Below are 47586 nucleotides of genomic sequence, written 5' to 3'. Positions count from 1 at the left end.
GTATGTTATATTATCCATAACGGCTTCCTTATTTGACTTATTTTTTTATTATATCTAATTTTTTTATTAGATATCACAGGAAAGCCGTTTTTTTATGTCTGAATTTTTAGTTGATCACTAATTTAGATTATTAACTACATCATTAAATTTAAATTTTAGTGGGATAAAATTTTAAACACATATATACAAGTAATGATTTATAAAACAAAATCCTCCAAACTATCAAAAGCTTGGAGGAATTTTCTCGTTTATAATTTAAAATCTACTATCTATTTTGGATAGTAATGAAAATTGTTCTATTATCACGTAAGAACTTAAACACTACTAAATCTTCATTATTTAGTTTATCTAGTGCTTCATTTACGTCTTTAATAGATTTTACATCTTTATCTTGAATAGAAACAAGTTGGTCACCAGATTTAATACCGTATAGAGCAAATGGTGAGTTTTTACCTAGTTTATCTACTACAACACCTTTATCTGTCACTTTAAAGCTAGTGCCTAAGATTTGCGCTTGCTCTGCATTTGCATTACTACCTTGACTATTTGCGGCAACAGCTGCTCTGTCACTTGTAACTTTAGTTTTATAAGTTTGACCATTTCTAATGTAAGTAACATCAAAAGTAGTATTTACTGGTTGTGAACTTACTAGTGATCTTAGTTGGTTAAAGTCTACAATCTTAGTACCATTTACCTCAATAATAACGTCACCTGCTTTTAGACCTGCTCTATCTGCAGCTGTACCTGGGAAAACTTCATTAATAAATGCCCCTTCGGTTACAGGAATCTTATTAATGTCAATTAAGGCTTGGTTTAGATCATTACCACGAATACCAATTTGACCACGGGAAACTTTACCGTCTTTGATTAACTGATCAGAAATTGATTTAACAATATTCGAAGGAATTGCAAAACCTATACCAACTGAACCACCTGATTTAGATAAAATCGCTGAGTTAATCCCAATTAGGTTACCATTTAAATCTACTAAAGCACCACCTGAGTTTCCTGAGTTAATCGAAGCATCAGTTTGGATATAGTTATCGTATAGGTTTAAAGAAGTAGAGCGGTTTAAAGCCGAAACAATACCTTGAGTTGCGGTTAAACCAATACCAAATGGGTTACCAATTGCAACAACAAAATCACCAATTTCAGCTGTAGAAGAATCACCTAAAGTAATTTGTTGTAAATTAGTGAATTTTTCTAATTTTAATACTGCTAAATCTGTATCTGGGTCAGTACCTACTATTGTTGCATTATAGGTTCTATTATCATATAGCTTAACTTTAATAGTTTTTGCCCCTTGAATTACGTGATAGTTAGTAACTACGTAACCATTTTTAGCATCTATAATAACCCCAGAACCTAGTTGACGAACATTTTGTTCAACTGGTTGGCTATTTTGTCCATTATTTCCTAATAAGTCTTGGAATTGTTTAGGGAGTAAATCTCCAAAGAAATCTAATGGATTTTGAGCTTGCACTCGCTCAACTGCTTTAACATCAATAGATACTACTGCAGGTAGTACACGTTTAATCATTGGTGCTAAAGAGTTTTTTGTTGATATACTTGGAGCTTGAACTGTTACTTGACTGTTGGTGTCAGCGTAAGCTTGTGGAGCTGTTAAAGCAAAGCTAGATACACCGATTGTAATTAAACTAAGACTTGCAGCAATTGCAGTTTTAATAAAATTTTTATTTTTACTCATTGTCAATCTCAATTATTAATAAAAAATGGTATAATAAGCCAGATGACTTATACCGTTAGTTCTTTTTTCTCTTAAGTTATATAGCTTTTTTTTTATTTTACAAGTTAAGGATAATATGAGTTGGTTTGATAAAATCAAGAGTTCTATCCAAAAGACTCTATCATCTTCAGAAAGTAGTGTAATCCCAGAAGGCGTATGGACTAAATGTTCAGGCTGTGGACAAACACTATATACTAAAGATTACGAAGCAAATTTAAATGTATGTCAACATTGTAATCATCACGGTAGACTAAATCCTCATACTAGACTACAGAAATTTTTAGACGAAGGTTCATACGAAGAATTATTTACAAATATTCAACCTAAAGATCCTTTAAACTTTAAAGATCTTAAGTCATATAAAGATCGTTTAAAAGCAGCAAAAAAATCAACTAATACAGATGAAGCCCTAATTGTTTATCAAGGAACAGTTAACGGGATCAAAGTTGTTTGCTGTGCATTTAACATTGATTTCATGGGGGGATCTATGGGATCAGTTGTTGGTGAAAGATTTACAAGAGCTGCAACTCTTGCTTTAGAAACAAAATCTGCTTTAATTTGTTTCTCTGCATCTGGTGGTGCACGTATGCAAGAAGGTTTAGTTTCTTTAATGCAAATGTCAAAAACCTCGGCAGTATTAGCAAAACTAAAAGAAAACAGTATTCCATTTATCTCTGTTTTAACTGACCCTACTTTTGGTGGTGTTTCAGCTTCTTTAGCTATGCTAGGTGACGTAATTATTGCTGAACCTAAAGCTTTAATTGGTTTTGCTGGTCCACGTGTAATTGAACAAACAATTCGTGAAAAACTTCCAGAAGGTTTCCAACGCTCTGAGTTCTTACTCGAGCATGGGGCAATAGATCAAATCGTAGAACGTAAAGATCTTCCTAATTACATTAGCTCTTTAATAGCTAAATTACAAAAGTTACCAGCATTAAGCGAAGAAACTAATTAGCTATTGGCAAAGAAATAATTGCAAAATACTAAGAGTCATCTTTTAGTATACACATATAAGCTTAGTCTTTTTATAAAAAAAGACTAAGCTTTATTTTTATTCCAAATGAGGCAAAAGGTAAAAGATAAATCTAGTCTTTTATTTCCTCGTATACCTTTGCTTCTCCTTGAAATTTATTGACAAAATACTGAGAACACTGTATAATGTGGGCATATAATTTATTTTTACATTTATAATGTTTAGTGTAAAAGCTAAGCATTTTTTTTATATCTGAATTTAGAAAAATGCTACCTAACCAAAAAACTGTAATTGCTTTAGTTGGTAGACCTAATGTTGGTAAGTCTACATTATTTAATCGTCTGACAAAAACTAGAGACGCTTTAGTTGCAGATTTCCCTGGCTTAACTCGCGATAGAAAATATGGCATCGCTCGTTATCAGGATCAAGAGTATATCTTAATCGATACAGGCGGTTTAGAAGGTAACGAAGAAGGAATTGAGACTAAAATGGCTGAACAGTCATTATTAGCAATTCAAGAAGCTGATATAGTATTTATGCTCGTGGATGCTAGAGCAGGTTTAATTCCTGGAGATACTGCGATTGTAAATCTTCTTCGTAAACGTGAAAAGCCAGTAATTCTAGTTGCTAACAAGATTGATGGTTTAGATAAAGAACAAGCTTTAGCCGACTTCTATGTTCTAGGCTTTGATAAAGTTATGGGTATTTCTTCATCTAATAACATCGGAGTATCTAGTTTACTAGACTTTACATTTGACTTTATAGACTCTGAGAAAGTGCATCACTCAGATGATGCAGATTTTGCTGATCAAGAACAAGCTCTTTATGATGATCAAGACGATGAAGAGTTCGAAGAAGAGCAAGAACTAATTGATGAAGAGTTTGAGTATCTCGATGAAAGTGAAATTGAATCAAAAATTCATGATGTTACTGAAGCTTCAATTCGTAATGATCTTGATGAAAGAGCAAACCAACTTTTACAAAATAATATCAAAATTGCTCTAGTAGGTCGTCCAAATGTTGGTAAGTCAACTTTAACTAACTGTCTTCTTGGCGAAGATCGAGTTATAGTTTATGATATGCCTGGTACGACAAGAGATTCTATTTATATTCCACTTGAACATAATGGGCAAAATTACACCATTATTGATACAGCAGGTGTACGTCGTAAAGGAAAAATCTACGAAGCTGTTGAGAAATTCTCAGTAATTAAAACCTTACAAGCAATCGAAGATGCTAATGTTTGTTTATTAGTAATTGATGCTACTCAAGGGTTAGCAGACCAAGATTTAAGCTTACTAAGCTTTATTTTAAATGCAGGTCGTTCTATTGTTATTTTACTCAATAAATGGGACGCGGTTACTGATGATGAACGTAAAGCTATTCGTGACGAAATAGATCGTAAACTAGGTTTTGCAAACTTTGCTCGTATCCATTATATTTCGGCTCTTAAAAAACACGGAATTGGGGATATTTTCAAATATGTGCAAGAAGCCTACTTATCAGCAAATGTAAAAGTAAACACATCAATGCTGACAAGAATTTTACAGATGGCTTTACATGCTCACCAACCACCACAAGTTAATGGTCGAAGAGTTAAATTAAAATATGCTCATGCTGGTGGACACAACCCTCCAATTATTGTTGTTCATGGTAATATGTCAAAAGAATTACCTGAGTCATATAAAAAATACTTAATTAACTATTTTAGAAAAACTTTAAATATTATTGGTTCACCAATTAATTTTAAATTCGAAGATAGTAAAAATCCGTATAAAGATAAACGTAATAAGTTAACAAAATCTCAAATTCGTAAACGCAAACGTCTACAAAAATTTATTAAACGTCAATCTTAAAAAATGGGGAGAGCAATCTCCCCTTTTTTTCATATTAATTGCTTGTAGTGTTATAATTAGTCTTACGTAAACTATCTCTATTATCTTAATGGAAAGAAACTATTTAATTACAGGCGGAGCTGGTTTTATTGGCTCTCATCTTGTAAATCAAATAATTAATGACAATTATACTTTTAGCTCACAGATTATTGTTGTAGACAAGCTTGACTATGCTGCTAATTTAGATAACTTAAAGCAGTGCTTTGAAGACCCACGTTTCTCTTTTTATCAAATTGATATTAAAGATAGCCAAGCAATGCTAAGAATTTTAAATGAGCACAAGATTAATACTATCATTCACCTTGCTGCTAAATCACACGTAGATAATTCTATTGACAGCCCTTTAGACTTTATTACTAATAATGTAGTAGGGGCAATAAACTTAATTTCCTCAGTTAAGCTTTACTTAGATAGCTTGAATGAATTTGAACGTGCTAATTTTAAATTTGTTAATATAAGTACCGATGAAGTTTTTGGCGATCGGGAAGGGAAAGCTCCAGCAAATGAGTTAACAGCTTATAATCCAAGCTCTCCTTACAGTGCTTCAAAAGGGGCAACAGATTTAATTTTTAATTCTTTTGTCACTACCTATAATATTCCTGTTTTAACTTTATACCTTTGTAATAATTACGGTCCGCGTCAATATCCAGAAAAACTAGTTCCTGTTTCTATATTACAGTTAATGCGAGGACAAAAGGTAAAACTATATGGCAATGGAAAGCAAGTAAGAGGATGGATGTATGTAAAGGATACAGCGAGTCTGATTCTTAAAATTGTCAATGAGTGGATTCCGCGTAAGTCAGATAGGTTTGTTATCGGGGGAGAGTATTTAAGTAACACGCTTGTGGTTAATTACATTGCTCAAGCATTAGAAGAAATTTATCCTTTAGCAAATAACTCTAATGTTAATTGCAACCTTCAAAGCTACAATGATCTTATTGAGTTTACCAGTGATCGTCCTGGTCATGATCGGAAATATCAAGTTGATGATGCTTTATTACAAACAAAAAATATTCCACTCCCTGTAAATAATTTTAAAGCACATATAAAAGACACGATTAAGTGGTATCTTGAAAATTCACGTCAAGAGCTAAGTAAACTCAATCTCTATGACTATCAAGAGTCTAAAAGTAATCCATTTACCCGCAATAAAAGAAAATAATGAAAAAAAGTTCTCTATTTCGTAAAGCATTTATGTTTTTCCGCAGAACTAAAGGTTTTAAGGGAATAACAAAAGGTATTTTTCATCTATATTTGATTTTTATAACCGTATTAGGTAATGGTGTTTCGGTTGTTGCTGGAGCTCTTACCTATAACACTTTATTAGCTATAGTACCTATTGTTTTAGTATTCTTCTCAGTATTGCATATGTTACCTGCATTTACTGATATGAGAGAATCCTTACAAAACTTTATTTTTGCAAATATTTCTCCAAGCAATGTCGAAGACTTTAACTCCGTTTTTGATAATATTATTGCTAAAACCGCAAACTTAGGTTTACCTTCGGTTGCTTCTTTATTTGTTATCGCTTTTTTACTAATTCGCACTATTGATAAAACTATCAATAAAAATATTTGGCAAATTAAAGATAAAAGAAGTATGCTTCAAAGCTTTACTTCTTACTGGACAGTAATTAGTTTTGGTCCAATTTTGCTAGGTGGAATAGTTTTTATCAAATCTTATTTAATTGGCATTTACAGCCTAGATAATGATCTTATCAGTAGCAGTATTTTAATCTTTTTAAATTACATCCAGTCCTTTATGTTATGGTTTATTTTATTCTTTACTTATACAGTATTCCCTAACACTAAAGTAAATTGGATAAAAGGGGCTATAGCCTCGTTCTTAGCTGTTTTAGGTTTAAATCTCGCTAAGTTAGTTTTTGTTTACTATGTAACAAATATTGCTTCTTACTACGTTATTTATGGGGCAATTGCAGCCTTTCCAATTACCGTATTTTGGTTATACATTGTTTGGTATATTGTTTTAATGGGTGCTGCCTTAACTAAAGTTTTAAATCAAAACAACTTTTATACTTTATACCGCTCTTATTTACTCGAAGAAAGTAATCGTTAAAAAAAGGTCCTCTGATAAATCATCAGAGGACTTTTTTAGTATAGAATTTATAAACACTTTGCAGGCTTAGGTAATCCTGCTAACTTAGCCACAGTTTTTGCGGGACTGTCATTGAACATTTTTTGTAAATAGCGCGAATTGCCAATTTGATCACCATATGCCTTTTGTAAATTTTTTACTAGCATACGTATTGAAGGTGTTGTTTGAAACTGCTCAAAGTAATTGCGGACAAAATTAATAATTAACCAGTGACTTTCGGTTAACTCAATATTCTCTGCCTGAGCTATTTGCCAAGCTATTTCCGTATTCCATTGACTTTGATCAATAAGATACCCTTCAGAATCTTTAGCTAAGTCTTGATATGTATATGTCATTTTAATTACCTTTCAAGCAAATAAGGATAATCTTAGACCATTATAGCACAAAAAAATAAGAGTTCCTTGCTCAGGAACTCTCATTAATAAATTAGTTATTAGTTATTACGGTTACCAAAGATGTTTAATAAAGAGATAAATAAGTTGTAAACATCAATTAATAAACCTAAAGCTAGTTGAGTTACAGATAATAACCCAGTGTTAATAGCTACTGATAATCTGTATAGAATTAAACCACATGAAACTAAAGCTACTACATAAGAAAGAGCTAAGCCTAAGAAAGATGATTTAATTAAGAAAGCGTTTAGTAAACCTACAACAACTGCTGATAAAATGATTACAAATAAGATACCACCAATTTTAGTGAAGTCTTTTTTGGTAACTACAGCATAAGTTGCTAAAGTAATAAAGATAGCAGCTGTTGATAAAAGTGCGTTAATTACAACACCTGCACCTTGATAGCTGATGTACATAGCTACAGTAGGGATAACAGCAAAACCTAGTAAAGCACCCACAGCTACAACCGCTGCATAACCTGCTGGAGTATCACCTAAAGAAGGAATGAAGAAAGTACCAGCAAAAACTAATAAGAATGCAACTAGAGAATAAGTAGGGTTAATAAAGCCTGAGATTAGGCTGAAATATCCTGTAGCAATCGCTGCTATAACAGATACACCTAATAATGCAAATGCTTTACGTAACACAACGCTACGCACATCATTATAAGCATATGAACCAGTTTTTGTAATGATAGAAGACATCGATTTTCCTTAATTTGTGTTGATGTTACTATCCTTATAAACAGAAGATGTATATAAGGTAGTTTTTGTTGTTTTCTTATTACATATATACTATTAAAAATTGAGATTTTCAATAGCAGTTTTTATGCAGATTTACCATCTGTTTTACATTTAATTATATTACAAAAATTAAAAAATGTAAAAAAGTTTGCCTAAATTTGTATATTTTGCCATTATGAACAAACTTTTGATATAATAGTCGAGATAAAATCATACTCTTATTGAAATAAACGTATATATGAACGTAAAAATTCCTGCTTTTATAAATATTCGCAATGAAGCGAACCGTCGTTCTGACTTTAAAGGTATTATTCAGAAGGATAATTTTAAACGCTTTCCTCTCGATACCGTTAAGTCGATTAACTCAGATGCCGAAGTAGAGCTTAGTTGTGAATTTGATTATGAAAAGCACCCTCTAGCTCGAGGAAAAGCAAAAATCAATGTAACATCAACTTGCATGCGTTGCATGGAAGATTTTAGTTATGATGTTATTGCAGAATTTATTTTATGTGCAGTATCTTCTGAGGAACAAGCGGATAGTCTCCCTCCAGAGTATTCTCCTTTATTAATTAACGAATTTGGTGAAGTTAATCTAATTGAAGGAATTGAGGAAGAGCTAATTATGAATATAGCTCTAACGCCAAAACATCCAAATGAAAGCTGTAATCCATTTTTAGATGCTACAGAATACGCAGATGAAGATGAAGAAGAGCATACTCCAGTAAATAATCCATTTGCGGCCTTAAATGAACTTAAAGGCAAATTAGGTAAATAATAAAAATATTTGTCTTTAATAATAATTCGTGATATAATTATCCAGTATTTTAAAGCACGCTCGACCAGTAGTTTAGATTAATGTTTAAATTTTAAACGCTTTTTACCTGGTTGGCGACTCTAACTTAAAATTTAAACGTCGGGAGACACTTAAATGGCAGTTCAACAGAACCGTAAAACTCGTTCTCGCCGTGGCATGCGTCGTTCACACGACTTTTTAACTGCACCTGCTATCTCTAAAGATGCAACTACAGGTGAAATGCACTTACGTCACCACGTAACTGCAGACGGTTACTACCGCGGTAAAAAAGTATTAGAAGTTAAATAATTCTTCTTAGGTATTCCAGCTTAGGAATACCCCGTATTTTTAAATAGACTACTTAGATTAAATTATAAGTAGTTACTAGCCAAGACTAGTTACACAGAACTCATAGGCTTTTACAACATAAGAAAAAGTCCATCCTATAATCGTTATTTCAAAGATATTGATTTTTTACTTTATGTTTGTTCGTGAGTTCCCATATTTAATTTTTAAAGGGACTTGCATAAGTCCCTTTTAATTTATCTGATTTTTAGAACTATGTATTCAAAAGTAGTTGCTACAGGCAGTTTTATACCTTCTAACTTCTTGACTAACGAAGATTTAGAAAAAAGAGTAGATACTAGTGACGAATGGATCACAACTCGCACTGGTATAAAAAGTCGTCCAGTTATGGACGATGATATGACAGTTCCTGATATGGCTTATAATGCAGCTCAAGATGCTGTTAAATCATTACAAGCAAAAGATCCAAACTTCAATGTTGAGGAAATTGGTTTAATTATTTGTGCAACAACAACTTCTAGCAGTATGTTCCCTTCGTGTGCTTGTCAAGTACAAGGACGTATAGGAATTAAAGATTGCATTTCTTTTGATGTTGCAGCAGCGTGTAGTGGTTTTGTGTATGCCCTAAGTGTTGCAGATAAATTTATTAAAACAGGTACTGTTAAAAAAGCTTTAGTTATTGGGGCAGATGCCCTATCTAAAACCTGTGACCCTTTAGATAGATCAACTATTATTCTCTTCGGGGATGCAGCAGGTTGTTTTATTTTAGAAGCTAGCGAGCAAGCGGGTATTATTAGTACTCACCTTCACGCTAACAACGAACATGCAGAAATTTTAACTTTAGACAATAAGCAATTTAAAGCAGAATCTCATTTACAAATGCAAGGTAATGCAGTATTCCGTCTTGCGGTTGCTGAGTTAGCTAATGTTGTTACAGAAACATTAGAAGCTAATAATATGGATAAGTCTGAAGTTGACTGGCTAGTACCACACCAAGCAAATATTCGCATTATTGCCGCAACTGCGAAAAAATTAGATCTCCCTATGGATCGAGTTATATTAACCATTGAAAAACATGGTAATACATCTGCAGCTTCGATCCCAACTGCATTTGACTCTGCAGTAAAAGAGAATAAATTCCAAAGTGGTGATATAATTTTATTAGAAGCCTTTGGTGGTGGTATGACTTGGGGTTCAGCATTAATTAAATACTAACCCTTTATTTTTATAATTTTGACTCTATATTTTAATAGAATATAAAAGTTCCCTATATCCTTATCAAAAATAATGTTCAAATCTATCATTCGTTACTGGTAGGTTGTTTTAATAGGTAATTTATATGAGTAACTTTGTACACGAATTAACAGATGCAGAATTCAACGAAAAAGTAGCAAATAAAGATGCTAACTTAGGTCTTGTGTTAGTTGACTTCTGGGCTCCTTGGTGTTCACCTTGTTTACAATTAGCTCCATTTGTTGAACAAGCAGCAGAAAAACTAGCTGGTAAAGCAACGTTCTACAAATATTTAGTAATTCCAGAAGAGCAACAAGAAGCTCGCATGCTAAATGGGGTGAGAAACATTCCAACTATCTTATTATTTAAAGATGGTGTTTTAGTTGATAGACGCGTTGGTTGCCTAGAATCAAACAACGTTGAAGAGCTATTATCATTCGTGGAAAAACACTTATAATAATTGCATTAACTTTGTTAGTAAACTAAAGGTTGTTGTACCCAATGAAAAAATTTGCTAAATCAATTCTTGCTTTTAGTTTAGGCTTGAGCCTAGTTGGAACTAGTTTTGCTTCCTTAGATGTATCAAATAACAGTAACTCTGTAGTTGCAACTTATAATGGACAAGCTGTATTAGTTTCAGATATTAGACCTTACTTAAAGGGAAGTAACAATGGAGTTTATTCTGATGAAGCAGTAAAGAATGCTGTAAAAGCTTATGTTGTTACACAGTTAAAAACTGAGTGGGAAGCAAAAGCTCGTGCATCTATTTCCGTTACTGAAGCAGAGATCGACAATGTCCTCTATTCTGAAGCTGCGAGAAATGGTTTAACTTACTCTGACTTTGTTCGTGCTTTAGCTTATCAAGGATATTCACTGCAACAAGTGAGATCTCAAATCCGTAATGGTTTATATCAACAAAAAATGAATGAATTCTTAAGTCAAAATGTACAAACCCAAATTGACCGAGATGCAATTCAGTTTGAAGGATATAAAAATTATCAAATTGCTTTAGCAGAGAATAACTTAGCTCAGGTAGATACTTATAACGTAAGTTATATCTTTATCCAAACAACTCCTTTATTTTCTAGTGAACAAGCTAAAGCTAAAGCATTAGATATTTACAGACAAATTAATAGAAACCAGATTACTTTTGCTAAAGCTGCTCAAGAATACTCAGATGATATTATTTCAGCAGCTAACGACGGTTTACTAGGAAACGTCGATACTATCAAAAATGATCAGGAAAGATACGTAATCAGCCAAACTGTTGATCGTATGAAAGTTGGACAAATTTCTGCACCTGTAGACCTAGGTACAGGTTGGGCAATTATCAAATATAATGCCAAAGAAAAAATTGATGCGACTTTAAATGATTATGTTGAAGCTGCATTCCAACAAACTTTAAGATCACGTTATAACAGTAATACTACCCTTGAGCAATTTTTACTTAACTCGGTAGTTATTAATTACGTATTTGAACAATAATTGTTACAAAGAGCTAGGAAGTAAACTAGCTCTTTTTCATATCTAAGCCAAAATTATGCAAAATAAAAGTCATTTAGGTCACGTAGCCAAAAAGAGATTTGGACAAAACTTTCTTATTGACCAAGATATAATCCAAGCGATTATTTTAGCGATAAATCCAACTAACAAAGATAACTTAATAGAAATTGGACCTGGTCTGGGAGCTTTAACCGAGCCAGTTAGTGAACTGGTAGATAAGTTTACAGTTATTGAAGTAGATAAAGACTTAATTGAACGTCTAAAAACACATCCATTTTTATCGCCAAAGCTAACCATTATTGATAGTGATGTACTTAGTATAGATTTTACAAAACTAGCGGTTAGCGATAAAAAAATGAAGGTATTTGGTAACCTGCCTTACAACATTAGTTCTCCATTAATTTTACATTTGTTAAATCATACTGATATAGTTGCAGAAATGACCTTTATGTTACAAAAAGAGGTTGTTGAACGTTTAGCAGCTGATAAGGGTAACAAACATTATGGTAGACTAAGTTTAATTACTCAGTACTTTTGCAAAGTGCTACCAGTAGTAGAGGTACCTCCTTCGAGCTTTAAACCTGCACCAAAAGTAGATAGTGCAGTAGTTAAACTTATTCCTCATGCTAACATTAAAAATCCTGTTAAATCAGTAAAAAGCTTTGAAACAGTTACAGGTTTAGCTTTTAGCCAAAGAAGAAAAACTATTCGTAATTCATTAGGTAAATTAATCCAAGATAATGAATGGGAAGAATTAGCACAATTTGGCATAGAGCCAGGCATGCGTGCCGAAGAATTAAGCTTAGAGCAATATGTATCTTTAACCAATTATGCTATAGATAAAGACTTGTTTGCTCGTTTAAATTAAGCCATAAAAAAGGAAGAAGCAGTGCTTCTTCCTTTTTTATTATTTAGTACGCGGACGAACAATACCGCGTTTAACATCAGAACGACGTAAGAACTCAACAAATAAACTAACACAAGTAGTATTAGTAGCTAATTGTTGTAATTCATTAATAGCTTCTTCAATTGTTTTACCTTGACGGTAAATTGTACGATAAGCTTGTTTTAATTGACTAATTTGGAAATCAGTAAATCCACGTCTAGTTAAACCCGTAGTATTTAAGCCAATAGCAACGGCATGGTTACCTTGAGCTAATACATATGGCGGAACATCTTGGCTTACTCCTGAGCAACCACCAACCATTACATGAGAACCTATATTCACAAATTGGTGTACAGCTGTCATACCACCAAGTACCACAAAGTTATCGATAACTACGTGACCACCAAGAGTTGTATTATTAGCTAGAATATTGTGGTTTCCAATAACACAGTCATGGGCAACATGGGTATTAACCATGAGAAGGTTATCATCACCTATAACAGTTTTTGAGATACCTTGTAGTGTACCGCGGTGAATTGTACATGATTCACGGATTGAGTTACGATCCCCAATAATAACTTGAGTTTCTTCTCCGCGATATTTAAGATCTTGGTTAACTTCACCTATAGTAACAAAAGAATAAATTTTATTATCTTTACCAATTGTGGTAAATCCTTTAACTACCACGTGTGAAACTAACTCAGTCCCTTCACCAATTGAAACATTATCTTCAACGATACAAAAAGGACCAATTTTTACATTGTCAGCAATGTTTGCTTTTTCAGAAACAATTGCTGTTGGGTGAATAATTGCTAAAGGAGAAATACTCATAATTAAATACCTCTACGAGCACACATTAAATCAGCTTCGCAAACAAGATTTCCGTCTACATAAGCTTTACCTGTAAATTGGGCAATTCCACGACGTTCTCTTAAGAAGTTAACCTCAATAAGCATAGTATCACCAGGTAATACTGGACGTTTAAAACGTGCGTTATCTACAGCTGCAAAGTAGTATAGCTCGTTCGGTGGTAATTCACGAGTTTTAAATGCTAAAACTCCAGTTGCTTGAGCCATAGCTTCAAGAATTAATACACCTGGAAAAATTGGTTTGTGTGGGAAATGACCTGTAAAGCAAGGTTCATTATAAGTTACGTTTTTAATTGCTTTTAGCCATTTACCTTCTTCCCAATCTAACACGCGATCTACTAATAAGAAAGGGTAACGATGAGGGAGAAGAGACATTATCTCATCAATTTCAATAACACGTTCTGGATTTACTTTTAAGTCTGACATCTAATAAACCTATTTATTTCGTTTTAATAAATCTGTAAGTTCTTCAACCTGTTTTTCAAGTTGTTTTAATCTCATCGCCTGATCTTTTAGATTATCGTAACGTAACATCACTGTACTACGTAACCATTTTTTATTATCTTCCACAGGGATACCAGAAGAGTAAACTTTACCACTTTCAGTTAAGCTATGTGGCACCATAGCCATACCTGTTACCGATACGTGATCAGCAATATTGATGTGTCCGTTAAATACCGAAGCACCACCAATAATACAATATTTTCCAAAAGTTACAGAACCAGCAACAATTGTACCACCTGCCATTGCAGTACCCATACCAACTTTACAGTTGTGACCTAAGTGAATATGATTGTCAATAATTACATCATTTTCCACTACTGTATCATGCAGAGCACCACGATCAATACTTGTTAAAGAACCTATTTCAGTTCTTGCCCCGATAACTGTTGTACCAACTTGAGGAATTTTAATCCATCTTCCTTGCTCATTTGCATAACCAAAGCCGTCAGCACCAAGAACAGTTAAGCTGTGTACTACAACATAATCTGCAAGTTTAACGCTATGGTAAAGAACAACATGAGGGTGAAGGCGAACATTATTACCTAAGACACAATTGTCCCCTAGAGAACAGTGATTTTCAATAATGCTATTATCGCCAACAACAACGTTTTCTCCTAAAACAACGTAAGCTCCAATATGTACATTTTCACCTATAGTACAACTTTGAGGGATTACTGCAGTTTGATGAATTCCTGGTTTTACTTTAGGAGTTGTATCTAGCACTTGCGAAACTTTTGCAAAAGCTACATATGGATCTTTTACGATTATTTTGGTTACATTAGGGTTAGTGATTTCTTCGGCAAGTTTTTCTGTTACTAAAACAGCTTCTGTACAGCCTGAATTTACAAACGCTAAGTAATGCTTATCTTTTATAAAGCCAATAGAGTTTGGAATATATGTTTCACTATCTAGAGGGTGACAAGCTGTAATTGATTTATTAGTATTTGCACAATTAACTAGTTGACCACCAGTTAATTGCGCAATTTCAAGTAATGTAATCTCAGTCATTTTGGAAGTTGAGCCTGTGTTGGTTTTATTAGGCTTTATTATATTACTTTTTTAAATATTATTGTACTAATTTTAATATTTGTGGCGTAACATCAACCGCATTTACATAGTAAATAGCTGCACGTGAGTCTACGATAATTGAAATTTTTTGTTCCGCAGCATATTTAGCTACAATGTCACGTACAGTTTTATCAACTTTATCAAGTTCAACGTTTTGGAAGTCATTCATTTCTCTTTGAAGTTGTTGTACTTGAGCTTGATAATCAGTGTATTTTTTCTCAAAAGCTTGTGCTTTTTGGTTAAATGCTGTTTCACGTGATTTTAATTGTGAACCTGTTAATTTACCACCTTGAAGATCAGCGTCTAATTGTTGTTTTAATTTTTCTAGTTCACTATTTTCTTGGCTTAGCTCTTTACCTAAAGCTTCTAGATCATTATTTCTTTGTTGGAATTTATCATTAAAGATTTTTGCACTATCAGTAAAAGCTTTAGATGATTGTACTAATTGATCATAGTTAACTACCGCAACTGTAACAGTTTGAGCTGGAGTAGAAGCTGCAAATGCAGGAGCTGAAATAGTGCCTAAAGATGCTAAACCTAAAACTACAGAAGTTAGAAGATATTTTTTTAATTTCATATAATTCGTATCCTTGAAAAAGAGTATGCGAAGAATTAACAGGAATACCTGTTAATTCTTCTTAGATCTGATTAATACGTAGTACCGAAGTTAATACCAAAGATTTCTTTATCATCATAACTTTTCGATACAACAGGAGTACCTAGGTAGAAAGATAAAAGACCTAAAGGTGATTGCCAGTCTAGATTAATCCCTGTAGTTACACGGAAATTAGGTTTAGACCAGTCTTCGTAACCATTTAAGATACTTTGATCAAGTGAAGCTGTATATTTTTTCCATTGTGTACTCCATACAGCAGCTGTATCAACGAAGAATGATGTTCTAATTGATTTAGCTACTTCACCTCTAAAGAGTGGGAAGTATAAATCAACACCACCATATACAATTGAGTCACCCCCAACTACTTCATAAGTATTTACTCGTGTGAAGCTAGAAGCTGAAAGGTTTGTACATGTAGAACCAGTTGAACAGTTAATTGAAGCAGGACCTACAGAAGCATCACTTAGACCACGTAGTGTACCAGCTCCACCAGCTGTATAAAGAGCAGAAATAGGTAAGTATTTACCATCCATAGCTACGGCGTGAGCAGCTGCTATACGTGTTCCTAACACCCAGTTTCTGTTATTAGAAAGTGGTGTGAAAGTTTTAAAACTAGCTTGCATTGAATAGTATTTATCCGTAGAAGCTAAAGATGTAATACCCGCACCTATAGTAAAATCATACCCTTTTGTTGGGAATAAATAACGATCGTATGTATTTAGGTTATACGATAAATTAAAGGTAATATCACGCGTTCTTACAGTCCAACGACCATTTTCGATATCTTGGCCAATTGATTGTAAGTAAAGCATACGGTAGTATTCAGGATATAAGTTATAGTATTTGTTGTTTTCATAGGTAACACTACCAGATAAAGTACCATAACGAGATACTGGAATAGAAGTACCTAGAGTTAAACCATATACTGTTTGACGATAATTATATCCGTAATAACGTCTATATTTCTCGGTATTAATTTTTGAATAATAAACCGAAGTATTTAAACTCAGACCATAAGTAGTAACATAAGGTTCAGTATAGTCTATAGCTCCGTATAAACGACCTGATGATCTTTCGGCAGTAATACCAACACTTCTACCAGTTCCTAAGAAGTTATTTTGTTGTAATTTTGCCGTATAAGTAATACCTTGAGTACTACCATAACCTAAACCGATTTGGAAACTACCATTTGCAGTTTCTTTTACATCATAGTAAAGGTTAAGTAAGTCAGAAGTACCAGCAACTGTTTCAGTACGGAAAGAAGCGTCTGAGAAATTACCACTTCTTAATAAAGTAGATACGTCTTGATTTACTAAGTTTAAATTATAAATCGAGTTCTCTTGTTGTAAAAGCGTACGACGAATTACTTCATCTTTTGTTAAGTAGTTACCATTGAAAATAATGGTATTTACAGTGTAACGTGCCCCTTTATCAACGGCAATAACAATTTCTAAAGTATTATTCGCGTCATCAAATCTTAATACAGGTTCAATATTAGCATTTGCATAACCTAGTCCTGCAAGATAATCTTTAATCGCTTGCACTGTAGCGTCAACAGATGCTTTGTTATAGTTGTTACCTACAACTACTTTATTTAATTTTTTGAACTCTTCATCTAAAGCTGTATTACGTGAGAAAAAGCTAATACCAGAAACTTTGTATAAAGCACCTTCATCAACCGTAACAGTAAAGGTTACGTCTTGAGGTTTTTCCGTACTTAAGTTTGCTTCTTGTGTGCTAACAATTCTAAATTTAGCATAACCTCTGTCTTTATAGTAGTTGGTTATGTTATCAAGAAGTAATTGTTTGTTTTGACTATTAAAGTTCGAATTATGATAGAAGTTATACCAACGCGTATCTGGTCTAATAGTAGAGTCAGAAAGTAGTTCTTTTTCGGTAAAAGTTTTATTACCAACAATATTTAAAGTTCTTAAATATGCTCTTTTCTTCTCATCTACAATAACTTGAACATTAACTGTACCATCATCTAAAGTAGAGATACGTGTACTTACGGCTACTTGAGAATAACCCTGACTTTGGTAGAATCTCTCTACTTCTTCATTTAATTGTGTTAAGGTATCTTCGTTTAGAATAGCACCTTGACGAATACCATTTTGTTCGTAAGTTTGACGAATTTGATCAGTTGGGATTAAGGAGTTCCCCGTAAAGTTTACTGATGCAATTGTTTGTTTTAATTTCAGATCAATAACAAGATTGTTGCCAACTTTATTTACCGAAACATTATTAAAATTACCAGTAGCATAAAGCTTTCTAATAATTTGGGCAATTTCATTATCATTAATCGTTGCCCCTTGTTTAAGGTTTAAAAGATCAATGATATCTTGGCTTTGCGATTGGTTTACCCCTTTAACTTCAACTGAATCTAATTGAAAAGGGCTAACAGCTAACGCTGGAATGCTAAGAGCTAGCATTAACTTGGTTAATAAAAACTTTTTCATGAAGGGAAATTTCTCTTTAACTTCTCTTTTTAAAATAGAAGGAAAATACTTCTATAACTTTCTTTAAAGTAACCTTTTTATTATAGAATAATTTTTCTCTTTTTGCTTAGTAATAATATAAAACCAGAGAAAAAATAAGAGGTTCTTTATAAAAGTAACCTCTATAAATATATGCCTTAATACTGAATTTTCAACTAAAACGTAAAGAAATTGTCTAGGGTTAAGAATAACCAATAGTACGCCATAAACATAAATGAAGGCTGTAAACTATCTAAACGATCTAGAACCCCACCATGACCAGGGATTAAATTAGAAGAGTCCTTAATTTTAGCACGACGTTTTAGGAAAGATTCGGTTAAGTCACCATGTACTGAGAAGAGCACGGTAATTAAAGTAAACATATAGAAAGCAACCATACGTTTATTGTTAACCATGTAGTCACTTAGAGAGGTAAAGTTGACAAAGATTATGGCACAAATCATTGCCGTAAACACCCCACCTAAAAGCCCTTCTAAAGTTTTATTAGGTGATATTTTTGGACTCATTTTGGTTTTACCAAAAGCTCGACCGAAAAAGTAAGCACCACTATCAGTACATGCAACTAAAAAGAACATGTAAATCATGAATACAGGTGAGTTATTTGGATTAAATGATAGCGTTGAACCATCATAATATCTAATCGCAAATACTCCAGCAAAGAAAGCTCCATTACTTAGAGCTGCAAAAAGAGCTACTAAGCGTGGATGCATTATCTCCATTAGAGTTTCTGTACGACGATAAATCACTAAAGAGAACAACCAAATGAACATAGCATAGAACATTATTGTCTCATAGTTATTTACCAGCAATCTATTTACATTCGCAAATCTATCAGTCCCAAATGCTAACCATGCCGAAAACACTGGGAAAAATGGGAACAGGGTTGCAAAAATTATAATCGCCATATACAACCAACGCCATTTGCGAGTTGGTTCTAAATTTGGGTTATCGTTATAAATTAGCTTGGAATATTCCCAAATTGATAAGCAAGCAATTAATAAAAATACGGCAAAAAATACAGGAAAGGGAGCCACTAATACAACTAATAGTAAACCTATAATCAAAGCTATCCCTGAAATTAATCTTTGTTTCATAATTAATTAAACTCCACCAAAACGGCGTACTCTTTTAGAAAATATATTTAGAGCTCTATCAAATAATTCCGCATTAAATTCAGGCCAATATTCCTCTAAGAAAACAAACTCACTATAAGCTGCTTGCCAGAGAAAGAAATTACTAATTCTTTGTTCATTCGAAGTACGAATGATTAAATCTATTGGATCTTGCTCTGTAACGGTTAAATTCTCTTCAATTAAATTAGTTAAAAACATTTCATCACTATACTTAGTTTTTAACTCTTCAATTTTGCTCGCCATTACCTGAGGATCGTCAAGATAATTTTTTAACTCATCTAAAGCAAGAGATAATACTTTTGCCGTAGCGTTAGTGATATCCCAACGTCCACTATAATTTAAAGCAACATTAAGATTTAGCCCTGTATTACTTGCTGATTCTTCAACCATAGCTTGCAACTTCTTTTGCAACTCAGGTGAGAATACTTTTATATCACCTATAGGGGTAAACTTAATATTATTCTTTTTCAAAAACTTTTGGTTATTTACGAGAACTCTTAAAAAGAGCTTCATAAGATGTTCTACTTCCTCTTTTGGTCTTTTCCAGTTTTCCTTAGAAAAGGCATATAGAGAAAGAGACTTTATCCCTAAGTTTGAAGCATGCTCAATGGTTCGTCTTACGGCTAGAGCACCTGCATTATGCCCACTTTTCTGGCTTTTATTCTTTTCTTTGGCCCAGCGTCGACTTCCATCCATAATTATGGCAACATGCTGCGGTAAGTTTGCATTATTATTTTGCATTGCAACTGCTGTTAATTAAATTTTGGCATATTACTCTAGCTTGCAAGTCAATTTCTTTAATTTTAGCAAAATCAAAGTACTGACTTGCAAAGCCCATCTTTTGCATGGTCTCTAGAGTTTGTTTATTAAATTTATAGATATCCAAGTAAGATATTTTTTTAGCTAAAAATGCTTCTACGGTTACTTCATTAGCCGCATTTAAAATACATGTATAGGTATATCCTAATTTAAAACTCTCAATTGCAAGAGCAAAGTTAGGATATCTTTGATAGTCTACAGGAAAAAAGGTTAATCCTTGTAGTTTAAATAAATCTAAGCTTTGCACTGAAGAAACATCACGTTGCGGATAGTTTAAGGCATAGGCTATAGGAACACACATATCTGTAGGTCCCATTTGCACTAACAGAGATTTATCTAAATACTCAACACCTGAGTGAACTATTGATTGCGGGTGAATAATCGTTTTAATTTTATCAGGGTGACAATTAAATAAAACACACGCTTCAATAAATTCTAGCCCTTTGTTCATTAAAGTAGACGAGTCTATAGTAACTTTTGCTCCCATAGACCAGTTTGGATGTTTTAATGCTTGCTCTGGTGTAATCTCATTAAACTTATCTAGCTCTAAATGTAAAAAAGGACCACCAGATGCCGTTAGCACTATTTTTTCTACACCAACCTCATCTAAATCACAATGACAAACATTATTTTGCACCTCTAGAGGTAAGCATTGAAATATTGCATTGTGTTCCGAATCTACAGGAATTAGTTTTGCTTGGGGATTGTTTAGCAAAGCTTGCTTAATTAAATGCCCACCAACCACTAAACTCTCTTTATTTGCTAATAGTAATGTTTTACCTGAGTTTAAGGCTAACAGAGAACTTTCTAAACCAGCAAAGCCAACAATAGCTCCAACAACTACATTGGCCACGTCTGAAGCTACTAATTTGTTTATATTTTCTTTACCACAAATTACATGGATTTGGCTCGCTTGATCACCGAGCTTTTGGCGTAATTCTTGTTCTAACTGGTTTTGATAGCTTGCGTCAAATAAACCGCAATATTCTGGCTTAAACTGCACAACTTGTTCTACGAGTTTATTTACATTAGAATTAGCAAATAACCCTGATATTTTGCTCTTAGTTGGGTTATTTTGATAAGCAAGAACCTTTAATGTTGAAGTACCTATAGATCCAGTTGAACCAAGGATCAAAATTCTTTTCTGCATATATTTAAACAAATAAAAAACTAGTTGCAAAAGAACTTTCACAACTAGCTTATAGAAACAATTTTAGATTAGAAATCCATTAATTCTTTTTCTTTAGCTGCACAACGTTCATCTAAAACTTTTACGCTAGCTTCAGTAATTTTAGTTATTTGCTCTTCTGCACGTCTTTGATCATCTTCAGAGATTTCTTTATTTTTTAATAAAGCTTTAATCTTGTCATTAGCGTCACGTCTTACATTACGCACAGATACACGTGCTTTTTCAGTTTCAGCACGAACAACTTTCGTTAGTTCTTTACGACGCTCTTCAGTTAACGGCGGAAGAGGAACACGGATAGTATTACCGTTGTTACTTGGATTTAAACCTAGATCAGAAGTTAGAATAGCTTTTTCTACTGCAGCTAGAGATGAACGGTCAAACACTTGAACATTTAATGTTCTAGCATCTTCGGCTACAATATTTGCAAGCTGACGAATTGGAGTTAAAGCACCATAGTATTCAACTTGAACACCGTCAAGTAATGAAGGGTGGGCACGTCCTGTTCTGATTTTCGCAATGCTGTTCTCGTATGCTTCAATCGATTTATTCATACGTTCTTTAGCATCATTTTGAATTTGAGAAATCATATTTTACCTTTATTTAAATCTTTTGAATCTATCAAACTATCAATGGTTATTATAAACGATTTAACTCAAATCGGGAATTATTTTTCCGTAATAAGTGTACCTAAACTAGAGTCCACTACTACTTTTTCTAAATCACCGAAATTATGAATGTTAAAAATACGAATCGGTAGCTTATGATCACGAGCTAGAGTAAAGGCTGCTAAATCCATTACTTTTAGTTCTTTGGCAATTACATCATTGTATGTAATGTGTTCAAAGCGTTTAGCGTTAGGATTTTTACGCGGATCTGAATCATATACACCATCAACATTAGTTGCTTTAAGAACTACGTCAGCATCGATTTCAATACCACGTAAACATGCAGCACTATCAGTAGTGAAGAAAGGATTACCTGTACCACCACCAAATACAACTACACGACCTGAGTTTAATGCACGAATTGCATTACTCCAGTTATAGTTTTCACATACACCTGTTAAGTCTAATGAACTCATTAGGGTACAATTTAAACCTGCTCTGAATAAAGAGTCACGAATTGCTAAACCATTCATAACTGTTGCTAGCATTCCCATGTGATCACCTACCACACGGTTCATATTTAACTGAGCTAATTGAGCTCCTCTAAATAGGTTACCACCGCCTACAACTATAGCAACTTGTACTCCTAAATCAACTACTTTTTTTACTTCAGCAGTAATTCTATCTAATACATGCGGATCTATTCCAAAGCCTTCTTGACCTTGTAATGCTTCACCACTTAATTTTAATAAAATTCGGTTATATAAAGGTTTTGCCATAAACACTTCCGTGAAATTCTGCACATACAGCAAGAGGCCACAATGGCCTCTCACAGTAATCATCAATTAATTATTTGGTTGCTGCAGCAATTTTAGCTACTTCGTCAGCAAAGTTTTCTTCTTTTTTCTCGATACCTTCACCAACTTCAACACGGATGAATCTTTCTACATCTACTTTTTCGCCATTTAAGAAATCTTGAACAGAGATAGCTGGATCCATAACAAATGGTTGAGAAACTAAAGCAATAGCTGCTTTGAATTTAGCCATACGACCATTGATCATTTGTTCTTGGATGTTCTCTGGTTTCTTAGCGAAGTTAGGATCTTCGTTTGCAATACCTTTTTGAACTTCTAATTCTTTAGCTAAAACGTCAGCAGGGATTTCATCTTCACGTGCATATTCTGGACGAGAAGAAGCAATGTGCATACCTAATTTTTTAGCAACGTCTTCAGAAGCTGGATTTACTGCAACTAATACAGCAATTTTTGAACCGTGAGTGTAACCACCAATAAAAGTACCTTCGATTACTACTACACGACGGATTGTAATGTTTTCACCGATTTTAGCAACTAAAGCTGTACGCTCTTCTTCGAAGTGAGCTTGTAAAGCAGCTAAATCAGAAACATTGTTAGCTAATACATAATCTGCTACTTCATTAGCAAATTTGGTAAAGCTTTGGTCTTTAGCTACGAAGTCAGTTTCACAGTTTAACTCAACAACATAACCAGTTTTGTTGTCTGAAGTTACACGTGAAAGAACAATACCTTCTGCTGCTACGCGAGAAGCTTTTTTAGCAGCTTTTGCTTGACCGTTTTTACGCATGTTTTCAATTGCAGCTTCAATATCACCGTTAGTTTCAACTAAAGCTTTTTTACAATCCATGATGCCTGCACCAGTACGTTCACGTAATTCTTTTACTAGGCTTGCTGTAATTTCACTCATTTATATTTACCTTAAAGTTTAAAATTCTAATCCATATACGATATTATCGTACATGGATTAATATAAAAGATCTTTAATAGATTAATTATTCAGCTTTCGCTTTATCAGCTGCTGCTTTAGCTTTTTCACGACCTTCGTTTACAGCTGCAGCTGCTGCAGTAACGTATAAGTTAATTGCTTTGAAAGCATCATCGTTACCTGGGATAACAAAATCAACATCACGTGGACTTGAGTTTGTATCTACAACAGAAATAACTGGGATACCTAAATTACGAGCTTCTTTAATAGCGATGTGTTCATAGTCTGCAGATAGAATGAATACTAAATCTGGTAGACCATTCATGTTTTTGATACCGCCTAAAGATTTTTCTAATTTTTCTTTTTCGTGAGTACGTTTTAACGCTTCTTTTTTAGTTAATTTTTCTAAAACACCGTTTTCTTCATCACGTTCAAATTGATTTAATGTTTCAATTGATTTACGGATTGTTTTCCAGTTAGTTAACATACCACCTAACCAACGGTGATTTACGTAAAATTGACCACATGATTTAGCAGCTTGTTCAACTGCTTCAGAAGCAACACGTTTTGTACCTACGAATAGGATTTTGCCACGATTTGCAGCTACTTTTTCTAATTCAGCTAGAGCTGCGTTGAAGCATTCAGCTGTTTTATCTAAGTTAATGATAGATACACCGTTACGATCACCGTAAATGTATTCTTTCATTTGTGGATTCCAGTAACGACGTTGGTGACCAAAGTGTACACCAGCTGCTAACATATCGCGAACAGAAACTTTAACCATTTTTTATCCTTATATTAGGGTTGTTCTCCCACATGACCTCAGAATCAACCATATTATTTAGCTTAAGCTATGAATACATCTTCCACTGATTTGCACCAGCAATAATACAGCACCCTATTCTTGAGTGTTCATCATGTGTGATTATTGTTATTAATGAAAAATAAAACTAATTAAATGCTTATACACAAATATAAGCATGGGTATTATATCATAATTTATTTTATTTTGTAAAAAAAAGAGAGCAAAATGCTCTCTTTTTCTTAGTTTAGAAAAACTAAATTATTTAATGATGCTAGCAACAACACCTGCACCTACTGTACGGCCACCTTCACGGATAGCGAAACGTAGACCTTGATCCATCGCGATTGGGTGGATTAAGCTTACAGTCATTTTGATGTTATCACCTGGCATTACCATCTCAACGCCTTCTGGTAATTCGATTGTACCAGTTACGTCAGTAGTACGGAAGAAGAATTGTGGACGGTAACCTTTGAAGAATGGAGTGTGACGACCACCTTCTTCTTTAGTTAATACGTAAACTTCTGAATCGAAGTCTGAGTGAGGAGTAATTGTACCTGGTTTAGCTAATACTTGACCACGTTCAATTTCTTCACGTTTTGTACCACGTAATAATGCACCGATGTTTTCACCTGCACGACCTTCGTCAAGTGTTTTACGGAACATTTCAACAGCTGTTACAGTTGTTTTAGTAGTTGGTTTGATACCAACGATTTCAACTTCATCACCTGATTTAACGATACCACGCTCAACACGACCAGTTACTACTGTACCACGACCTGAAATTGAGAATACGTCTTCAATTGGTAATAAGAATGGTTGGTCGATTGCACGCACTGGATCAGGAATGTAGCTGTCTAATGTGCTTGCTAATTCAAGAATTTTTTCTTCCCACTCAGCTTCACCTTCTAAAGCTTTTAATGCTGAACCACGGATGATTGGAGTGTCATCACCTGGGAAGTTATATTGATTTAATAGATCACGAACGTCCATGTCTACTAATTCTAATAATTCTTCATCATCTAACATATCGCATTTGTTTAAGAATACGATAATGTATGGAACACCTACTTGACGTGCTAATAGAATGTGTTCACGTGTTTGTGGCATAGGACCATCTGTTGCAGCTACTACTAGAATAGCACCATCCATTTGTGCAGCACCAGTGATCATGTTTTTAACATAGTCGGCGTGTCCTGGGCAGTCAACGTGAGCATAGTGACGGTTTTCAGTATCATATTCAACGTGTGAAGTGTTGATTGTGATACCACGTGCTTTTTCTTCTGGAGCGTTATCGATTTGATCGAATGCACGAGCAGCACCACCGAAGTGTTTTGCTAATACAGTTGTAATAGCAGCTGTTAAAGTTGTTTTACCATGGTCAACGTGACCGATTGTACCTACGTTTACGTGCGTTTTGTTACGTACGAACTGTGACTTAGCCATTTTAATATTTTCCTATTTAAAAATTAACTTAGTTAAAATTATTTAGCTTTACGAGCTTCAATAACTGCGTCTGCAACGTTACGTGGAGCTTCGTTATATTTTAAGAATTCCATTGAGTAAGATGCACGACCTTGTGTTTGTGAACGAAGATCTGTTGCGTAACCAAATAGCTCTGATAGAGGAACTTGAGCTTTGATTTTCTTAGCCATAGGGATGTCTTCCATACCTTCAACTAAACCACGACGACGGTTTAAGTCACCGATTACATCACCCATGTACTCTTCTGGAGTTTCAACTTCAACTTTCATGATTGGCTCAAGAAGAACTGGTTGTGCTTTAGCAAAACCTTCTTTGAACGCCATAGAACCAGCTAATTTGAACGCCATTTCTGATGAGTCCACATCATGGTATGAACCATCATATAGAGTTACTTTAACGTCAACGATTGGGTAACCAGCTAATACACCGTTACCGATTTGTTCTTGTACACCTTTATCAACTGCTGGGATATATTCTTTAGGAACCACACCACCAACGATTGCGTTAACGAATTCGTAACCTTTGTTTTCTTCAAGTGGTTCGATACGTAAGAATACGTGACCATATTGACCACGACCACCTGATTGACGTACGAATTTACCTTCTTGTTCTACTGAACCACGAATTGTTTCACGGTAAGAAACTTGAGGTTTACCTACGTTAGCTTCAACTTTGAACTCACGACGCATACGGTCAACGATGATATCTAAGTGTAACTCACCCATACCAGCGATGATTGTTTCACCTGACTCTTCATCAGTGTATACACGGAATGAAGGGTCTTCTTGAGCTAGACGACCTAAAGCAAGACCCATTTTTTCTTGGTCTGATTTAGTTTTTGGTTCCACAGCAACGTTAATTACTGGCTCTGGGAATTCCATACGCTCAAGAATAATTGGCTTTTGCATATCACAGATAGTATCACCTGTTACAACATCTTTAAGACCAATTGCTGCCGCGATATCACCCGCACGTACTTCTTTAATTTCTTCACGTTTGTTAGCGTGCATTTGTACGATACGACCGATACGTTCACGTTTTTCTTTAACTGAGTTTAATACTGTATCACCTGAGTTTACCACACCTGAGTAAACACGGAAGAATGTTAAGTTACCAACGAATGGGTCAGTTGCGATTTTGAACGCTAATGCAGAGAATGGTTCATCATCAGAAGCGTGACGAACTTCTTCTTTACCATCTAATGTTTCACCTTTGATCGCAGGAACGTCAGTAGGTGCAGGTAAGAATTCTACAACTGCGTCAAGCATTGCTTGAACACCTTTGTTTTTGAACGCTGAACCACATGTCATTAGAATGATTTCATTAGCTAAAACGCGTTGACGAAGAGCTGATTTAATTTCTTCTTCAGTTAATTCTTCACCACCAAGGTATTTTTCCATTAACTCTTCAGAAGCTTCTGCAGCTGCTTCGATCATATTGCTATGCCACTCTTCAGCAACATCTTTTAAATCTTCTGGAATATCTTCAAGAGTATATGACATACCTTGATCTTCATCATTCCAGTTGATTGCTTTCATTTTGAATAGGTCGATAACACCTTTGAAGTTCTCTTCAGCACCTACTGGGATTTGAATTGGAACTGCGTTACCACCTAGACGGTTTTTAACTTGTTCAACTACACGGAAGAAGTTAGCACCTGTACGGTCCATTTTGTTAACGAACGCAATACGTGGTACGTGGTATTTGTTAGCTTGACGCCATACTGTTTCAGATTGAGGTTGAACACCACCCACAGCACAGTATACCATCACCGCACCGTCAAGAACACGCATTGAACGTTCAACTTCGATTGTGAAGTCAACGTGTCCTGGAGTATCGATGATGTTGATACGGTGTTTAGGGAATTGTTGGTTCATACCAGACCAGAAACAAGTTGTCGCAGCAGATGTAATTGTAATACCACGCTCTTGCTCTTGTTCCATCCAGTCCATTGTTGCTGCACCATCGTGAACTTCACCGATTTTGTGACTTACACCTGTGTAGAATAAAATACGTTCTGTAGTTGTTGTTTTACCTGCATCGATGTGAGCACTAATACCTATATTACGGTATAGTTCAATGGGAGTTGTTCTAGCCATTTTATCCTCGATAAAATAAAAAAGATGAAACTGCTTAATAATAATCTTTTAAAAAGCCCTATTAAGCAGCAAGTGAAAGATTAAGTATTTAAAAATACTACCAACGGAAGTGAGCGAATGCTTTGTTCGCTTCAGCCATACGATGAACGTCTTCACGTTTCTTAACCGCAGCACCTTTATTTTCTAAAGCGTCGATTAACTCGTTAGCTAAACGATCAGCCATAGTTTTATCGTTACGGTTTCTAGCAGCGTCTTTAATCCAACGCATTGCTAGTGTGTTACGACGTACTGGGCGAATTTCTACTGGAACTTGATAAGTAGAACCACCAACACGACGAGATTTAACTTCTACTGTTGGACGTACTTGTTCTAAAGAAGCTTCAAATGCTTCTAAAGGAGATTTTTGACTGTGTTGAGCTAATCTCTCTAACGCAGTGTATACAATTTTCTCAGCGATAGATTTTTTACCATCTACCATGATTACGTTAATGAATTTTGCTAATAATTCTGAACCAAATTTTGGATCTGGTAGAATTTTACGTTGACCAATTACGCGACGACGTGGCATGGTTTTATTTCTCCGTTTATATTCAGGTTAACCCAAAACTCATTAAAATTAAACATTCGATAATCTTAATGGAGCTTTGATTGAAATGTTAATATTAATTTTTTAATTTATGTTTGGCCTTACTTTACGGATGTCTATTAAGATTTAGGTCTCTTAACACCGTATTTAGAACGACCTTGTTTACGATCTTTTACGCCTGCACAGTCTAATGCACCACGTACTGTGTGGTAACGCACACCTGGTAAGTCTTTAACACGACCACCACGGATTAATACAACGCTGTGCTCTTGTAAGTTGTGACCTTCACCACCAATGTAAGAAGTCACTTCGTAACCATTAGTTAAACGAATACGACATACTTTACGTTGTGCTGAGTTAGGTTTTTTAGGTTTTGTTGTAGAAACACGAGTACATACACCACGTTTTTGCGGACAAGCTTCTAACGCTGGCACAGTACTTTTAACAACTTTTTTAACGCGTGGTTTACGCACTAATTGGTTGATAGTTGCCATATTTTTATGAGCTCCATTTAGATTGAAAATATTTATTGGATTTAACATCCAAAACAAACTGGGCATATTATACTACATTTTTATTCAAAATCATAATTTTTTTTATTTATTATTTTACTCTCTATGTTGTTATAATAGCCATTACCATTTAAAACTTTATTTTTCTATGCCAAAAGTTATATACACCAATGATTTAAACTATGATCTTACGCAAGTAAGCCTTAGTGATTTAAAAAACTGGCCAAATAGCAAACTTATTGAATATCACTTAGAAATAAATAAATTAACCCCTGAAGATTTAGATATAATCAGGTCGCCTAAATATTTAAAATTAGTAAAAAAACACCCTTATACTACTAATAAAGATTACGCTCGCAGTCTTTATCTATCCTTTATCAAAAGACTATTTATAATACCTACAGCCTTTACTTTTCTAGGCTTTTTATTTGGCTATTATTTTTATTTTCAAGTCAATGCTATTTTTTCGACTATCCAATATTTAGCTATTTTTTATATCCTTTTCTCGGCCGCTATCTATTTTTCTTCTATTTTTTCTTTACAAATAGTAACTGAGCAAATTTTTATAAATAAATTAAGTAAGTGTGGACGTCTACTCTTTCCTTACGAATTAACTCAAGGACTTACAGCAAAATTTACCTTTGCTTGGCTAATTATCCAAGTTTTAATTCAAATAACAGTATGGCTTATCACCACCACATAAAAAAAGCTGGAACATCCCAGCTTTTTTATGCTTTATAAACCCATTTATAACTATCCAATTTTTCTTGCAGTTGACTAGAGCTTAAATTCTCACGGGCAAATTCTATATTTTGGAATAAATCTAACTCACCTTCCTCTACTAAATCTAAGATCTTATTTAAAATAGAAGCATCAACAAAATCTTCAGAAACTACAAATTTTATTGGATTTTCATTTTCGTACTCATATGTAATTAAAAGCCATTGTGTGTATAAGGTTTTACATCTTTCAATTAAATGCGTAGTAAATTCTTTTTTCCTAAAATCTGCTGGTAAGTAGTTACCCCAAATATAATCATAAACTTCTTTATGATTCTCTTGCAATTTTTGCAACTTGCTAATATTAGTAATATCTATTAGATTTAAAAAGCCTTTATTTAAAAAGATTACTTCACAGTTATCCTCAAAAGAAAAGATAAAGCTTAGCATCATGTGCCCAGCCTGTCTTACATCGGAAGCATTATCTAAATAGAATTTATTTAATAAATATGCAGGTACTTTCATGTTACACCAGTATTTTATCTATATCATATTTTTCTAAGTTGAATAGATCATGCACCCCTATTTTATCTTCAGGCACAACCACCCATTCATTTGCATATCCCCACTCTAGTAAGCTTCGTGAGCAACATATTAGATCTATATTATGCTTTCTTATTAGCTCTTGAAACTTTAAGGCTACTAAACGAACATCGTGAGAAAACTCAAGTTGGTTTTGGTTTATTACTAAGGGTAAAGCAAGATTCTCAACAAAGACTAACACTTCCTTTTGCGGGTCTTTTTTATTCGCAATTAACTTTTGAATATATAACTCTAGGCGCAATAAGTTTTCTTGGATTTGCAAACTTAAAGCACTATGACGAAAAATAAATAATTTCATGGTTTAACTTAAAAGAAAAGGGAGCCTAAGCTCCCATAACTTAAAATTCACTAAGATTTATCTTTCTTAGTTGACTTTTTGGTTTTTGAAGTTTTAGAGCTTGGTGTTTCAGTATTTTCACTTGTCTCAGTAACTTCTGCTTTTGTTTTTCTACTACGTTTTTTTGGTTGTTCTTTGGTAGTAGGAGCTGACTCTTCTTTTGCTTTTGCTACTTTTTTGCTTTTCACTTCTACTGGAGCAACTTGTTCTTCAGAGACAGCTACTTTCTTTCTGCTCTTCTTAACTTTAGGTTGTTCTTCAGAAGCAACTACGCTTTCTTCTTTAACTTCAGAAGCTTTAGCTTTTTTCTTAGGTGCTTTTACTTCTGGAGCAGAAGTTTGCTCGGTAGCTTTAGCTTTTTTCGGAGTCGCTTTTTTAGGTTTAGCTTCAGGAGCAACTTCATTTGCTACAGCTTTAGTTTTTGCCTTTTTAGCTTTTGGCTTAGCTTCTTCGCTAGCTGGAGCGTCTTTCTCTGCCACTGTAGCTTTTTCTAAATCTTGCTCAGCTTTTGTAGGTTTAGCTTCAGGAGCTGGTTCATTTGCCACAGCTTTAGTTTTTGTCTTTTTAGCTTTTGGCTTAGTTTCTTTGCTCGCTGGCGCTTTTTTCTCAGCAGCTATAGCTCTTTCTAAATCTTGCTCAGCTTTTGTTGGTTTAGCTGGGCGTTTTTTATCACCGAAAACAATCTCTACAACTTCATCAATTGTTTCAACAGGATAGAACTGAAGCTCATCTTTAATGCTTTGTGGCACTTTATAAAGATCAGGCTCATTTGATTTAGGTAAAACTATGTGTTTAACTCCATTACGGTGTGCTGAGATAACTTTTTCTTTTACTCCACCAATGCGTAACACATCACCGTGTAAAGAAATTTCCCCAGTCATACCAATATCCATTGCAATTGGTTTACCAGTTAATGAAGAGATTAAACAAGTAGTAATCGCAGAACCAGCTGACGGACCGTCTTTACTAATCCCTGCATTAGGGAAGTGAACGTGGAAATCTTTTTTGCTATAGAAATCAGGATCTATACCAAATTGTTCTGCACGTTGACGAATTACGGTAATTGCAGCACGAATACTTTCTTTGATTTGATCACCTAAAGAACCAGTTGCAGAGATTTCTCCCTTACCATTTGGTGTTGCAGCTTCAATAGGTAATACATCACCACCAGCTTGTGTCCATGCTAAACCAGTAATTTGACCAACAAAAGACTTAGCTCTAAATTCAGTTTGTTCCATGTTAGATTCATTAACAACTGGACCTAACACTTTTTGCACTAAGCTTTCATCTACGTCAACCTTGCTGATTTTACTTTCAACAATTTGTTTAATCACGTATCTAATAATACGTTCCATACGACGTTCTAGAGAACGCACCCCAGGTTCATTAGTATAACCGTCAATAATGAAATTAATTACACTGTCTGGGAATGAAATTTCACCTTCTTTAATTGCATTACGTTTAAGAAGTTTTCTTAAAATATGTTGTTTTGCAATTTGGAATTTCTCATCACGTGTATAAGAACCTAAGTCTACAACTTCCATACGGTCTAATAACGCTTGTGGAATGTTGTAACTATTTGCTGTAGCAATGAATAAAACTTTTGATAAGTCGTAATCAATTTCAAGGTAGTTATCCACGAACTTGTTATTTTGCTCAGGATCTAATACCTCTAGTAATGCTGCAGCAGGATCTCCTCTATAGCTTTGTGATAATTTATCAATTTCATCTAATAAGAATAACGGGTTGTTTACTTCTACTTTAGATAAATGATTAATTACTTTACCAGGTTGTGAACCTATGTACGTTCTACGGTGACCACGGATTTCCGCTTCATCAGAAATACCACCTAGAGCCCAACGCGTATATTTACGTCCAGTAGCTTCAGCAATAGATTTACCTAATGAAGTTTTACCCACCCCTGGTGGACCAATTAAACATAAAACTGGAGATTTAGCTACATCAACACGTGATAATACAGCTAGGTACTCTAGCACACGTTCTTTAACATCATCTAGACCAAAGTGATCACGATCAAGTACTTCACGTGCTTTAGTTAAATCAATTTTATTTAATTTGCTACCACGATAAGGAACTTTCAGTAACCATTCAACATAATTTTGTTGCATGTAGTACTCTTGCGAACTACTTGGAATTGAAAGTAATCTATTGATCTCGGTAGTAATTTTCTTGTGAATTTCAGGTAATAAATCAGCTATATCTAATAATTCTAGCTGAGCTAAGAATCTATCTACATCAGACTCTTCAGAATCACCACCATCAGCATTTAACTCTTTACGTAAAGTACGAATTTGCTCATTTAAGTAGTACTTACGTTGTGAAGTTTCCATGTTTTTACGTACAGCTTCTTGTAGCTCTGCGTCGAAGCTATCACGTTTTAATAAAAACTCAAGATGAGCAATCAAGAATACATAACGGGCATATAAGGTTTTTTCTGCCACAAATGCATTGATAATACGACCTGTAAAGCCTAAACGCTGAAGAACAGAATATACTGTAGTTTGATATTGTACTTCAGGATCTGAATTTTCACTAAACTCTAATGCCGCAGAAGTACTGTCCGTTAAGCCTGCTCTTACTAAAGCAAATGCAGCTTGCTTTAATTTTTCTACAGCTTGCTCACGCGCTTTTGGACGCACTGGCTGACCAGTTAGATCTTCTTCAACTTCAGCTTGATCTTTACCTTGATTCTCTAAGTAGGCTTTAAAGTAATCAGTGTACTCATAATTTGCTGAAACTAAAGTAAACTCAAAAGCACCAGTTGCAGTTTCTGCAACAAAACTACTATAGCTTATACTTTTATAATTAATTGTAGTTTCAGCAATAAGCTGAACTTCAAAAGTATGAGCAACTACAGTTGTTTTATCGTTTTCATCAAATTCAGGTGTAATCTTAACAACTTTAGCTAAAAACGCAACATTAGTTAAGATAAATGGAAGAGAATTTATACTCGCCTGGATTTGTCCAAATTTAGTAGGGATATCAGATTTATCACCTACAACAAATAAAACTTCAAGGTTATGATCTGTTTGCCACGCTTTGAAAAAGTTTTCGGCTAATTCATTTGAACTTTCTAAACTAAAGCTTACTGCTTGTTGAGGGTGAGAATATAAATTTTCAAATAAATTTACTCCCGGAATAAAAATAACAGGAGAATTTGCAGAGTAATTATTCTTTATGGTCTGAACCATGAGTGCCTCTCTACTTGAAAGGGTAAGCGAAACCGCTTACTAAAGTGTTATTATTAATACTATTTTTTTCTAGTTCTATATTACCACAAAAACACTTTAAGTTAAGAATAATATAGACAACTTACTACTAGAGTAAGTCAAGCGACATACAAAAAAGAATAAAAAAGGTCTGCATTGGCAGACCTTTTTTCCTTAAAGCAAATTATAGGCTGTTACCTTTGTTATAACGAACTAAGTCAGTATAACCAAATGGTACTTCATTTACTTTAACTAAAGATTTGTATAATTGCGCAATTTTTTGTGCAACAATTTCAGCTCGTGCAGCTTGTAAGAAATTTTGGTTGTTATAAGCTTCACGACGGTATTGTTCAGGTTGCTCAAACATAATTGACACTTCTGCAATATATTCATCTAAATCTTCTTTAGATACTGAAATGCCGTATTCTTGGATATAACGACTTTGAACTAATTCAACTAATAGATTTTCTCTTTCTTCGTTAGTGATAATTTCTTTAGTTGATTCTTCTTTGTTTACTTCTTGAAGAGTTAACTCTACAATTTGATCACGAGTTAAGTTTTTACCTTTCGAAGAATTAATTACATATGCTTCGAAGCGACGGTAAACGTAAAACTCTAAAACATGTTCTGGTAAAGTTACGTCTGAATATAACTCAATTAGTTTTTCATGAACGCGTTTTAAGAAGTAGTTATAAGTGTTTGCTCTAATTTCGCGATCTAGATTTTTCTTAATTTCAGCTTTTAGATCTTCTAAAGTAGCTTTATCACTATTTAAGAATTCTTTAATGAATTTTTGATCAACTTCGCCTAAGTGACGTAATTTAACTGCGTTAACTTTTACTTTAACAGTGTATTCTTTAGCTTCAGTAAAGCTTAACTTAGTTTCAAATTCATCACCTGCTTTACGACCAACAAATTCACCTGAGAACTCAGAAGGGTATTGGTATGAACCTACTACTAAAGAGATATCACCTGTAAATGGTGCAAATTCAATACCATTTTCATCTGTAGTTGTAGCTGTGAATTCAACTAGGTCATCAACTTCAGCAGCTTTATCAGCTAATTCGTAAGTTGAACGTTGTGTACGTAAAGCTAAGATCATCTCTTCTACAGCTTTATCTTCGTCAACTACAGGGTAATCAACTGAAACTTCACTTAAGTCTTTAATTGCAATTTCAGGAGTAACTTCGAAACTTACAATATTTTCCAACTTACTACCATCGTCAACCCACTTAATATCGCGATTGAACACGATTAAGGTAGTTTCTTTTGTTTGTTCTGTATATTCTTCGAAACTTTTAGCTTCGAATTTTCTTAATACTTCAGCTGTAGCTTCTTGTCTGAAATAAGGTTCTGCAATATTAAATGGAACTTTACCTGGACGGAAACCTTGTAGTTTAAATGATTTAGACGCTACTAAATGATTTACTTGAGATTTATACTCAGCGTTAAATTTATTTACATCATAAGTAAATTTAACTTGTCTTACTAAACCATCTTTAGATAAAACTTCAAAACTCATTGAAAAATTCTCTCTAATTAAAAAATTAATATTAATAAATCTTTAGGCATATACGCCTATAGTAATTTTATTTCTCTATATAATTATAGAGACAATTATATATTTTGCAAACTTATTTGCTAAATTATACAATTTAATAAAATAAATAGTTACATAAATGCGATTATATCACTTTCGTAGGTAAAAATATATATTAGTTTTCGCTGTAGCTAAATAAGAATAATTTTTATTTCTGCCCTTAGCTTATGTATAATATACATTAGAAAAAATATTTTTGCTATGCTTTAAAAAAATGACAAACATTTTAGAAACAGATAATATTAATTTAACTACTTTTCGCGTCCCAGTTAAAGCTACTAGTATTTCCGAAGCCCGCTGGCCAAATGAATTTATCCGGGCATATCAAAGAACGCAAGAAAACCAACAAGAGTTAGTAATTCTCGGGCAAGGTAGTAATACCCTGTTTGTTGATGATTTTAACGGTGAAATCGTTGTAAATAAATATACAGGAATTAGTCTAACTTGCAATAAAGACAATTATATTTTAACCGTTAACTCTGGGGTTACAATTGACGAATTAATTCAATACTGTCATCGCTTTAAAATCTATGGCTTAGAAAATCTTGCTTCTATTCCCAGTTCTATAGGCACGGCAGCTATAGGTAATATCGGGGCATATGGCGTTGAATTTGAAAAATTCGTTGATCACGTTATTGTCCTTGATCTAAATACGGGAGAAAAATTTACTCTTAACCATCAACAATTAGAGTTTTCTTACCGTCATTCAATCTTAAAAACAAAATATCAACGTGGTTATGTAGTTCTCACTGTGGTGTTACATATTCCTCGCAAGTATACTCCTGTTTTAACCTATGCTCCTTTAAATAAATTAGACCCTGAAACAGTTACGGCAAAAGAAGTACTGGACTTAGTGGTAGAAACTCGAAAAAGTAAATTACCCGATTACAATCAACAAGGTAATGGGGGAAGCTTTTTTGTTAACCCAATAGTAAGCACTTCTGAATATGAAAATTTAAAAAATGAATTCAATGTTCCAGGGATAATTCTTAATGATCAACAAGTCAAACTAAGTGCTGGTTGGCTAATTGAACACGTAGGTTTAAAAGGCTATACTCAAGGCAATGCTCAAGTATCTCCTAAACATGCTTTAGTGCTAATTAACGCAAATAAAGCTCTTGGACAAGAGATAGCTAGACTTGCTTCATATGTTCGCACCGAGGTTTGGAAAAAATTTGGAGTTAATCTTGTCCCTGAAATTAGATTTATTTCTCACTCAGGTGAGGTTAACGCTACAGAATACTTACAAAAACTTGTATAATAAAAAGGCTTCAGGAACCCCTGAAGCTTTTTTAACAAATTAACCTCTATGTTTATTACTTGTTTTACTAGCTCGCTACAAAATCTTATGGCAGAAAAGTATATTCTTAATTTTACTTTTCTTAAGCTAGCCACTTATGCCCAACAAAATATTAGTTTTACTAATTTAGCAGAAGTTAAAAAGCAAATTCTTGTTGATTTAGAAGAAGAAAAAAATCAATTTGCTAACTACTTGCAAATTTCAGATCTCGAGATTATTAATAGAATTATTTTCCAACTCGAGAGCTGTCCTAAATATGATCAATATTTCAATGATTATATAGTCCCTGGTGATATAAACACTATCGCTGAGGTAGAAGATTTAAACTTAGCTGGCAAGAAAATTGCTCAAGAAAATGTAAAAGCTGTTAATAGTTATAATCTCCCTTACCTAAATAACGTTAGTTCCCCTTATACGTTCTGGACAAATAAGATATATTGTAGTAAAATTTTACTAGGTAAATTTGATTTAGATTATCTTAAACAATTAAATAATTTAAACGAAAATTTAACCCCGAATTCATACCGTCTAATTTTCTTTGCGTTACCTTCAACCAATTTATATATTGAAGAGTATTTGCACACCGAGCAAGGGAATCCGAGACATCTTATCATCATCGCTATGTATCAATATCGTGGGATAGGGAGAAATAATAAAAACTGGCTTTCATTAGCTTTTGCTGATTTAGCTTGTAGTATTATTATCCCTAAAACAGATGTTGCACCTAGTTTGGTTAATACTTTTGCCCTCCATATTGCTAATTGCCTTCATACTGCCCTTGCAGCTTTTCTTAGAAAAATCCAATTTTGGAATAAAGTTGAAGGTGAATTAGAAATAAAATGGCCTAATGATATTTATTTAAATAATCAAAAACTGTCTGGTATATTAATTACTTTAAAAAGTAATAATTTTATTATTGGCTTTGGAATAAATTTCCTTGCCAAAAATAAAAACGTTAAACAAAGTATTGATCAAGCAACAAACTCTATATTAACATCACTTAATAGTGAGGTTATTTCAATCCCCGAAATTGTTACGAATTTACAAGTCCTTAGTTTAAGTTGCTATAAGAAAATTGCAACTAATTTAACTCAGGTTAGTTTTGATAAGAATTACTTTGCAAAACATAGTTATTTTAAACCAAAGGAAAAACTCTTGTTAACGGAAAATAACTCAAGTCGCATTGTAAGCTTTATTGAAGTTGATCAACAAGGTTATTTGCAGTTAGAAGAAGAAAACGGCAACATATCTCAGTACATAGTTCCAAATGTACAAATAAAAAAACTAAGACAATAATAATGCGAGGTACCTAGTTCTAGGTACCTCTTCTTTTTTGTCTTTATTTTTTGAGGTAAAAAAAGTAAGACTTTGTAAGCCTTACTTTGATATTAGCTAAATTAATTGCAGTTATAAAAAGTAAATGGCAACATATTCCATCATATAGTTGCAAATGTACAAATTAAAAGGATCAGGCAATGCTAAGGCAATAATACAAGGACCTAGTTATAAACTCCTCTTCTTTTTTTTGTCTTTACTTTTTTTTTGAGACAAAAAAAAGTAAGGCTTTGTAAGCCTTACTTTTGATGTTAGCTAAAAAGATGTCGAAATTAAAGAGAGACATCTTTAAAAAAGAATGGTGCCGTTTATCGGAATCGAACTGATGACCTACTGATTACAAGTCAGTTGCTCTACCTACTGAGCTAAAACGGCATAAGAAAAAAGAATGGTGCCGTCTATCGGAATCGAACTGATGACCTACTGATTACAAGTCAGTTGCTCTACCTACTGAGCTAAGACGGCATAAGGAAAAAATGGTGGAGAGGGAAGGATTCGAACCTTCGAAGACTGAGTCAGCGGATTTACAATCCGATCCCTTTGGCCACTCGGGAACCTCTCCAAGATAATGGTGCCGTCTATCGGAATCGAACTGATGACCTACTGATTACAAGTCAGTTGCTCTACCTACTGAGCTAAGACGGCATATCTTTTAAGTGGTGCTGATAGCGGGAATTGAACCCGCGACCTCACCCTTACCAAGGGTGTGCTCTACCATCTGAGCTATATCAACACATTTTACAATCAAAAAAAATGGAGCAGGCAGCGGGAATCGAACCCGCATCATCAGCTTGGAAGGCTGAGGTAATAGCCATTATACGATGCCTGCTTAAATAGGATGGTGGAGAGGGAAGGATTCGAACCTTCGAAGACTGAGTCAGCGGATTTACAATCCGATCCCTTTGGCCACTCGGGAACCTCTCCACATTATTAAATCTTGCTGCAGTTAGAAAGTTTTATTTCTTTTTTTTCTTTTCTTTCTTAACTCAACGAAGACTATTATAGACCAGCTAAGTTCTTAATGCAAGAGGTTTTTGAAAAAAATAATTAACTTTTTCCTTAATTCTTTGTTTTTTCGATACCATTTTTTGTCATTTTTTCTTAAATAAAATAGCCAATTTCTCGCTTTAAACGCAAAAAATACTATTTTTTTCTTAAATAAATTTATTATTTTATTTTTTATCTTTGGTATACGTGATAAAATAGACGCGTTTTTTAAATTTATATTCTATTTTTATACGTCCAATTCGATTGGACCATTTGTATGAACACTCATTTTCACAGTTTTTTAAATAAAGAATTCATTAATTTGGATCAAACGCAATGGTCTGAATTAAAAAATGATGTAAATCTACAAATTTCTCCTGCGCAAATCGAACCCTTATTAGGTTTTAATGAAAAATTGTTAAATACCCAACAGCTTGAAGATTCATACGCACCTTTAGTGCGTTTATTAGATTTACAAATCCAAGCATTTCAACAGCAAAGAAATGTTTTACCAGAATTTTTAAATCAGGCTTCAGTTATGCCACCTTTTATTATAGGTGTAACTGGATCAGTATCTGTAGGCAAAAGCACCTTCTCTCGTATCTTAAAAAGAGTACTAGAGGTCTACTATCCTGGTTTTACCGTACAGATTTTAAATACAGATGGCTTTATCTATCCTCTTTCTTATTTACAAGAAAATAACTTATTAGCAAGAAAAGGATTCCCTGAAAGTTATGATGTAGAACACTTAGTTAATATTTTATCTTTAATTAAGTCTAATCAAAAAGCACAAGCACCTGTATATAACCACATCACTTATGACCGTGACTCTACGCTTTTAGACATTAATCAGCCTAATATTCTTATTCTAGAAGGCTTAAATGTTCTGCAATTAAATGAGCGCGAAAACACTTTAAAATCACCTCTTGATTTTATTGATTTTGCTATTTATTTAGATGCTTCTAATGAACTTCTCGAAAAATGGTATATAAAGCGATTTAAAAGCTTTAGAAATAATTCATTTAAAAACGAAAAGTCCTATTTTAAGCGTTATGCCGATTTAAGTGATGAAGAAGCAGAGAACAAAGCTAAGCAAATTTGGCACTCAATTAATGCCAAAAACTATGTAGAAAACGTAGAACCAACTAAAAGTAGAGCTAACCTCATAATTACTAAAGGCAGTAATCATGAATTTATTAGTTTTGCATTAAGATAATTATGGCTATTAGCATTTTTACTCAAGTTATTAAATCTAGCGATTTTAGCCAATTTTGGCAAGAACTACAGGAAAAATTTGTTGGTTTACCTGATTACAGTTCCCTACCTCGGACTACTTTAGGGAGACCATATTTAGCAAAACATTATCCTTATGGTAAACAATGGTTAATAGATTTTAATATTTCTAATAGCTCATCTTATACTTTTATTGGCTTAGTTATTAGTGATAGTTTTTTACCCTATAGAGAACAAGTATTTTATATTGGCGTAGACCTAGAAAAAGATTTTACTCTATCAGAAAAAGCCTTTACACGTCGTATACTAAGCCCTCTTAATAAAGCTGACTATATTGATTCTCCACATGCACGGGCTTTAGAATGGGTTAGTAAAGAGGCCATAATAAAAAGTTTTTCTCTGAGTATATTCTCAGGCAATAAAATCTCTTTCCATAAGGATTACATTGCTTTAAACGATTCTATGTTTAATCTCCAAAGTGAGGATAATTTTCTCTTAACCCTAAGCAATTGGCAAGGTTTTATTCTTGGACTTTGCCTAATTAATCTACCTAGCTTTCCAACATCTATATCCTTCAATCAAGATCCTTTAGCTATAATGCCTAACACTACTCACTATCAAGGCATTTACAAGGATTCGGCTCCTCTTCTTTTTTCAAGAATAAAAAAAGCAACCTAAGCGTATAGCTAGGTTGCTTTTTTATTATTGCTTAACCACCGAAGTCATCTAAAAGAATATTATCTTTTTCAACCCCAAGGTTAATTAACATATCGATAACAGCTTTGGTCATCATTGGCGGTCCACACATGTAGTATTCACAATCTTCTGGAGCTTCATGATCTTTAAGATAGTTTTCATAAAGCACATTGTGAATAAATCCAGTATAGCCAGTCCAATTATCCTCTGGTTGTGGATCAGATAAAGCTACATACCAATTAAAGTTTTCATTCTCTTTTGCTAGATCATCAAAATCTTGCACGTAGAACATTTCTCTTAGAGAACGAGCACCGTACCAGTATGACATTTTACGTTTTGTATGCACACGTTTTAATTGATCAAAAATTTGTGAACGTAAAGGAGCCATACCAGCACCACCACCCACAAATACCATTTCTGCATTAGTCTCTTTAACAAAGAAGTGACCAAATGGACCTGAAATAGTAACCTTGTCTCCTTTTTTCAGAGACCAGATATATGAAGACATTTTACCTGGTGGTAAAGAGAGGTCTTTAGGTGGAGGAGTTGCAATACGTACATTTAGTTTGATAATTCCTTTTTCTCCAGGGTAGTTAGCCATAGAGTAAGCACGAGTAATATGCTCATCTACAGTTGATACACAGCTAAAGAAATTGAATCTGTCCCAATCAGCACGGTATTTTTCTGGAATATCAAAATCAGCATATTTTACTGTATGTGGATCTGCTTCAATTTGAATATAACCACCTGCACGGAAAGGTACTTCTTCACCTTCAGGAATTTTAAGAACTAATTCTTTAATGAAAGTAGCAACGTTATCATTTGAAATAACTTCACACTCCCATTTTTTCACGCCAAAGATTTCTTGTGGTAACTCTAAGTCTAAGTCATTTTTTACGTTAACTTGACATGCAAGACGATACCCTTCTTTAGCTTGTAATTTAGAAATGTGAGCTTCTTCAGTTGGTAATAATTCCCCACCACCTGATTTTATGATAACTTTACATTGGCCACATGAGCCGCCACCACCACATGCACTTGATACGAAAATACCATGAGAAGCTAAAGCTCCTAATAATTTACCCCCACGTGATACTTGTTTATCTAAGGAAGGATCATTATTAATATGAAGTGTTACATCTCCTTGTTGTACTAAGTATTTTTGTGCAATTAGGATTAGAGCCACTAAGAATAAGGAAATTAAAGTAAGAACTATAATTCCTAATAAAATGATATTACTAGCCATTTGTTCCCTCTCCTAACTACAGTTTAATACCAGAGAAGATCATGAATGATAAGGCCATAATACCTGCGGTAATGAAGATAATCCCAATTCCACGTAAACCGATTGGAATATCACTATACTTCATTTTTCCACGTAAGCCCGCAAGTAGTACGATCGCTAACATCCAGCCTAAACCAGAACCTAAACTAAATACAACACTTTCTGCAAAGTCATAGCTTCTTTGCACCATGAATTGTACACCACCGAAAATCGCACAGTGAACGGCAATTAATGGAAGGTATACCCCTAAAGCATTATAAAGTGAAGGTAAGAACTTATCTAATACTAATTCAAGAATTTGTACTAGGGCAGCAATAATACCGATAAATACGATATAGCTAATAAAACTTAAGTCTACGCCTTCAATTAGTGCACTAGGACGTAGAATGTAGTAATAAACTAAGTAAGAACTAGGAACCGCAAGAACAAGAACTACAGTTACTGCAATACCTAGACTAACTGATGTAGATACTTTCTTAGATACGGCTAAAAAGGTACACATACCTAGAAAGAAGGTTAACGCCATGTTTTGAATAAAAATGGAGTTAACAAATAGCGATAAGTAATGAGATAACATGCATTCTCCTATTCTTCACGTAAACTTGGGTTAAGTTGACGCGCTAGCCAAATTAATAAACCAATAATAAAGAATGCAGAAGGTGCTAATAATAGTAAACCGTTAGGTACATACCAACCCCCGTTATTAACTGTTTGGAGGAGAGTAAAACCAAAGATACTACCAGAACCAAGGAACTCACGTACAGTCGCTACAATAACTAAGATTACTGCATAACCTAAACCGTTAGCTAAACCATCAACAAATGAAGCAACTGGTGGTTCTTTCATAGCAAAGGCTTCTGCCCTTCCCATCACAATACAGTTAGTGATAATTAGACTCACGTAAACTGATAATTGTTTTGATAGGTCGTAGGCATATGCACGTAGAATCTGATCTACAAGAATTACGAACGTAGCGATAATTACTAACTGAATAATAATACGCACGTTATTTGGAATATAGTTTCTTAACAGTGAAATAAAATAACTTGAAAACGCAGTTACTAAGGCTACCGAGATACCCATGATAAATGCAGTTTGTAGTTGCACTGTTACCGCTAACGCAGAACAAATACCAAGTACTTGAATAGCAATTGGGTTGTCATTCACAAACGGCGTGAGAAACACTTCTTTTAAATTAGGTTTATTATTGTCCGCCATTTAGATTTACCTCCCCTGTTCTAACTTTTTCAAGGAATTTAGCGTAACCGTAATCACTTAACCAGAAATGTAATTGAGCAGCAACCCCATTAGATGTTAAAGTTGCACCAGTTAATGCGTTAACTTGGTAATCTTGCTCAGCAGGTGAAATGATTTTCACTAGGTTAATCTTAGGATCAGAAGGATTACCATTATTACCGTTTAGATCATAGATTTTCTTCCCTACAAACTGAGCGGTAAATCTTGGGTTATCAACCTCACCACCTAAACCAGGAGTTTCCCCGTGCTGGTAATAGGTAATTCCTGTAATTGTATTGGCATCCTTAGCATCAACGGCTAAAAAACCGTACATTACCGACCATAGACCATTACCATAGAAAGGTAAGATAATCTTGTCGATAGCACCTGTTTGCTCATTTTTTACAAGATAGATTTTTAAAACATTAGCAACTTTATTATTTTTTAAGCCCGCAATATTTGCTGAAGCTGGAATATCACCAACATAACTATCAAATTTTGATAACACTAATAAATTATCATAATCTGCTTTTACATCTTCAGGTGGATTAATAAAGTTACCTGTTAATCTGTCAACATATCTCACATCAATATCTTTAGTGAAAATTTGTTGAAGAGTAGGTTCGGTAAATTCAATATCACTTACTTTTAAAACAAAGCGTTGTGTATTGGCAGCAATTTGTTCATTTTGTTTATTTGCTAAACCCGTTGCAGCGGCTGCTACTATAAACGCACAAACAATTGATACTAAAGCAACAAACCCAGAAACGTATAAAGTTGAGTTTTTATTTAATGCCATATTATCTTGCTCTCCTACGTTTAATACTGCGTTGAACTACAATATAGTCAATTATAGGTGCAAATAAGTTTGCAAATAGAATTGCTAACATCATACCTTCAGGGAATGCAGGGTTAACTACACGAATTAACACAACAAACACCCCGATTAGGAAGCCGTACCACCATTTACCTTTTTCTGTAAATGAAGCTGACACTGGATCTGTTGCCATGAATAGTGTACCTATCATCCAACCACCAAGTACCATATGCCACCAGAAAGGTAAACCGAATAACTCTGGGTTTGAAGTATATGGAGCAATTGCATTAAAGAATAAGCTCATTACAATTGTACCAACGCTTACCCCTACGACAATACGCCAAGAAGCAATTCTTGCAAATAGAAGTACTAAACCACCAATAATAAGTGCTAGTTTAGATACTTCACCTATTGTTCCAGGCATGTAACCAATAAAGGCATCAAACCAAGTTAAACTCTTACCAAGTACTTCTTGAGCTTGTTCAACTGCTAATTGACCAAGTGGAGTAGCACCAGAGAAGGCATCTACATTTGACGCACCTGTATCACGAATTGCACTGAGAACATTTGAGGTCGAAGCCGTATACCAAACGCTATCACCTGTAATTTGTGATGGGTAAGAGAAGAAGATAAATGCACGACCCGCTAACGCCGGGTTTACAAGGTTTTTACCTGTACCACCGAAAATTTCTTTAGCAATAACTACCCCGAAGGTAATACCTAGAGCTGCTTGCCAAAGAGGAATTGTTGGTGGAAGAATTAACGAGAATAAAATAGATGTAACGAAGAAACCTTCATTTACTTCATGTTTACGAATTGAAGCAAATAAAACTTCCCAGAAACCACCTACCGCAAACACTGTTATATAAACAGGAACCCAGAATGAGAAACCAATTAGCATTTTACTGAACCAGCCTGCAGTAGCTGGATCAAAATTTGCGCCAAAGAAAGCAGCTAATTGATAATGCCAATCAGAACTAATAATCTCGCCTAGGTGTTCAGTTGTCACTCCTGCAAGGGCAAAAGATTCTAAAGTTAGGTTACCAACATTCCATGCCCCGAAAAACGCAGCAGGGAATAGAGCTAACCAAACAGTGGTCATAATACGTTTTAAGTCAATTACATCACGAACGTGAATACGACCTGAAGTTACACTTTTTGGAGTATAGAAAATTGTATATACCGCTTCAAAAAGGGCATACCATTTTTCATATTTACCACCAGGGAGAAAAGAAGGTTCTAATTTATCAAATAACTTTTTTAAGCCCATAGAATTTACTATCCCTCTTTCTCAATTTTATTTAAAGCTTGTCGTAAATATAAAGCATAGTCATATTTACCTTGACAAACGAAAGAACATAATGCTATATCTTCTTCAGCTAGTTCTAGAACCCCTAGATCTTGAGCTGAATCCGTATCACCAGAAATAATATCTCTTAATAATAAAGTTGGATAAATATCTAGTGGCATAACTCTTTCATATAAACCAATTGGTACCATTCCACGACTAGAACCATTTGTACTTGTAGTTAATGGTAGGTCTTTTTTACCAAAGAAGTTTAAACGAGATAGAGAGAATTTTTTCGGTTGCGGAGCAAACCAGCCAATAAACTCTTGCTTATAACCTTCTTCAAGAACAGTTAATTGTAAATCATACTGTCCAAGGTAACCAAACACATCAGCAGCTTTAACTCCATCTAATGCAGAACCGGAAACAATACGATTTGTACCTTCTTTTAATTTATTAAATGTAACATCTAATACTGAAGCGCCATAAGGAACTCTATATAAAGTTGGTGCATTAACTTGAGGACCGCTTAATGCAATAACTTTTGTCCCATCTAAATAACCATTAGCAAAAAGTTTACCAATAGATATTACATCTTGATAATTTAGGTGGTAAGCCACTTTTGTTAAAGACACAGGCGATAAAAAGTGAATATGTGTCCCTACTAATCCAGCTGGGTGTACCCCTTTAAATTGTTCGTATGTAAAACCTGGAACTTTATTGAGGCTAAAGTTAGGTCCACCTACAACAAATTTATTTGGTACTTGAGCAAAAATCTCAGCTAATACTTCTAAACCAAAATTGAAGTATTTTGCTTGATCTTTTAAAACTACATCTGGATCTGCATGACCAGGGTTAGTATCATGAGCATTCACAAAAAGTGCATTAGGTGTAAAGTCTGGATCAGCTAAGTTATTAAACGGACGAGTTCTTAAACTTACCCATAAACCTGATTTTAGTAATTGCTCTTTTAACTCTTCAGATTTACCTTTTAATTGCTCTGAAGTATAACTAGTGAAGCTAACTCCATTATCATCTGAATTTTTATCGACATCAATCACTAGGGATTGAAATACACGACGTTCTCCACGATTAATTACTTTTACTGTACCATTAACAGGTGACGTAAATGCAATAGAAGGATATTTTTTATCAGTTAAAATAACTTCACCTTTTTTTACATGGTCACCTTCACGTACCTTTACTGTAGGTTTTAAATTGTTAAATGATGAACCTACAACTGCAACTTCATTAACCGTAACATCATTATGAATTACTTGATCTGGATTTCCTGCTAGTGGTAAATCCAAACCTTTTTTAATAGTAATCATAGTTACCCTCACTTAATAAACAGATCTGTTGCTAAAATCTGCTTAACATTTTCTACTCTATTTTTTTATTTACTTTTAACAGCTATGCAAATATTAGTTAAAAGTAATTTATCGTAATTTTTTTCATTAAATCACGCACTTTTATTATACAACATCAACGGCAAAATCATATATCAGCCCCCGAAACGGGCAAGGAAAATCCTTGGTAAATGTTAATTGTTCACAGCTTCAAAAATGAATAAAATTAAGTCCTACTTTCTCTTAAATGCGTCTTAAAAAAGATTACAGCATTTATATAGAAAATATCCATAATAATCAATAACTTAACTTTACATACTGTTAGTTTTTGTATAATATTGCTAATACTATATAATTTGCTTTTTGTCAATAAAGAAAAAATCTAATTTTTTCTCAAAATTTTTTCAAAAAAAATATGCTAATTTTTAAAACTATTTTACTAGTTTTAAAAATTAGCATA

The 47586-nt window shown here is 34.0% G+C and carries 44 protein-coding genes and 7 tRNA genes; 15 read left to right on the top strand and 36 right to left on the bottom strand.

The window, feature by feature from the left end; genetic code table 11:
- Positions 1-265: 265 nt before the first annotated feature.
- Positions 266-1708: a Do family serine endopeptidase gene (locus CJP74_RS02905; RefSeq protein ID WP_119496775.1), complete on the bottom strand. Its 1443-nt coding sequence runs from the start codon at positions 1706-1708 to the stop codon at positions 266-268.
- A 115-nt stretch (positions 1709-1823) separates the two neighbouring features.
- On the opposite strand from CJP74_RS02905, the gene accD reads away from it, so the two are divergent.
- The 4 genes from accD to CJP74_RS02885 all read left to right on the top strand — a co-directional run bounded on the left by accD (position 1824) and on the right by CJP74_RS02885 (position 6691).
- Positions 1824-2702: an acetyl-CoA carboxylase, carboxyltransferase subunit beta gene (accD, locus tag CJP74_RS02900; RefSeq protein WP_119496774.1), complete on the top strand. Its 879-nt coding sequence runs from the start codon at positions 1824-1826 to the stop codon at positions 2700-2702.
- Positions 2703-2986: 284 nt separating this feature from the next.
- Positions 2987-4576, top strand: coding sequence for a ribosome biogenesis GTPase Der (gene der / locus CJP74_RS02895; RefSeq protein ID WP_119496773.1), 1590 nt, complete (start codon positions 2987-2989; stop codon positions 4574-4576).
- 88 nt (positions 4577-4664) lie between these two features.
- A complete protein-coding gene (locus tag CJP74_RS02890) occupies positions 4665-5777 on the top strand; it encodes a dTDP-glucose 4,6-dehydratase (protein ID WP_119496772.1) in 1113 nt (370 codons plus the stop codon).
- Positions 5777-6691: a YihY family inner membrane protein gene (locus tag CJP74_RS02885; protein WP_119496771.1), complete on the top strand. Its 915-nt coding sequence runs from the start codon at positions 5777-5779 to the stop codon at positions 6689-6691. The genes CJP74_RS02890 and CJP74_RS02885 overlap by 1 nt, the downstream gene beginning before the upstream one ends.
- A 47-nt stretch (positions 6692-6738) precedes the next feature.
- Here the strand turns inward: CJP74_RS02885 and CJP74_RS02880 are convergent, their stop codons facing one another.
- Positions 6739-7065 (bottom strand): TusE/DsrC/DsvC family sulfur relay protein, encoded by a 327-nt coding sequence (locus CJP74_RS02880; RefSeq protein ID WP_119496770.1) that lies wholly within the window; start codon positions 7063-7065, stop codon positions 6739-6741.
- Positions 7066-7163: 98 nt separating this feature from the next.
- On the bottom strand, positions 7164-7826 hold the full coding sequence (locus tag CJP74_RS02875; RefSeq protein ID WP_119496769.1) for a Bax inhibitor-1/YccA family protein: 663 nt from the start codon (positions 7824-7826) through the stop codon (positions 7164-7166).
- Positions 7827-8103: 277 nt separating this feature from the next.
- On the opposite strand from CJP74_RS02875, the gene CJP74_RS02870 reads away from it, so the two are divergent.
- The 6 genes from CJP74_RS02870 (at position 8104) to rsmA (ending at position 12568) form a co-directional block, all read left to right on the top strand.
- Positions 8104-8640, top strand: coding sequence for a YceD family protein (locus tag CJP74_RS02870; protein WP_119496768.1), 537 nt, complete (start codon positions 8104-8106; stop codon positions 8638-8640).
- Between the two features lie 153 nt (positions 8641-8793).
- Complete coding sequence (rpmF, locus tag CJP74_RS02865) at positions 8794-8967, top strand: 50S ribosomal protein L32 (RefSeq protein WP_119496767.1); 174 nt, start codon at positions 8794-8796, stop codon at positions 8965-8967.
- A gap of 252 nt (positions 8968-9219) precedes the next feature.
- A complete protein-coding gene (locus CJP74_RS02860; RefSeq protein ID WP_119496766.1) occupies positions 9220-10179 on the top strand; it encodes a beta-ketoacyl-ACP synthase III in 960 nt (319 codons plus the stop codon).
- A gap of 124 nt (positions 10180-10303) precedes the next feature.
- Positions 10304-10654 (top strand): thioredoxin family protein, encoded by a 351-nt coding sequence (locus tag CJP74_RS02855; protein WP_119496765.1) that lies wholly within the window; start codon positions 10304-10306, stop codon positions 10652-10654.
- A 44-nt stretch (positions 10655-10698) separates the two neighbouring features.
- The gene (locus CJP74_RS02850) at positions 10699-11682 is read left to right on the top strand and encodes a peptidylprolyl isomerase (RefSeq protein ID WP_119496764.1); all 984 of its coding nucleotides are present in this window, start codon (positions 10699-10701) and stop codon (positions 11680-11682) included.
- 55 nt (positions 11683-11737) lie between these two features.
- The gene (gene rsmA / locus CJP74_RS02845) at positions 11738-12568 is read left to right on the top strand and encodes a 16S rRNA (adenine(1518)-N(6)/adenine(1519)-N(6))-dimethyltransferase RsmA (RefSeq protein WP_119496763.1); all 831 of its coding nucleotides are present in this window, start codon (positions 11738-11740) and stop codon (positions 12566-12568) included.
- A gap of 39 nt (positions 12569-12607) precedes the next feature.
- Here rsmA and lpxA read toward each other — a convergent pair whose 3' ends face one another.
- The 16 genes from lpxA to rpsL all read right to left on the bottom strand — a co-directional run bounded on the left by lpxA (position 12608) and on the right by rpsL (position 29093).
- Positions 12608-13417 (bottom strand): acyl-ACP--UDP-N-acetylglucosamine O-acyltransferase, encoded by an 810-nt coding sequence (gene lpxA, locus CJP74_RS02840; protein WP_119496762.1) that lies wholly within the window; start codon positions 13415-13417, stop codon positions 12608-12610.
- A gap of 2 nt (positions 13418-13419) precedes the next feature.
- Entirely contained in the window at positions 13420-13881 is a 462-nt protein-coding gene (gene fabZ, locus CJP74_RS02835) for a 3-hydroxyacyl-ACP dehydratase FabZ (protein ID WP_119496761.1), read from the bottom strand.
- A 9-nt stretch (positions 13882-13890) separates the two neighbouring features.
- Positions 13891-14967 (bottom strand): UDP-3-O-(3-hydroxymyristoyl)glucosamine N-acyltransferase, encoded by a 1077-nt coding sequence (gene lpxD / locus CJP74_RS02830; RefSeq protein WP_119496760.1) that lies wholly within the window; start codon positions 14965-14967, stop codon positions 13891-13893.
- Positions 14968-15025: 58 nt separating this feature from the next.
- Positions 15026-15604: an OmpH/Skp family outer membrane protein gene (locus tag CJP74_RS02825; protein ID WP_119496759.1), complete on the bottom strand. Its 579-nt coding sequence runs from the start codon at positions 15602-15604 to the stop codon at positions 15026-15028.
- Between the two features lie 71 nt (positions 15605-15675).
- The gene (gene bamA, locus CJP74_RS02820; protein ID WP_119496758.1) at positions 15676-18102 is read right to left on the bottom strand and encodes an outer membrane protein assembly factor BamA; all 2427 of its coding nucleotides are present in this window, start codon (positions 18100-18102) and stop codon (positions 15676-15678) included.
- Positions 18103-18296: 194 nt separating this feature from the next.
- A complete protein-coding gene (locus CJP74_RS02815) occupies positions 18297-19235 on the bottom strand; it encodes a phosphatidate cytidylyltransferase (protein ID WP_119496757.1) in 939 nt (312 codons plus the stop codon).
- A gap of 6 nt (positions 19236-19241) precedes the next feature.
- The gene (gene uppS / locus CJP74_RS02810) at positions 19242-20015 is read right to left on the bottom strand and encodes a polyprenyl diphosphate synthase (protein WP_119496756.1); all 774 of its coding nucleotides are present in this window, start codon (positions 20013-20015) and stop codon (positions 19242-19244) included.
- Positions 20005-21243 (bottom strand): 1-deoxy-D-xylulose-5-phosphate reductoisomerase, encoded by a 1239-nt coding sequence (gene dxr / locus CJP74_RS02805; RefSeq protein WP_119496755.1) that lies wholly within the window; start codon positions 21241-21243, stop codon positions 20005-20007. Before dxr ends, uppS begins: the two co-directional genes overlap by 11 nt.
- A 68-nt stretch (positions 21244-21311) precedes the next feature.
- A complete protein-coding gene (gene frr / locus CJP74_RS02800) occupies positions 21312-21869 on the bottom strand; it encodes a ribosome recycling factor (RefSeq protein WP_119496754.1) in 558 nt (185 codons plus the stop codon).
- 77 nt (positions 21870-21946) lie between these two features.
- On the bottom strand, positions 21947-22666 hold the full coding sequence (gene pyrH, locus CJP74_RS02795) for a UMP kinase (RefSeq protein WP_119496753.1): 720 nt from the start codon (positions 22664-22666) through the stop codon (positions 21947-21949).
- Positions 22667-22736: 70 nt separating this feature from the next.
- A complete protein-coding gene (gene tsf, locus CJP74_RS02790) occupies positions 22737-23609 on the bottom strand; it encodes a translation elongation factor Ts (RefSeq protein ID WP_119496752.1) in 873 nt (290 codons plus the stop codon).
- Between the two features lie 85 nt (positions 23610-23694).
- Positions 23695-24411: a 30S ribosomal protein S2 gene (gene rpsB / locus CJP74_RS02785; RefSeq protein WP_119496751.1), complete on the bottom strand. Its 717-nt coding sequence runs from the start codon at positions 24409-24411 to the stop codon at positions 23695-23697.
- Between the two features lie 279 nt (positions 24412-24690).
- Complete coding sequence (tuf, locus tag CJP74_RS02780; RefSeq protein ID WP_119496750.1) at positions 24691-25875, bottom strand: elongation factor Tu; 1185 nt, start codon at positions 25873-25875, stop codon at positions 24691-24693.
- A gap of 38 nt (positions 25876-25913) precedes the next feature.
- Positions 25914-28013, bottom strand: coding sequence for an elongation factor G (fusA, locus tag CJP74_RS02775; RefSeq protein WP_119496749.1), 2100 nt, complete (start codon positions 28011-28013; stop codon positions 25914-25916).
- 97 nt (positions 28014-28110) lie between these two features.
- Positions 28111-28581 (bottom strand): 30S ribosomal protein S7, encoded by a 471-nt coding sequence (rpsG, locus tag CJP74_RS02770; protein WP_119496748.1) that lies wholly within the window; start codon positions 28579-28581, stop codon positions 28111-28113.
- 137 nt (positions 28582-28718) lie between these two features.
- The gene (gene rpsL / locus CJP74_RS02765) at positions 28719-29093 is read right to left on the bottom strand and encodes a 30S ribosomal protein S12 (protein WP_119496747.1); all 375 of its coding nucleotides are present in this window, start codon (positions 29091-29093) and stop codon (positions 28719-28721) included.
- 166 nt (positions 29094-29259) lie between these two features.
- Between rpsL and CJP74_RS02760 the strand changes: the two genes are divergently transcribed.
- Positions 29260-29814: a hypothetical protein gene (locus CJP74_RS02760; protein WP_119496746.1), complete on the top strand. Its 555-nt coding sequence runs from the start codon at positions 29260-29262 to the stop codon at positions 29812-29814.
- A 25-nt stretch (positions 29815-29839) separates the two neighbouring features.
- On the opposite strand, the gene CJP74_RS02755 is transcribed toward CJP74_RS02760, so the two are convergent.
- The 4 genes from CJP74_RS02755 to tig all read right to left on the bottom strand — a co-directional run bounded on the left by CJP74_RS02755 (position 29840) and on the right by tig (position 35522).
- The gene (locus tag CJP74_RS02755) at positions 29840-30355 is read right to left on the bottom strand and encodes a hypothetical protein (RefSeq protein ID WP_119496745.1); all 516 of its coding nucleotides are present in this window, start codon (positions 30353-30355) and stop codon (positions 29840-29842) included.
- Between the two features lies 1 nt (position 30356).
- Positions 30357-30731, bottom strand: a complete 375-nt coding sequence (locus CJP74_RS02750) for a hypothetical protein (protein ID WP_119496744.1) — start codon at positions 30729-30731, stop codon at positions 30357-30359.
- A gap of 50 nt (positions 30732-30781) precedes the next feature.
- Positions 30782-33982 carry an endopeptidase La gene (gene lon, locus CJP74_RS02745; protein WP_119496743.1) on the bottom strand — a complete coding sequence of 1067 codons (3201 nt, stop codon included), beginning with the start codon at positions 33980-33982 and terminating at the stop codon, positions 30782-30784.
- Between the two features lie 202 nt (positions 33983-34184).
- The gene (tig, locus tag CJP74_RS02740; RefSeq protein ID WP_119496742.1) at positions 34185-35522 is read right to left on the bottom strand and encodes a trigger factor; all 1338 of its coding nucleotides are present in this window, start codon (positions 35520-35522) and stop codon (positions 34185-34187) included.
- Positions 35523-35814: 292 nt separating this feature from the next.
- Here tig and murB point away from each other — a divergent pair, with 292 nt between their 5' ends.
- Positions 35815-36861 carry a UDP-N-acetylmuramate dehydrogenase gene (gene murB / locus CJP74_RS02735; protein WP_119496741.1) on the top strand — a complete coding sequence of 349 codons (1047 nt, stop codon included), beginning with the start codon at positions 35815-35817 and terminating at the stop codon, positions 36859-36861.
- An 87-nt stretch (positions 36862-36948) separates the two neighbouring features.
- A complete protein-coding gene (locus CJP74_RS02730) occupies positions 36949-38196 on the top strand; it encodes a biotin--[acetyl-CoA-carboxylase] ligase (protein WP_222986862.1) in 1248 nt (415 codons plus the stop codon).
- 338 nt (positions 38197-38534) lie between these two features.
- Here CJP74_RS02730 and CJP74_RS02725 read toward each other — a convergent pair.
- The 7 genes from CJP74_RS02725 to CJP74_RS02695 form a co-directional block, all read right to left on the bottom strand.
- Positions 38535-38610, bottom strand: a tRNA-Thr gene (locus CJP74_RS02725).
- Between the two features lie 14 nt (positions 38611-38624).
- Positions 38625-38700, bottom strand: a tRNA-Thr gene (locus CJP74_RS02720).
- 12 nt (positions 38701-38712) lie between these two features.
- A tRNA-Tyr gene (locus CJP74_RS02715) sits at positions 38713-38797 on the bottom strand.
- Between the two features lie 7 nt (positions 38798-38804).
- Positions 38805-38880 (bottom strand) — tRNA-Thr (locus CJP74_RS02710).
- Positions 38881-38892: 12 nt separating this feature from the next.
- Positions 38893-38968: transfer RNA gene (locus CJP74_RS02705), tRNA-Thr, on the bottom strand.
- 21 nt (positions 38969-38989) lie between these two features.
- A tRNA-Gly gene (locus tag CJP74_RS02700) sits at positions 38990-39064 on the bottom strand.
- 10 nt (positions 39065-39074) lie between these two features.
- Positions 39075-39159, bottom strand: a tRNA-Tyr gene (locus tag CJP74_RS02695).
- Positions 39160-39499: 340 nt separating this feature from the next.
- Here CJP74_RS02695 and coaA point away from each other — a divergent pair.
- Together coaA and CJP74_RS02685 are read left to right on the top strand one after the other, a co-directional pair.
- On the top strand, positions 39500-40438 hold the full coding sequence (gene coaA / locus CJP74_RS02690) for a type I pantothenate kinase (protein WP_119496739.1): 939 nt from the start codon (positions 39500-39502) through the stop codon (positions 40436-40438).
- 2 nt (positions 40439-40440) lie between these two features.
- Positions 40441-41133: a 4'-phosphopantetheinyl transferase family protein gene (locus CJP74_RS02685; RefSeq protein WP_119496738.1), complete on the top strand. Its 693-nt coding sequence runs from the start codon at positions 40441-40443 to the stop codon at positions 41131-41133.
- A 31-nt stretch (positions 41134-41164) separates the two neighbouring features.
- On the opposite strand, the gene nqrF is transcribed toward CJP74_RS02685, so the two are convergent.
- Genes nqrF through CJP74_RS02655 form a run of 6 tightly spaced genes read right to left on the bottom strand, consistent with a single transcriptional unit; the run spans position 41165 to position 47108 of the window.
- Entirely contained in the window at positions 41165-42397 is a 1233-nt protein-coding gene (nqrF, locus tag CJP74_RS02680; protein WP_119496737.1) for an NADH:ubiquinone reductase (Na(+)-transporting) subunit F, read from the bottom strand.
- A 16-nt stretch (positions 42398-42413) separates the two neighbouring features.
- A complete protein-coding gene (gene nqrE, locus CJP74_RS02675) occupies positions 42414-43013 on the bottom strand; it encodes an NADH:ubiquinone reductase (Na(+)-transporting) subunit E (RefSeq protein WP_119496736.1) in 600 nt (199 codons plus the stop codon).
- An 8-nt stretch (positions 43014-43021) separates the two neighbouring features.
- Entirely contained in the window at positions 43022-43654 is a 633-nt protein-coding gene (locus CJP74_RS02670; protein WP_119496735.1) for an NADH:ubiquinone reductase (Na(+)-transporting) subunit D, read from the bottom strand.
- Positions 43641-44471, bottom strand: a complete 831-nt coding sequence (nqrC, locus tag CJP74_RS02665) for an NADH:ubiquinone reductase (Na(+)-transporting) subunit C (RefSeq protein WP_119496734.1) — start codon at positions 44469-44471, stop codon at positions 43641-43643. The genes CJP74_RS02670 and nqrC overlap by 14 nt, the downstream gene beginning before the upstream one ends.
- A 1-nt stretch (position 44472) precedes the next feature.
- Positions 44473-45759 carry an NADH:ubiquinone reductase (Na(+)-transporting) subunit B gene (locus CJP74_RS02660; RefSeq protein ID WP_119496733.1) on the bottom strand — a complete coding sequence of 429 codons (1287 nt, stop codon included), beginning with the start codon at positions 45757-45759 and terminating at the stop codon, positions 44473-44475.
- An 8-nt stretch (positions 45760-45767) separates the two neighbouring features.
- Positions 45768-47108: a Na(+)-translocating NADH-quinone reductase subunit A gene (locus CJP74_RS02655; RefSeq protein WP_119496732.1), complete on the bottom strand. Its 1341-nt coding sequence runs from the start codon at positions 47106-47108 to the stop codon at positions 45768-45770.
- Positions 47109-47586: the final 478 nt, after the last annotated feature.

Origin of the sequence: Psittacicella melopsittaci, from assembly GCF_003585925.1 — a bacterium.
GTDB classification, from domain to species: domain Bacteria; phylum Pseudomonadota; class Gammaproteobacteria; order Enterobacterales; family Psittacicellaceae; genus Psittacicella; species Psittacicella melopsittaci.
Note: the sequence above shows the minus strand (reverse complement) of the source record. Positions and strands in the feature narration are given on the sequence as shown.

Excerpts from the sequence above, each read along its gene's own strand:
- rsmA (WP_119496763.1), top strand. The coding sequence starts at position 11,738 with ATGCAAAATAAAAGTCATTTAGGTCACGTAGCCAAAAAGAGATTTGGA.
- bamA (WP_119496758.1), bottom strand. The coding sequence starts at position 18,102 with ATGAAAAAGTTTTTATTAACCAAGTTAATGCTAGCTCTTAGCATTCCA.
- CJP74_RS02655 (WP_119496732.1), bottom strand. The coding sequence starts at position 47,108 with ATGATTACTATTAAAAAAGGTTTGGATTTACCACTAGCAGGAAATCCA.
- CJP74_RS02905 (WP_119496775.1), bottom strand. The coding sequence starts at position 1,708 with ATGAGTAAAAATAAAAATTTTATTAAAACTGCAATTGCTGCAAGTCTT.
- rpmF (WP_119496767.1), top strand. The coding sequence starts at position 8,794 with ATGGCAGTTCAACAGAACCGTAAAACTCGTTCTCGCCGTGGCATGCGT.
- fabZ (WP_119496761.1), bottom strand. The coding sequence starts at position 13,881 with ATGTCAGACTTAAAAGTAAATCCAGAACGTGTTATTGAAATTGATGAG.
- dxr (WP_119496755.1), bottom strand. The coding sequence starts at position 21,243 with ATGCAGAAAAGAATTTTGATCCTTGGTTCAACTGGATCTATAGGTACT.
- CJP74_RS02760 (WP_119496746.1), top strand. The coding sequence starts at position 29,260 with ATGCCAAAAGTTATATACACCAATGATTTAAACTATGATCTTACGCAA.
- CJP74_RS02850 (WP_119496764.1), top strand. The coding sequence starts at position 10,699 with ATGAAAAAATTTGCTAAATCAATTCTTGCTTTTAGTTTAGGCTTGAGC.
- CJP74_RS02870 (WP_119496768.1), top strand. The coding sequence starts at position 8,104 with ATGAACGTAAAAATTCCTGCTTTTATAAATATTCGCAATGAAGCGAAC.
- CJP74_RS02670 (WP_119496735.1), bottom strand. The coding sequence starts at position 43,654 with ATGGCGGACAATAATAAACCTAATTTAAAAGAAGTGTTTCTCACGCCG.
- tsf (WP_119496752.1), bottom strand. The coding sequence starts at position 23,609 with ATGAGTGAAATTACAGCAAGCCTAGTAAAAGAATTACGTGAACGTACT.
- tig (WP_119496742.1), bottom strand. The coding sequence starts at position 35,522 with ATGAGTTTTGAAGTTTTATCTAAAGATGGTTTAGTAAGACAAGTTAAA.
- accD (WP_119496774.1), top strand. The coding sequence starts at position 1,824 with ATGAGTTGGTTTGATAAAATCAAGAGTTCTATCCAAAAGACTCTATCA.
- nqrE (WP_119496736.1), bottom strand. The coding sequence starts at position 43,013 with ATGTTATCTCATTACTTATCGCTATTTGTTAACTCCATTTTTATTCAA.
- fusA (WP_119496749.1), bottom strand. The coding sequence starts at position 28,013 with ATGGCTAGAACAACTCCCATTGAACTATACCGTAATATAGGTATTAGT.
- lpxD (WP_119496760.1), bottom strand. The coding sequence starts at position 14,967 with ATGACTGAGATTACATTACTTGAAATTGCGCAATTAACTGGTGGTCAA.
- CJP74_RS02880 (WP_119496770.1), bottom strand. The coding sequence starts at position 7,065 with ATGACATATACATATCAAGACTTAGCTAAAGATTCTGAAGGGTATCTT.
- der (WP_119496773.1), top strand. The coding sequence starts at position 2,987 with ATGCTACCTAACCAAAAAACTGTAATTGCTTTAGTTGGTAGACCTAAT.
- CJP74_RS02860 (WP_119496766.1), top strand. The coding sequence starts at position 9,220 with ATGTATTCAAAAGTAGTTGCTACAGGCAGTTTTATACCTTCTAACTTC.
- CJP74_RS02660 (WP_119496733.1), bottom strand. The coding sequence starts at position 45,759 with ATGGGCTTAAAAAAGTTATTTGATAAATTAGAACCTTCTTTTCTCCCT.
- uppS (WP_119496756.1), bottom strand. The coding sequence starts at position 20,015 with ATGCAAAATAATAATGCAAACTTACCGCAGCATGTTGCCATAATTATG.
- CJP74_RS02885 (WP_119496771.1), top strand. The coding sequence starts at position 5,777 with ATGAAAAAAAGTTCTCTATTTCGTAAAGCATTTATGTTTTTCCGCAGA.
- coaA (WP_119496739.1), top strand. The coding sequence starts at position 39,500 with ATGAACACTCATTTTCACAGTTTTTTAAATAAAGAATTCATTAATTTG.
- rpsB (WP_119496751.1), bottom strand. The coding sequence starts at position 24,411 with ATGGTTAAAGTTTCTGTTCGCGATATGTTAGCAGCTGGTGTACACTTT.
- rpsL (WP_119496747.1), bottom strand. The coding sequence starts at position 29,093 with ATGGCAACTATCAACCAATTAGTGCGTAAACCACGCGTTAAAAAAGTT.
- CJP74_RS02815 (WP_119496757.1), bottom strand. The coding sequence starts at position 19,235 with ATGAAACAAAGATTAATTTCAGGGATAGCTTTGATTATAGGTTTACTA.
- CJP74_RS02755 (WP_119496745.1), bottom strand. The coding sequence starts at position 30,355 with ATGAAAGTACCTGCATATTTATTAAATAAATTCTATTTAGATAATGCT.
- tuf (WP_119496750.1), bottom strand. The coding sequence starts at position 25,875 with ATGGCTAAGTCACAGTTCGTACGTAACAAAACGCACGTAAACGTAGGT.
- frr (WP_119496754.1), bottom strand. The coding sequence starts at position 21,869 with ATGATTTCTCAAATTCAAAATGATGCTAAAGAACGTATGAATAAATCG.
- nqrF (WP_119496737.1), bottom strand. The coding sequence starts at position 42,397 with ATGGCTAGTAATATCATTTTATTAGGAATTATAGTTCTTACTTTAATT.
- nqrC (WP_119496734.1), bottom strand. The coding sequence starts at position 44,471 with ATGGCATTAAATAAAAACTCAACTTTATACGTTTCTGGGTTTGTTGCT.
- pyrH (WP_119496753.1), bottom strand. The coding sequence starts at position 22,666 with ATGGCAAAACCTTTATATAACCGAATTTTATTAAAATTAAGTGGTGAA.
- CJP74_RS02825 (WP_119496759.1), bottom strand. The coding sequence starts at position 15,604 with ATGAAATTAAAAAAATATCTTCTAACTTCTGTAGTTTTAGGTTTAGCA.
- CJP74_RS02750 (WP_119496744.1), bottom strand. The coding sequence starts at position 30,731 with ATGAAATTATTTATTTTTCGTCATAGTGCTTTAAGTTTGCAAATCCAA.
- lon (WP_119496743.1), bottom strand. The coding sequence starts at position 33,982 with ATGGTTCAGACCATAAAGAATAATTACTCTGCAAATTCTCCTGTTATT.
- CJP74_RS02875 (WP_119496769.1), bottom strand. The coding sequence starts at position 7,826 with ATGTCTTCTATCATTACAAAAACTGGTTCATATGCTTATAATGATGTG.
- CJP74_RS02890 (WP_119496772.1), top strand. The coding sequence starts at position 4,665 with ATGGAAAGAAACTATTTAATTACAGGCGGAGCTGGTTTTATTGGCTCT.
- CJP74_RS02730 (WP_222986862.1), top strand. The coding sequence starts at position 36,949 with ATGGCAGAAAAGTATATTCTTAATTTTACTTTTCTTAAGCTAGCCACT.
- murB (WP_119496741.1), top strand. The coding sequence starts at position 35,815 with ATGACAAACATTTTAGAAACAGATAATATTAATTTAACTACTTTTCGC.
- rpsG (WP_119496748.1), bottom strand. The coding sequence starts at position 28,581 with ATGCCACGTCGTCGCGTAATTGGTCAACGTAAAATTCTACCAGATCCA.
- CJP74_RS02685 (WP_119496738.1), top strand. The coding sequence starts at position 40,441 with ATGGCTATTAGCATTTTTACTCAAGTTATTAAATCTAGCGATTTTAGC.
- lpxA (WP_119496762.1), bottom strand. The coding sequence starts at position 13,417 with ATGAGTATTTCTCCTTTAGCAATTATTCACCCAACAGCAATTGTTTCT.
- CJP74_RS02855 (WP_119496765.1), top strand. The coding sequence starts at position 10,304 with ATGAGTAACTTTGTACACGAATTAACAGATGCAGAATTCAACGAAAAA.